The organism is Solimonas sp. SE-A11 (assembly GCF_030345715.1).
Lineage (GTDB): Bacteria > Pseudomonadota > Gammaproteobacteria > Nevskiales > Nevskiaceae > Solimonas_A.
Genome location: NZ_JAUASX010000009.1, coordinates 1 through 54,017, shown reverse-complemented (window position 1 = coordinate 54,017; position 54,017 = coordinate 1). Strand labels below are relative to the sequence as shown.

Below are 54,017 nucleotides of genomic sequence, written 5' to 3'. Positions count from 1 at the left end.
CGTCGCCAGCTTGTCGTGGATCCACAGCTGCACCAGGTCCCCGAAGAGGTTCCTGGGCGGCAGGCGCCCGGTGTGCTTCTCCAGGCTCGGCATCCGGTCGAAATGAACCTGGACGCGACCTGCCGGACCCTCGACATGCAGGGTCCGCAGGCCGCCCTCGGACACATCGACCGAGAGTCTGGCCAGGAACTCCTGCACCGCGGTGTCGCGGCCCCACAGCGAAATGAACAGTAGCCCGCCTCTTTCGTCGGTCAGCAGCGCATCGGCGAACAGCCCAGGCGCTTCGACCAACTCCATCAGGGGTGCCGCCGCCGGCGACGCCGGCTTGGTTTCAATGGACATCGTGAACCTCCATGTCGAGTTTGGAATGCGGGCGAGGCCGTCAGCCCCGCCCGCGCGCCTCTCAGTCCTCATGCGGCTGCATGATCGTGAGCACGGGCTCGCCCTGATCGCCGCCGGAAAGCACGAGCTTGAGCTCGACTCTCTTCGGGCGACGGGTAAGCCCGTCCCTCGGAACACGGACGATCCCGTAGTTGATGAAGCCTTGGACCGTGGGATTGGTCCGGACCGCGATATACGCCATGAACAGCACATCCCAGAGCCGGCCGGACTGGTCCTGGTGGACCTGTCGCTGGCTATCCGCCTCCGACCACTCGATGCAGTCCTTCCAGACCGCCTCCGTGACCGCGACCGGGAACCTGAAACCGGCTTCGACCGCCGTGGAAGAGACATCCACCAGGACGCCATCCGCGAGGGCCTGTGCCCGGGTGTAACTGAAGACCACCGGCCCGAAAATGGAATCCGGCTGGGGGCCGGACTTCCGGCCGCTATCTGCTTCTTGAGACATACGACTCTCCTTCGTGAAGGCCGGAGAGCTCCCTACCGGGAGATCCCCGGCAGGGAATGGCCTGTGAGGGCCGACATGGAACAAGGATCGAGGCCTTGCGGCCCGCAGCTCTCCCCGATCCGGAGCTGCTTGCGACTGAACCGCAGTCGCCACGGTGGGAACCGTCTTTCCACAGCGTGAGGCGCTCTGGAAAGACGCCGCGCAGATGCGCGGCGCCAAGGACAGCTTCACCGAATCGTCAGCACGCGGCCGAAGGTCGGTGACGTAGGTGTGAAGTCGATCGCGCGGATCGTCGGAACGAAACGATCCGTGAGGATCCTCACCTCGCGCATCGAGCCGTTGTCTCCCTCCTCCACTTCGACCTTGGCCACCTTCTCCTTGTGGGTGTCGCCTTTGACCACGTACACGCGGCCATCGGCCGATCGCACCTCGCCGGAGACCTGGCCCGCGGCCAGGGCCAGCGCCAGGTGCCAGCGCGAAAGCCCGCGCAGCGGCCGGCGATGAGCCTGCTCGGCATGCGCAAAGCGCAGCTCGAACTGGTCCCACAGCGTCGGCATCCGCGAGATCTCGTTCGCCAACTGCCGCGGCTCGACCACACCCAGGGCGAACTTCGCTTCGCCCGGTGTGGCCGGCACCCGGTAGTAGCCCTCGCACCAGCGCTCGGGCAGCTCCTGCAGGTCCTCGCCGGCGCCGGCGGACTCCAGCCGCTTGCGCGCCTCGGCCGAGGCGATGGCATCTGAGGTACGTCGGCGCACGCCGAGTACCACGACCTGCTTGAACCGCTGCTCCGGTGCTCGGTACACCCTGAGGTTGTCGAAGTGCATGGATAGCCAGGTCGAGAACTCCCGATCCAGGACGTAGTGCGGGACGATCAGCACCAGGACACCGCCGAACACCAACAGCGGATAGGCCAGTTGGTAGAAGACCTTCTCCAGCCGCTTCCGGCCGGAACGGTCCTCGGTGACGCCCGAGCGATCGGCAACCAGATCGCCGTAAGGCGGATTGAGCCAAAGCAACCCGAACTGCCGCCGCCCCACGATCACTTCCTGGAAGTTCCCATGGATGCAGCGGTCCAGCAGCTGCTTGCTGTGCCAGGCACGCTCCTCGTCGTACTCGACGCCGAAGGCCTCGGTCTGCGTCGGCCCCAGGTGCTCGCGCACCTCGGCCAGCGCCACGCCCTCGCCACAGCAGGGGTCAAGGATCCGCATCTCCCCTGCAGCTGCAGGCTCGATGGCGGACAGGATGCGCGAAGTGGTCTCCGCGTCGGTCGGGAAATACCCGTTCTTGATGAAATTGCGCGCCAGGCGCTGGAACATCAGAGCCATAGTGGCCTCCGTGGTGGTAAGAGGTTTCCCTCGAGGTGGAACAGGTCAGGGACCCGGTGGCAAGCGAAGCAGCCGGCGGCCGTCCAGGTTCTCCGGGACGACCAGGCCAGTGATGCGCGAGTAGGTTTCTGCCGCGGCGGCGTAGTCATCGAAGTCGCCCACGATGCTGACGCCGCCCTCCGGGAGGTGGCCGTACAGCGACCAGATGACCCGGTCCGACAGCGCCTCCGCCGCTTCGAGCGACTGCTGGGGGACGAGACCCTCGCCGGGCACTTCCACGACGGGGGACAACTCGTAGCCGCGGAAGCGGCCCGGTTTGAAGGTTTGAGGCATGAGGATCTCCAGCAGAGGCCGGAGACCTCGACCCCGGCGGGATCGAGTCCCGGCCGGGGTTGAGGTAGGAACAGCTAGTGAGCGAGGCCCGCAGCCTGGAGGGCCGTGGGCGTCAGGCGACCAATGGCGCACTGCGCCTGGAAGCCGCCGATGTGAATGACCTTGAGCAAGGGCTGCACCAAGCCAGCCGCGACCAGCGCATCCGACATGCCCTCGTTCTCGGCGTAGTCCTTGATCAGGACCTCGTCGGCTTCGAGGGCAATACGGTCGACATTGACCGTGGCAGTAGCGATGGGCTCACCACACATGACCTCCACGTCCCCAGATGCATCGCCGGCGGCGACGAGCTGGATGGCGATACGGCCGTTGCGGTACTTCCCGAACACTGCCTGGCACTTCCACTGCAAGAACGTGACTTCCATGGGAATCTCCTTGTGACAATTGAAGGTTTCCGGAAGACACGCCCCTGCCGGGGATGTCCCCGGCGGGGTTGAGGTACACTCGCCAACGCTGCCTTCTCACAGGGAGTGGAACGTGGCGATCAAAGTCGAAAAGCTGACGCTTGCGGCGTCTGAAGTTGAAAGACTGCTTTTGGAGCTGGCAGGAAAGAAACCCGACCAGCCGCTTCCGGCAGAAGAGTTTCATGCCGCAATCGTCGCTGGCGTCCGAGTCCTCGGTTCGCCAGGACGCGAAGATGCCTTGCAGCGCTTACGCGACACGGTACAGAGCGAAGCCCCGCCCCTACAGCAGACGCATTGAGGACGCAGTCGATGTTGACTGACACTAGCACCGGGAAAATCCGGCTCACTGATCTAGATCGACGCCGCATCGGCTACTGGTGCGACGCGATACCCGCCGGTGTGCGAACACCGGAGGGTCTGCGTCGCTTCGCAGAACAACAGAAGCTGCTGTATCCCGGGAACACTCCCGAGGAGCAGCTGATCCGTGGCCTGATCGACCAGTCCGTCAGCGACATACTCGAAGCATCCGACCGTGCTAGCTCCCCGACCAGCAGGAGCGAACGACCGGATTCTCGTGAAGGACAACTAGGGGCAAGTGCAGACGCCCCGGGTGAAGACTCTGCAGAGGACAGCCTGCGCTCGCTGCTTCAGCCTGGTCGCATCGCTGCGCTGCTGAAGCTCCGAACTGCCATCCTCGGCGCGCCCGATTGGGCGGAGCTCAAAAACCCCATCAGTCAGGTCAGCAACGAAGGCTGACCTGACTGACAGAGTGGATGCAGGTTTTAGCCTGCGTTCTGCTGGCGTTCCATGGTGCGCAAGGCGCGCACATAGACATCGGCCAGTTCATCCCGGACATCAGGATTGGCATCAAGGTAGGCCTTGATCTGCGGCGCCAGCTGAGGGTCATCAGCTGCCGCACGCAGGTCCTTCTCTACTTTGACCAGGTACTTCAGGTCGAGGTAGTTCACCATCGTGCAACTCCTGGAGAAAGCCGGAGCAGCACGTTCCGGTCAGGAACGTGCATTCCCGACCGGTGGGTGAAGGCCACGAATGGCCTGACGTGTACAAGGGGTTTCACGATCTTTCGATCGCGCAGCGCTACCGAAACCGCAGCTGCTTAAAGGGCTCGACTGGACCGCAGTCGCACGGGTAACACCCTCTTTCGGCAGGCTCGCACGAGAGCCTCCCGGAAAAGGATGGAAGACGGCCGGAGTGTTTCACCGGCCGGCGCATTCCAATCACGTCTGTCGCAGCGACACACTGCTTTGACGTGATCCCCGACACCGCCGGCGGCGAGTTCCGCCGGCGCCGCCAACCGCGTTGCCTGACGCAGCTGGACGATTCCCTGTCTGATTGTGAAAAGCAGGCCCTGGGCCGTGATTGCATATGAGGATCGAGGTCCTGCGACCTTCCGCCCTTCCCGATCCGAGGCGGTTCGTTTGCAAGTGGGGCCTCCTCACGGAAGGCTTACCGATGGGCACCTGGCGGCGTCCATCGGTAAGCCCCGCGCCATACCGCGCGCGGAGCCTGGTTCGACTCACGCTGTCGCGGCGCAGCCGGACAACGGCGTTGCTACTTCCTGCCGCCGGCCGAGTGCGTGAATGTGCCGGTCATGCGTGTATGAGGCTTTGCCCCTCAGAAGGCGCCGCCGGTGACCTTCCCGTTGGGTCACCTCGCGCGCTTCAACCCATCAGTTCGGGGCGCATGGGTTCAGCAAGTCATCGGGCACGGTTATCAGCCGTACAAAGGGGCTTCGCCCGGTCACCGGCGGCGAGCAACCGGTGAGGTGAACGAAGACCATCGGCCTTCCCGCAGCGCTCACCTGAGCACTCCGGGAAGGCCGATGGGGATTCACCCCATCGGCAGAAGGCGCTAGGCCTTCTCCCAGACCTGACCCAAGGGCTGGAAGCGATACCCCATCTCCTTCAGCGCGTCCCGCTGTGCGCGGAACTGCATCCGGTCGACGGTGGGATCCAGCTTCACCCTGTCCTGTAGCGGCCAGAGCTCGCCGAAGAGGTCCTGGAAGGACTTCTCCGCTGGGATCGCCGAGGCGACCCCCCCTGCAGGGGCACGAGCTTCTACCGCGGATTCCGCGTCCGCAGCCACCGGGGTCTGAGGTTCCACCGGGGTCGCGGCAGGCGCAGGCGGCGTGAGCTTCTCGCTCGCCGGATCCTGCTCCTCCATCGGGGCCTGGTCCTCCGTGGGAAGATCGGCGATCGACGCCAGCGCAATCGACGCGACGTCCGCACGAACCTCCACAACCAGGCGCCCATGGGCGAAGTAGTGCGAGGGATAGATTCGGGATACTCCGAACTCACCCTCGTATTTGCCGGGCTCGTACTCCTCGATCGCCGGCGACTTCACTGCGAAGTCACCGATGGGAGTGATTAACCGGCCTACGTTGAACGTGCCGCGCGACCCGTTGATCGCGCGGATTGTGAGAACACCACTGAGTTTGAAGAGGGACATGACGCACCTTGCGGTTGGATGGAAAATCCCTGGCAAAGCGCGCCCCCGGGCGGGAGACCCGCCAGGGCATTGTAGATGCCGGTAACAGAGTTACCGGCGGAGTTGAAGACGTCCCAGTTCACGCACCGGAACGCGGTGAAGCCCCTGTCGGAGAGCCCTAGTTATAATCAGGGGACTAAAGGTTCGATGGTCTTTCGACCCCGCGGATCTTCCCGAACCGGATCCGCTTCATGCAGGACGAGCCTGCAGGGCGCGACTGAACCGCAGTCGCCACGGGTGAAACCGTCTTCCTCAAAGAGGCACCTACCCCCTTGAGGAAGACGCCAGGCTACGGCCTGGCGCAATACCGCAATTTTACGCTGCTTCGCCGCCGTTTCTCCATGTGTACCCGGCCCGGTCGAACCAGGCCCAGGCCATATCACGCTCGTCAGAGCCGTTAGAGCTCAGGCCATCCGCCCTGGGGTTGGAAGCCAGGTTGCGGATCCCGCAGAGGTCGGCAATGAAGCCGTGCAACAGTTCCTCGGGCTTGACCTGATACCTGGCACAAAAGTCGACCAGCTCGTCCGGGATACCCAGACGGATTTGGTCGTCAAAGTGCTTCTCGCCCTCGGGCTCGGGCTCGTAGAGGCCGACAGAGACCGCCTTCGCGGGAACAACCTCCTCAGTCCCCGGCGCCACGGAAAAGCCTGCCTGGAGGCTGGTGAGGCTCATTTCCGTGCCGTTGGCACTGAGCAAGATGCTCAGATCAGCATCGGCCGGGAAACCGGCCAGCAGTTGCAGCATGTCTTGAATCTTCATGGAAGCTCCTGGAAGGAACTGCCAGACGCGGAAGGGAGACCCTTCCGCGTCGGCAGTGTGGTTTAGGCCGTGGCCGGCTCTTCGAACGGAGCGACGGACGAAGCATCCGGTGTCGGCTCATCCTGGCGGGGCGCCTGGTAGACGGAGACACCGTCGACCTTGGCCCACTGGATGAACAGCAGACGGCCTTTCAGGGAAACCCCCGTCTGGCCCTTCTTTTCACCGGACTCGTAGGTGAACGGCTCGGCGTAGATGTCGCCGATCCGAAATCCCACGATGACCTTCTTCTTCGCGTCGATGTCCGCCTGCAGATTGCGGATCACAGCCTGAGCTTCTTCACCGCTGACGCGGCAATCGAAGCGGGTGTATTCCACGTCATCGGCCGAGCCGCGCAGGGCGGACACGTCGACGGCGAGGAAGCTACCCTTCTTCAGCTTCACCTCACGGGGACGGTTCAGATAACCGACGCCAGTGGTGTGGAGGTCGAAGTACTTCGCGCCGTTGCCGGCGGTGTTGGACGAAACAGCATTGGTGACATTGGTGGACATGGACATCTCTCCTGAGAGTTAAGTTGAAAACAACGTCGCAGGAGAAATGCCGACCCTGACGGGGCGGACATACCCCGGCGGGATGGTGCGAATGTGACTTCGCGTGAGGGAAAAAGGACCAACGATCTTGTGATCGCGCAGCTCTGCCTGATCCGAAGCTACTTCTTTCGACTGAACCGCAGTCGACACGGGAAAAACCGTCTTCCTGCAGGACCTCGGGCGAGGCCCTCCAGGAAGACGCCGCTTTCACGGCGTCTGTTCATACCTCATGCGCTTGCCTCAGGCGTGCATGGTGACGGCCACGGCCAGGACCTGGGAGACCAGGACGCAGAGGATGAGGTTCTTCACAGTCAGGATAGACATCGTCTTACTCCGGTTCCGGTTGGTGGATGAGGGCTACAGGGCCTTCACCAAGCAGCCAGGACGGCCGCTTGGTGAAGGCCCCGCAGCCGATACACCGGCGCGGGACCAAAGAATCAGCGTGCCACCACAAGGGCGAGCAGCTGGGAGGTGACGAGGTACAGACCGAACATCTTGACGGTGAAGAGATGAGACATGGCAGTGCTCCGGCGTTTAAGCCGGAGTACGCCCCTGACGGGGAACGTATCCCCGGCTGGGTGGGTCGCAGAACGCGACGGAAGTGTAAGGAACAGCAACAACAAGCCGCCGACCCGGTCGCAGTAGCGATCAGGAGGAAGCGACGGTGGAATCAGAAACAGGCCAGGAAGGCCGGTGAGAAACCTGCAGAACCGCGAGCAGGAGGTGCGCTCAGATAGAGCTTGCAACAGAGTGACGGATCGAAACCTTACGGTTCGCAGCTCTACCCGATCCGGAGCTGCTTTGCAGGGTGCGACGATGCCCACGTCGCCAGGGTGAAATCAATACAGTTAGGTTAGCACGTCCAACGCCCGGTGCAAGCACCGGGCGTTGGACAGCCCTCACTAGTCCAGGGAAACCCAGTATTCGACACCGACGAACGTGGGGCCAGGCTTCCTGGAGCCGTTCCTCGGCAACTCAACCTCCCTGATGATGCCCCCGCTCGCCTCGGTGGCGACGCTGAAACCAGGGATCAGGCCGCGATACAGGATGTTGGTGGGAGAAATCCCCTCTCCGTTGATCGCCTCGGCATCGAGATTCTGGGTTCCGTGCCGAGCCAGGAAAATCTTCACGGCTTCATCGACCAGAAAGTCCTCCACCTCGGCGTCAGATTTCCGCCCGAACTTCGCGGCAGCCTCCCGCTTGAGATGCTGCGAGGTCGCGCGCAGGTTTGAGGGCCGGAACTGGAATTTTACTGTTGGCATTGACGCTCCTTGATTGCATGCACGACCACCTTAGCAATGCTGCCAGCCCGATTGCCTGAATTGCCCGGAGGACCGGGCACGAAACTAGAACGCGGTGGCCCCATATTCCCACTGCGGGACGTCTAGTCAGTGCAAGAGTTGCAAGGAACAAGGCCCAAAGGCCTACCGCAACAGCCACCCAGGCTGCGACCTGCACCAGCGCCATAGCAAATGCCTCATAGACGGGAGGATTGTTCAGCACGTCTGCCGGCAATGGCCCGCTCAACCGCCTGGACAACCACGGATACAGAAGTCCGGCAAGAGCCAGCGGCAAATTGCCCTTGATTCTCTCGACGTGGTCGGCGGCACTCTCCAGAACCATTTCCCGTCGCTTCTCAAGCGGCAATCGCAAGAGTTCCTTCATTCCCTCATCAAACAAGTCCGTCAGCCCTGGCAAGCTTTTGAACATCCGGGGCTGGGAGCCGAGATTTTCATCGGACTTCATCGGCGGACTCCATCCTCATTTCCGTGAAGATCACGGGGTGGATACAACATTGCCGGCGGTGCATAGGATGCGTAGGCTCGGAACACGCACCGCCAGAACTCGACCGCCTCTTGGCAGCGCCAGATAAGAGCACTGATTTGGAAGTTCACTGCCCTACCTTCCTCTCGCTGATCGCTTGGCGCGAGGCTTGGCCGATGACCCCGAGGACTTCCCCTCAACCTCCGCCGTAGCCTTGCAGTCCGGGTACCCGGTACAGCCCCAGAACTCCCCACGGCTGCCGCTGCGCTTGCGCATCGGCTTGCCGCACGTCGGACACTCCCTCGTCTGTGCAATCGCCTTGGCGGCCTCCGGAGAGGCCAGCAGGCGCGTTGCACCGTCACTCCTGGCGCCTGACACCAACTGACCGACCCAGGCCGCCTGGCGCTCCAGGAAGGCCTCTAGCGAGCCCCTCCCCTGCGCGATCTCTTCCAGGGCCTGCTCCCAGAGCGCCGTCGTCGCCGGGTCCTTCACTGGATCCGGCAACGCATCGATCAGCAGCCGGGCCTTCGGCGTGCTGATGAGATGCTTCTTCTTCCCCGTTCTCTCGATGTAACCGCGGCCGACGAGTGTCTTGATGATGGAAGCCCGGGTGGCTTCGGTTCCGATACCGGCCGTCTCCTTCAGGATCCTGCGCAGTCGCTCGTCGGCCACATGGCGGCCGACCGACTCCATCGCCTGGATCAGCGTCCCATCCGTGTACCGCGCCGGCGGCTGGGTCTTCTTGGCTTCAACGTCGACCTGCAGGCATTGCAGGCCGTCGCCCTGTGCGAGTTGCGGCAGGACCACCCGCACCTGCTCATCCTCCTCATCCGGTAGGTTGAAGACTCCCCGCCAGCCCACCGCCGCGGGCGTCCGGCCGGTGGCCCCCAGCAACACCGATCCGAACTGCGCCTCGATACGCGCTTGATCGAACTGGTAGTCCGGATAGAACTGCGCGATGTACCGCCGGCGGATCAGGTCGTAGACCTTGCGCTCCATCTCGTTCATCTCCGAGAGGTTCACGCGCGCCGCGGTCGGGATGATCCCGTGGTGAGCTGTGATCTTTGCGTCATTCCAAGCACGACTCTTGAGCGTCAGCTTCGCTGCCTGGACGATCGTCGCGATCGAGCCGTCAAAGCTCATCATCGCCTGCAGGATCGCCGGCGCTTCCTCAAACTGGGATTCCGGGAGGTACTGGCAATCCGTCCTCGGATAGGTCGTGGCCTTGTACGTCTCGTACAGCGCCTGCGCGATCTCCAGGGTCTTGTCCGCGTCCAGGCCGAACAGCCTGGATGCATCCTGCTGCAGGACCGAGAGCTTGTAGGGCAGCGGCGGCAACTCCGACTTCCGCTCGACCTGCGCCAGGGTCACACGACCAGGCGCTCCGCGCAGCTGCTGCGCCAGGTTGCGGGCCGCTTGCTCATTGATGCAGCGGCCCTCGGCGTCGACAACGGCACCGGTCGGCTTCCACTTCATCTTGAAGGGCTCGGGCACCGCCGGCCGCTGCACGACCGCGACCACATCCCAGAACGGCTGCGCCACGAAGCCCTCGATCTGCCGGTCGCGGTCCACGACCAGGCGGAGGGTGGGCGTCTGTACACGTCCAACGGACAACACACCCTCGACGCCACGATCCCGGCCAAGGAGGGTGTACGCCCTGGTGAGGTTCATGCCCACCAGCCAGTCTGCGCGCGCTCGGCCCAGACCCGCCGAGTAGAGAGCGGCTGTGCGCTCACCTGGCAATATCTGCGCGAGGGCCTTCTTGATCGACGCCGGATCCAGCGCCGACAGCCACAAGCGCTGAACAGGGCCGCGCCATCCGCAGGCCTGCAGGACCTCCCGCCCGATCGTCTCGCCCTCGCGGTCGGCATCCGTGGCAATCACAACCTCTGTACCCTGCCTCAGCAGCTGCTTGATCGCTTTGAACTGCTTGGCGCCTTCCCGCTTCACCTCCAGCTTCCATTCGCCGGGCAGGATGGGAAGCGAGTGCAAGGTCCACTGCTTGTAGCCCTCGCTATACGCCTCTGGCGGACACATCTCCAGAAGGTGGCCATAGCACCAAGTCACCGCAGCATCGCCGCAAGCAAGATATCCGTCGCCTTTGGTCCGCACACCCAGCACACCCGCAATATCGCGGGCCTGGCTCGGCTTTTCACAAATGAAGATTCTCATGTAGGTGCCCCGTTGTAAGAGAGGGCATAGGCAATAGCGCATCCCCAGTTGAGGTAAATCACTTGCCACACTCTCGACGCGGCCTCACCTGTAAGTTCCCAGTCAGCGTTCACGTTGGAGGCCGCGCTGACAGCCGTCAGCAGAAGCGTGGCCGACCAACCCAGCCAGGCAACTTGATTCACTGCGCTGGCCACGACTACTCCGCCTTGGCGTCTCGCCGATCGCGCAAGACCCGGAGGCCCAAGATGACTGGGAACATCACGATTGCGACAAGCATCTCGATCCGGTTCTCATGCCAAGCCTCCGCTGCGTCCTTACACGTATGGCCGACGATGTTCGGTCCACCGCCCATGGTGCTGCAGGTCACGTAGATGAAGCCCCAACTGACGATCGTGAAGATGATCACGACGCCGATAGCGATGACCATCTTGTCTTGGAAGGCGTGGACGACCCGAAATGCCGCGGCGGTCTTGGGATACTTATCAGCCATGTCGATTCTCCTTGCTCGAAGCATTGGAGGGGCGGCCATTGGTGGCCTTCGAAATCTGTCGGATCGCAATGGCCACTCTTGCGTAGATGGCGGGGTCGCTCTTGAGGTGTTCGTAGTCGAGCAGATCGGCCGCGACAAGCGGCTGATCGAGAACCGCCCGGCGATGAGCCTGGGCCGCGCGGCGCAGGGCATTGGGAACAATCTTCTCCAGGTCCTGGACTTCATCGGCCGCGCGCAACCACAACGCCTCCCGTGTCCGCTCCCAGGTCCGACGCGAGATCGTCTCTCTGCGATGCCACCACACTAAGGCGCCGGCACCGAGAAGCAGGCAGAGAGCCGCGGCCGCCGGCGCCGGAACGCCCAGCAGGTACAAGCCGAAGCCCACCAGGTACGGGGCGCCATTTATCATCAGGGTCGTCCCCAGCGACGGCGCGTCGACTTCGGCTTCAGGCAGCGTCGCCAGGGCCACCGCGCACGGAATCTTATTTAGAACCTCAGTGTCGATGTCGATCGTGCTGAACATGGCTGCGGAAAAAATCTCAGGATGGAATCGTGGCCGGACGGACCATCCGCCCGGCCACGAAGCACTTCAAGGCTTCAACGAACGGACAACACCGTTCCCGACTTCTTCTCCACCTTGACCGGAACGCCCTTGGCGAGCTGATCAGCCTCGATGCCCAGACGCAGGCCGGCCGTGTAGAGGTGGTTGAGAACCGGCTGACGAACACCACGGAGGGCTTCCCTGCCCTCGGTGTCCTGGCCGTCGTAGAAGCAGTGCAACGCCTGCGCAATCAGCTCGCATTCCGTTGGGAGGAGCTCAGGCGCCGCTTCTTTGGGATCTCCCATTGCTGTGCAGCCTCCTACTTGGCGGAACTCTTCGGGACGCAGGTCAGGTAGTGCCAGCCCACGCGCATGCCCTTGCCGAACTCCTGGGCCTGCGCCGACGCCGTGGCCGCCGCGGCTTCGCAGGCGGCCTTGTCATCGAACTCAGCGAAGGCAAAGCCCGGGCTCACGATCTGCGTGCCTTGCATGGGGCTGGCCACGAAAACCGCGATGAGGATGTAGTGCAGCATGTAGAACTCCTTTTTCGATTGAGGGTGGAAGGCGTCAATGGCCTAAGGCAGGCCGATGACGCCGACGCAATTCTCTACCGCCTGAAACAAAGCTTTCATCGAAGTTCCCCTTTCGGTACATACCACCTGACTCAGGTGTCAGGGTGTCAAAGCCACTGCGTTCCGTAGGTCGTCACTGCCCACCAGGCCAGACCCGTGACTGCCATGACGACTCCCGTCACAGCACGGCCTGGTCGCCGTCCGCCGCCGCGCTCACCTCCAAAAATGAGGAACATCCCGGTAGCAATCAGCAGAACGGACATCGTCTCGTTATAGGTCATCACAGAACTCACACTCTCAGTTCGGCCAAGTGAACCTAGCGAAAAGCTTCATCACCACAGCGACGCCGAGCAGCCCGAGGCCCGATCCGACCCAGGCGCGTTGTCGCCCCTCGGGTACGCCCACTGCGACAAGCAGGTGCCCGGTGCCGGTCGCGGCAAGAAGCACGGCAATGATGTTCACCGTCAACATGAACACCGACATTCCCTCAGCAGTGGCCATCGCTGACCTCTGCCGGGGTTGTCTGCTCGAACTCGATCCAGGGGTCACAGCCGAGCATTTGCTGCATCGCGCCTCGCATGCCACGGTTCGGCTGGTATCGGCCACGAAGGCAGGCATGCAAATGGCTGCGGTGGCAGTCAGCTTCCGCCAGGACCCTCTTGAGAGGGACACCTCTGGCGCGTAGCAACATCGGCACGCTGAGTACCAGGGGCACGCCAGCGCGCGACAGTACCCCCAGGCATTGCCGCGCCTCAGCCGCGCCGATGTGCTTCCACTTGAACATTGTCAAGTTCCACACGGAACATCAGTCCTGAGCGGGAGCCTCGTCACGGGCCGAGCGCTCGCGCATCTGGATGCGCTCGATGCGGGAAGGGTCGATGGCCACGTAGTCGGCGTGCAGCGTGAAGGCGGAGCGATCCTCTCCGCTGTCCTTGTCGGTCCAGGGACGCAGTTCCAGCGAGCCCTCGGCGCGAATACGCATGCCCTTCTGCAGGAGCTTGGACAGAGGTTCAGCACGCGGACCCCAGACGCTCACGTCGAACCAGAAGCCGCCCTTGTCGACATAGCCGCCCTCGCCATCGGGGATGGAGCGGTCGAAGTACGCGCGGAACTCCAGCACCGGCCGGGGGCCGTTCGCCAGGTTGAGGGTCTTGAAGCTGGGGGCGGTGCCGATATTGCCCGTGCCGCGGAACTCGTTGGACATCAGTGACTCCCTGGGTTGATAAACGCCAGGGCACACTGACAGCTAGACAATGTTCAATGAAGTGAATATCACGCCGCTTCGCGGTGGGCTTTTCGCAGCTTCCCGAGGTTGCTTCGGTGTCGGATCAGGTCCTCGACCCGCGACAGCTCGTAGGCACAGCAGGCGAAGTCCAGATTGAACTGGATCCGCCGGCGCTCGAACTCCAGGACCTGCTCGCGCACCGCCCTTGGCAGCGCCAGAATCCGCTCCTCGACGTCGGCCAACTCACAGCGAGAAGCCCGCTTACTTGCGCCAGCAGACCGGCGCCAACGCAGGTAGGTGTGCGACTCGTGACTGGTCCTGGCCGGGTATACCGGCATCGAGCGCTGCGGGAACGCCTCGAACCAGGCGACCCTCATGCGCTCTCCCTGCGCCAGGAGCTCCGCCTTCCGGGTCTGGAGGCCTTGCAGCCGCTGCTGCAGCTCCGGCATCGGCGTCTCCTCGAAAGCCTGGCCCGCCAGGCTTTCGCCAGGTAACCGCGGCCGATCACCGTAGAGGCCCAGGCGCTTGCGCATACTCAGAATCATCTGCCCGTCGATCACCCGCTGATCCGCAGCACCCTGCGCCAGATCTCCATGACCACTGCTGCGCAACCAGTCGCGCACCTGAGCCTCAGACACGCCCAGCTCGTGGGCGGTCTCCGCGATGGTCCTCATGGTGTCTTGTCGAGCCCCCGGAAATAGAACTGCTGCAGGGTCATCCAGGTAATCCTGCGCCGCCCGATCTTGCACCAGCCCCACGCCGATGTCTTGCCGGCGGCGCGCAACGCAACCGCTGCGGCAGTGCGTATGCTGGCCGTGTGGATGGCCAGGTTCCCGATCAGCGTCCAGCCTTCGGCCTGCCGCCGCCGGGCGGGCTTGCCGGTGGCCCGATCCACCAACCGGCCCGCCCGGTCACCCCACAGGACCAGGTCCAGCTGCTGCTCCCGCCTGCGCCTGGCTGGCGCAGGATTGGCGGCATGATCGTTGTTGCAGCCGCCAGCAAGCGAAGACTTTGGGGCAGTCACGGCACGCCCTGCTGGACTGCTGAGCCAGGACCCAGAACCTGGCCCCGGTCTCTGAGCCAGCACCGGCGTCGTGGCAACAGGAACACCTCATCGTCGTTGTTCGGGAAGAAGTGCAGGATGCGGCCAGCGACAGCCACATAATCGGTGAGCCAGCGCAAATCCTTCTGTCGCTGGCTGGGGTAGTTCTCAAAGTCGTTGCAGGTAATTGACCAGGTTCGGAACTGACCCAGCATCCGCTTCGTCTGCCCGACCCAACCCGTGAACGGCTCATGCTCGGTTACCCGCAGCACCCGGTACGGGCCGCTGTAATTGGTCCTGACCCAGGCGCCGGGTCGCAGCAGATCCGCGACGGTCGGCATGCCCCAAGGGGTTTGGCGCGGCTGGAAGGGCTGCGGCAATTCCATGCCCAGCTCCGCCTGGTAGGCGGAGTGTGCCGGCCAGGTGGCCGGCCGCGGTTCCCGGACGCGGCCGGCCCGCTCCCGCGGGCGGCCTCTTGGCCCTGTGGCAGATTCGTCGGCAATCATCTGGCTCATTCCCGGATCGCTGGCGGGGCCTTCGGCCCCTTACCCTTAAAGGGCCCTTTAGGGGCCTAGCTCGCCGTCACGTTCTGGCGCAATGGTTCCGTCACGGCTCGCGGCCCGGAGCTCGGCTCGCCAGTTCGTGTAGCTGAACCAATGGATCGCAGTCAGCACGAGCCACAGGGTCGTAAAGCCAACCATCAGGGCCTTCTCAGGCTCCGGCAGCTTGCCCGACCCAAGCCAAGGTCCACCGATGACGAGGGGACCGCTCAACAGCCACGGAACTAGCGTCGCAGTTCGCATCGCAATATTTGCCTTGGCGCCGTCACAGGCCATCCCCGCATAAAGGAGCAGGCCGATCCCAATTGCCGCAATACCCGCAGCGATCGGGAATGTGCTCAATGGCATTAGCAGAAGCCAAGAGCCCGCCAAGCAAGCCGAGCCGACGCCCCAGAGCATCGCGCCTGAGAGCATCCTCTGCTGAAACCCCCACCCTACATCGACTTCGGCTTTTCGCGACTTCGAGTTCACACAGCCTCCTTCGGCTGTGTGCCCCCTTCGGATGCATCAACGGGGCGACGGATGCCCGGCCTTGCACGAGTCACTGCGGTTCGGTTGCCGGTCACCGTCGCAATCGCTGGCGCATTCGGCGCGCGCTGAGCCTTGCTGAGCACCTCGGCCGGCAACTTGCCCATCTTGTCCTCAGCCTGCTTCGACTTCGCCGTCATCAGGCGGATGTCCTCGCGGTTGATGCCGAGGAAGCTGTAGCCGATCACGCCGGTGAAGACGCGTCGCACCAGGCGGCCGCCGTCATGCAGCAGCTTCTCTGCGGCATCGCGGTCCAGCAGCGCCACATGCCGGGCAGTCAGGATGGTCCGCACCAGTTCGTCGTACTTCGCCAGCAAGTACGCGCCGCGGAACGCGAACGGATTGCTGAACGTCAGCGGCACCTTGATGGGATCGACCGACTGCGCCACTTGGACGTCCACCCCAGCCTGCGCCAGGAGCACCTTGTTGACGTGCTCTTGCAGCACACCCATCTCCGACCAGGCTTCCTCCAGGAACTCGTGCAGCTTCACCAGCCACCAGTCGGCGTAGGGATCGTCGGTGCGGGCACCGTTCCAGATCGGTCGCAGCATCGCCGCATAGCGGGTGAGGCCAATGATGCCAGGCGTGCCGTCCTCGGCGCGGCGACCCTGCACCAGGCGCTGCGCCTGGCGAGTCTGGATCGTGAGCCAGGTCTCCGACCGCAACGCACCAGGCGCAGGCAAATCGTCATCGTCACCGCCGGTGGGCTGCTCCAGAACCATCGGCCCGCCAGCGGCGGCACCGGCCTCATTGGCAGGTACGGTTTTCGGGGATCTTTTGCTTGCCATGAACTTCTCCAGAAGGCCCCTAGACGGGGTATGAATTGAGCCAGGCCATACGGCCCAGCTGGGGTTGAATGGGATTGCTCCAGGTCATCGGCGAACTTCGGTAGTCGGAGGCGGGACAGGCGGTCTGTCACCATGGGAGACCGGTGGGCGAAGATCGGGGCGCTGAGCCAGGAGCTCCTGAATCTGTTGGCCGAGCCGGGCAACTTGCCCTGCGGCGTCATCGATTCGGATCTGATGCGCGCGAAGCTGCTCGTCGGTCGGGCTTCTGCCCGGACCAATACGCTCCAGCTTTTGCTTCCACTGGAGGGCGTTGAAGTGCTCGTCTCGGAGATTCTTCAGCCGCACAGCCTCTTCATCGACAGGCATCGGAGCCGCAGCAGGCGCCGGTGCCGCGCTCGGTCGGGCAGCCATCTGAACAACACGATTACGACGGATCAGAGTCCCGGCGATGGCACGCTGACAGAGGGTCCGCAGGTACCCCAGCGGCCCATAGATGAGGGGCTCCATGGTTCCGGCCGCCGCAGCTCGAATCCGGTCCCCGAGAAGGTCTAGAACTTCCTGTTGGAGGTCGGCAGGAACCTTGGCCAGTTGCATCCCCGCCAGAACAATTTCGTTCTTGCTGAGCTCCGGCGGGAATTGGAGGGAAGCGCCTTCGGAGGCCTCTGCATTGGACTCGGCTTGATTGCTCGAAAGCCCTGGCGGGCCGAGCTGTAAACAGGGTTTACAGTCCTCAGCAGGCCCTTCTTCGGGCTGTGTACACTGTGCACGGTCCGCAACCAGCCCCGCCGCAGGCTGATTAGGCCCTAGCCGCTGCTCGCCTGCGCCGCTCCGCAAGGCAGTTGGTTGCTGTAAAGAGCCTTCACAGACCGCGACCAACCCCTCCGCGCCGAGCGAGACGTCCGAACAAGGCTGTGTGCACTGTACACAGTCCGCAACCTCTCCCTCCCCTCTGGGCTGTATAGGGCCTATACAGCCCCCGTCCTCACGCGCACGCGCGGATTTGTTATCTAAACCATCAAGATAAGTTGTTGTAGTAGTTATATTTTTACTACCACTACTACCTAAAGACGCGCGAGACCCCAAAATTTGAGGGTTCAAATTTTGGGGCGGGGGCGCCAGCTTCATTTTTTGAAGGCGGTTACCCATCTTCATTTTTTGAAGATGGGTGTTTTCATCCATCTTCAAATTTTGAAGATGGACCTCAGAGGCAAAGAGATCGAGGTTTCGGCCATCGTCTTCTTGGTCGCTGTCCTGCACCTCAGTCTGGACGCCATCCTTGACCCGGGACTGCAATGTCATCGCAAACCCGCGTCGCACCCCGAATACCCGCTGGGCGGGCTCGCCGCCTTGGCCGGGAGCGGCCGTGATGAAGCGCATCGCCTCCATCCGCTCGGTCATAGCGTCCCGTGGCGCGGTGATGTCGATGCCATCCTCGATGTCCAGCTCGATTGATCCGAGGACGGCCTTGGCCACCTCGCCAACCCGGCCCTCTCCAGGTTTGGCGGCCAGGCGGCAGAGGAACTGCATGTACTCGGGATCGAGGTGCAGGGTGTCGCTGAGGGCCAGGGGCTCGTCGTGAAGCGCGTAGACGTTGCCCCGGAAGCGGCCCTTCCTGGTGCGCGCCTTCTGGACGCAGAGGGTGAGCCAACGCGTGGACCTCAAGATCGAGATCGCGCGGGCTACCGTCGCGTCTGAGGCGACGTTGGCCCACCGGGCGATCTGATCGTAGGTCGGGAAGCCCGTCGCGCCCTGGGCGGTGGCCTGGAGCTTGATGACCTGCCAGACCACCTTATCGACCGGCTGCAAGATCGGATCCTGGATAAGCAGCCGAGGCAGCGCGTCATGCCAGTTGCCGAGGAACAGCAGCCCCTCGTTGGCCTTGGCAGGCGTCTCGTCCAGCAGCTGATCCAGGCTGGCCAGGATCAGCACCTCCAAGGCCCTGGTGCGGGGCGAGGCCTCCGTCAATCCGCCGCGTGGCGTCGAAGCGGCGCTCATCGGGCACCTCCTCGGCCTCGGCGGTCCGGTGCCTGACGTGACGCCCAGGACCAAGGATCCACGCCGATCCGCTGCCGGAAGGCAGCCCGCAGTTCCGGCGTGGCGTCGTAGTGGCCATCCAAGGCCTTGTGGACGCCGGCGCGGGATCGGCCGAGCTCTGCGCACACTTCTTCCAGGGTGTGCCCACTGACACGCAGCAGGAACAGCACGGATTCGCGGAATGCGACGTGGTGCTGCGCGTGGCATCGCAACAAGGCTCTTGCCGTGGTTGCGTTCATAACCTTACGAACGTAACCACGAGATGCGGAACTCCGATGGGGCATCATGTCGACGGCCCCTTAGGACCACGCTTCACGACTTGCGCGCGATTCCGCACATCTGTGACCGATGCGACCAGCTGACGAATCCGCATGGCTGCCAGTTCTTCCGCCAACTTCGCGGAACCCACCGGCTGACTCCACCAGATGTCTCTCGGTGAGCGGTTGGAATTCGGCTTGAATCGAATGGTGCCGACATATCCTGCTCGGCTTGGCTGGAACGAGCTGGTGCAGCTCAATGCTGCATTGATCGCTTCCAGGCTCTGGAAGCAGCCCATGTAGCAGGCGTCGATGTAGAGGTACGCATCCGGCGTTCCGATCTTGATCGATGGATCCTTGGGCGCAGAAGGATTTACCCTCACCTCCAGAACCGGGCCGCGCCAGATGGCCCCGTGGTGCCAGACGAAATACACGTCCTGGCCGACCTGGAGGTCGGATCCGATATACGGGGCGGCTGCTGAGGCGGCGCTGTTCGGCGACGTCATGGTGATCGCGTCGATTGCGATCGACGCCCCCCATGCGCTCTGCGGGGCGTGATCGAATCGCCTTGCAGTTGCCAGGCCCACGGATCAACGCCGAGTCGCTTCTTCATTACAGCCCGCAACTCTTCTCGCGGCTCAAATTTGCCAATGAGCGTGTGGTAAAGCGATGCCTTGGAGTAGCCCGCCTCAGCCATCACTTCCGTAATGGAGAGCTCCTGCACGCGGAATGCAAAGGAGACTGTGGACACGAGCGGGATACCAAGCTCCCTGTGAAGATCGAACAGCCGAGTCAGCTGCTTGGCATTCATTGGTGACTCTGGCTATATTTGGGGTGTGAGGACGGTGCATAGGCGGGATAGCAGCCCGCCGAAAGCCCAGCCAATAGCTGCACCGCTGTTCTTCGTGGCGGGACGCCGCCACTCATTCCAGACTCGCCAACCCTTGCGGGATGGCACCTTCTACGGAGAGGCCCGAAAGCGCCTCCCCTCTTGACCCGGGCTTGGGTCTGCACCGCCCTCACACAACTGTTGCCCCTCTCCGCGCGCGCCGTGAGGGTGAAGCTCTTGTATCTGCCATGGCCAAGACACACGACGAAACCGGACGTAAGAGTCCCCCGATCAGCCTGGAACTCTCCCCGGGAACCAAGGAGCTTGGGCCTCTGATCCGGGCTCGCATTCCAGGAGACGAGTCGCTGGCCGGCCAGGTCATCGACTTCCATGAACTCGTGGTCGAGTGGATTTCTGACCACCCTGATCGCGGCACCACAGCCTTCGCGACGGAGGGCGAGCAGCTGGCCAGTGCATTCGAGGCTGCGGCGACCGCGCTGCGCGAGGCCGTGCGCAGGCACCGCGGCTGGTAGCGTCCCGGCCTTCATGCGAGGCGCTCCGGGCGCTGCTCGAAGCTACTGCGTAGCCCTGCCTCGAAGGCCTCCAGGTGCAGGTCCTTCAACTGCCGCCGCTCCTGCTCGAAACGGGACAGCATCGCCGGCGTGTGGGCCCAGCTCTGGATGAGGTTCCAGATGGTGCGCAGTGGAATGCCGGTGACGGCCGGGAGGATTCTCCAGAGGTCGTCTTTGCGAAGGTGTTGCGGATCGCTGGCCTTGGCGAGACGCACCCAGATCGGCCAGATGCGCTCCTCCTCCTCCGCGGTAGGCGCCCTCGGGCGCCCTCGGCCATCCGACATGTCGCAGGCCTCGCGCCTGGCCATGTACTCGCGCTGGGAGAACCCGAAGACGCTCTTCATCATCGAGAGCGGCGCGTCCAGCCGAATGATGTCGCTGATGAGCTGGCTGCGCGCCCGGGTGCGCTGCACATGCTCTACCAGCCACTCCCAGACCTCCCGGTCGACCGTGACGCTCAGCGGGTGGCCTCGCGTCATGCTAAGCGCGTATAGGTCGGGCAACGACAGCTTTTCGAAGCGATGCACGTCGGCGGGGGTGAAACCCACTTCCCTGAGCGAGAGAAGGTCTCCCTCTACGACGCACCGGGAGGCGTACTGGAAAACGGCGAACACCAGGTCCGCTTCCTTGGTGCGATCGGTACTGCTGATCCGTTCGTCCTTCTGCGGGATGGCGCTCATGACGGATCCTCCAGGGTCAGGAGGTCGATCTCGGCACGCTTGGCAAAGCTCGTGAGTTCTCTGTAGGCCAGGAGCACTTGCAGCCCCTTACTCCAGGTCGTCTCCGAGCTATAGGAGACGAACCCATAGCCGAAGCCTGCGGCGTCGGCGATGGGGAGGTGCTGGCCAATCGCTGCGGCCATGTCCTCCTGGATCATGCATTCCAGCAAGCGCGGCCGGATCAGTTGGGTGAACTCCGGAATTTCCTCATGACGCGCGCATGCTGGAAGGAGGTCGGCGCAGGTGGCCAGCAGCCACCAGCTCCAGCCGCAGAGCAGCTGCTCGAACTCGTTCTCCGCGACGGCGGACACGAGCTCCGGGCGGGGGAGCTCGGTCACGATGTAGCCGTTGGCACGCTGCCAGGGTTTGAAACAATCCTGCATCCCGACGTGGGCCGCAAATTCCTCTGCAGCGGCCCTTAGCGCCAGGCGCAGTTGCAGGGTCGTAGCCCGAGGATCCTGAGGCGCAAGATCGTCATCGAGGCGCGGGCCGGTGTCCGCCGGCGACTGCGAGGGATTCGCAGTCTGGGGAGGCTGGGCTGGCAGGCGGTGGCCACCCGCCGCAGCGGCCGAACTCGCCGTAGGCGTCTTCTGGAGCGGCGCAGGGGGCTTTGCGCCCTGGGCCGCCTCCAGGCGCTGCGCCGCTGGCGCTGCGCCTGGCTTCCCGCCATCTCCCTGCTGTTGGGCGGTGCCGGCGTCCGGAGCCGCTCCTGCGGCGCGCGACTGCTGCGCTCCCGATTCTGAGGAGCCTTCGGCAGAATTACCGATCAGTTCCGCGCCCAGCTCGACGGTGACTTGGCGCACCGAGATGCCGGCGCGCGCGGCGATCGCGGCTTCGATCGCGCGGCGAGCTCGATCGTGGTCCCAATCAGAGCTATCGCAAGTCGCCAAAGCTTCCTGGAGGACCGGAGACCACGAATCCTCATCTCCGAGGCCGTGGCGGATCCAGACTTTTGTGGCTGCTGCATCCAGTTGCCGTATACGCTGGATTCCGGGCCTTCCCATGCCATTACCGAGAGCCAACGGGATCACCTGCTCCAGCACGTTCATTGTGTAGAACAGCTGACCCAACAAGCTGAAGCTAACGCGATACCCACGCTCCATGAGCTTCGATGACAACTGCCGCAAGGACAGCTTCTCGCCTGCTTCGCCTTCCAGGAGATCCGCCGCTTGGCGCACTGCCCTCGCCTTGTCGATGAACGTCAGGTCGCCGCGAGTCTCGTTTTCGACCAAATGACCGACCAGGACATCCGCCTCGCCGCTCCACGGTTCGAACAAGCAGTTCACCTTGGTGAAGCGATCCTCTCCCGTCTCGGTGAAGAGTTCCTTGAGGATGGTGAGGCGTGTATTGCCGCCATGCTTGAGCATGTAGTTCGGCGCGGCAGGCCTGCGGGTGATGATGAGAGGTTGCTTGAGCCCCTGGCTGCGGATGGACTCCTTGATGTCTTCGTAGGCCGCGTTCTTGGTGCGGCGGGGATTGTTCTCGTAGCCGTCGATGCGCGAGATCTCGACCACCATGGGGGTGACCGTGATGGGATCGGACGGCTGCAGATCGCGCGAGCTGCCGAAGTGGGGCATCTGCAGCATGGAGCTGAGCTCGCTGTCGGAGGGCTTTCGCTTGGAGCTCATCGAGCACCTCCCGCTGCGACGCCTGGCCGCGGGGTAATGTCGGCATCAATCCCCGGAAGCCTGCACAGGCCGCGCAGGGCCTCGGCGATCTCGGGGTAGTCGGTGCTCATGGCGCCTACGACGTACAGGACGCGCCCGGTGACGACCGCCGTGCGGTCTCCCGACTCCTCCGGCCTGAAATGATGTGCCGCCTCGGCGGCGGCCATCTGAATGCGGTTGACGGCGCCCGTGTACGTGCGCCGGGCCGCAGGAATCGAATTCCCCTTCATTCCGCACCCCCATCCCGGGCTGCGGGCTCATTCGAGATGTGGGGGAGCAGTTCCCGGGCCAGTGCCAGCATCGTGTCCCGGGCGCTCTGGCTGGGGCCGCGCCGGCGGGACTCCCAGCGATGGACCGGCGTCCGGTTGGTCGCCGCCTCGCGGTAGGCCACGGTGTTCTGCACCACGGTGTCCAGGATGCGGATCAGGCCCCGGGACTGCGCGAAGGATTCCTTCCGGAGCTCTGCGGCGATACGGATGGCCTCGGCGGCCCTGTCCATGCGGTAGATCACCCCGTACAGGGCGCCGACCGGGGCCCCGAGGAACTGCATGGGACGCAGGCGTTCCAGCATGCCCAGGGTGCCGCGGGCAAACTCCCGGGCCGACAGGATCTCCGGGGGGATAGGCGACAGCAGCACGTCGGCCGCCAGCACCGCGGCATCCTGCAGGGGCCCTACGGCGCCCTGGGTGTCGATGATGATCACGTCGTAGCGGTTCAGCCGCGCCAGGGTGTGCTTGAGGCGCACCCGGCCGTCCGGGGTGTGCAGCACCCAGTTCTGCAGCCGGCCCTCCGGGTCGTCCGAGACGACCAGGTCGCAGCCGACCATCGTGCGGCTGATGGACGACTCCAGATCGCCCTCGGTCATGAGGGCGGTCAGGCCCCGGCTGGCCTGGCGCTCCAAGGCGTAGTAGCTCGATAGGGTCGGCTGAATGTCGGCGTCGATCAGCAGGACGCGCTGGCCCAGGTCGGCCAGAAGGCCTCCCAGATTTGCCGCTAGCGTCGTCTTACCGACGCCCCCCTTCGTGCTCGTAACGGTCAGTATCAATGTCCCAGTCCTCTCTTCCATCGCTTGCTCCTGTGTGTGGTGGACACGGAGCTCCCCTGCTTGGAAAGGAGTTCTGGACGGCCTTGCGGCCTCGAGAGTCTGTCGTTACGCTTTGATTCGCCTACTTCTTTCGGTTGGTACCTGGTTTCGCCCCGACCTCACTGATTCGTAATCAGTAGGTCGCAGGTTCGATTCCTGTTTTCGGCACCATTAACCTTTCCACCGACATCCAAGGTTGTCCACGGAAAACCAGAAAGCCCGCGTAAATGCGGGCTTTTTTGTCTTTGGCTGTCCATCGCCGCCTGCTGGCAGCCACGGCGCATTGTGAGTAGGATTGTGAGTACACCCCGCCTGTACTCACTCCCTGGCAGGGCGTACTCACAGGGGCATACTCACAGCATGCTGACGGACGTGAAGCTGCGCGGCCTCAAGCCGCGGCCGAAGCTGTACCGGGTGGCGGACAGCGAAGGCCTCTGTATCGAGATTCGGCCGGGCGGCTCGATGCTCTGGCGCTACCGCTACCGCTTCGCCGGCAAGGCCAACATGCTGGGCCTTGGCGAGTATCCGCAGGTCAGCCTCAGGGAGGCCCGCCTAGCCCGGGATGCGCAACGCAAGGTGCTCAAGGGCGGCGCCGACCCCTCCGTGAAGCGCCAACAGGACAGCGCCACCCTCGCGCTGGCGCAGGCCAACACCTTCAAGGCTGTAGCCGGCGAGTGGCTCGACAAGCAGCAGCACCTAACCCAGTCCACTTTGGACAAGGCAAAGTGGATGCTGGAGGAACTGGCCTTTCCGTGGCTCGGCACCCGCCCGATAGCGGATATCCAGCCTCCCGAGCTGCTGTCGGTCCTGCGTCGCGTGGAGTCGCGTGGCCGGCTCGAAACCGCACAGCGGCTCAAGCAGCGCTGTGCCCAGGTCTTCCGCTACGCCGTCGCAACGGGGCGAGCCGAGCGAAATCCCTGCGCTGACCTGGCCGGCGCACTGGCCACTCCCAAGACCGTACATCGAGCCGCAGTGCTGGACCCCACAGGCATCGGCGAGCTACTGCGGGCCATAGACAGCTTTACGGGCACCTTCCCCACCGCCTGCGCGCTCAAGCTCGCTCCGCTGGTGTTCGTGCGGCCGGGGGAGTTACGACAGGCGGAGTGGGCAGAAATCGACCTGGACGCCGCGCAGTGGCGCATTCCGGCCAGCAAGATGAAGATGCGCCGCGATCACCTGGTGCCGCTGTCCTCTCAGGCCGTGGCAATCCTGCGGGGCCTGGAGCCACTCACCGGAAGGCGGCGCTACCTGTTCCCGTCTGTCCGCTCCGGCGCCCGGCCCATGAGCGAGAACACCATCAACGCCGCCCTGCGCCGGCTCGGCTATGACAAGCACGAGATGACCGGGCACGGCTTCCGCTCACTGGCGTCGACGCGACTACATGAAATGGGCTGGACATCCGAGGTCATTGAGCGCCAGCTTGCACACGCGGAGCGCAACAAGGTGAAAGCCGCCTACAACCATGCCGAATACCTGCCGGAGCGCCGGCGGATGATGCAGGCGTGGGCTGACTACCTGGACACGCTGCGCGATCGGCGCAACGTCGTCGCCGGCAACTTTGGGCATGCCGCATGAACGCTGCGCCGCCTTCCACACTCAGCCCCTCTCCCTCTGCTTTTTCGACTGGGACACTGGGACAGCGGGACAAAGGCACACAAGCCATTGAAAGCACAGGGGGCGGACTGTCCCAGCCAGTCCCACCTGTCCCAGTCCCGGAGCCGAAAACGGGCTGACCGAACCCGCCCGCCTAGCCCGACGGGGCAAAAAGCCGGAACCCTTCCCGGCCTGGCGGCGCGGCTTTTCGAGGGGCGCGCAGATAGGGGCGCGAGATGGGAATCAAGACGCGATACACGGTGCAAGAGCTTTGCCAGCTGTGGGCCCTCACTCCCGAAGAGGTCGCACAACTGGCTGCAGACCTGGACATGCCGGTCTTCTTGCCGGCGGCATTCGATAAGCGTGGGGACTACCTCCATTTCCATGATGGCGTGGACAGGGCCACTGGGCGGCTCGGCACGCGGCTGCTTGATGCAGTGGGGGAAGGTGAAGACCAACACGGGGTCGCACGCGCTCTCAGTGGCGGCCAACTGGCATGGAAGTGGGCACCGATTCGAGATGAGTTCTATGCATGCCACATCCGCGCCCCCGCCGTCCGGGCAGTGGAGAAGCAGCGCAGCGACCTGGCAAAACGAGCCAATGCCCTTGAGAGCACCCGCGAAAACAACACCCTGCTGAAAATGGTTTTGGGGATGGCACGTGCGAAGTACGACTACAAATCGAGTGTAGATCGGCAGGCATGCACAGGAGACAAGGCCGGATCCATTCCATCCGACACCGAAGTCACGCCAGCCACCGTCCGTAAGCTCTTAGCGAAGGCGGAAGAGAGTTGAACGATGCGGGCCAGCTGTGGTGTGAGAGGAAATTTGGCTAGTTAGGGAAATTTCCCCAGGCGTCCAATACGGGTTGGCATCGTGGCTCTGTCTGCCGGAGCCCAAGAATGTCCATCGCCTTATTGAAAGCCCCTGCGCTGTGTGGCCGCCTCGGCTGCAGCCGAGCCCATGCTTACGCCCTCGTCAAGGATCGCCTGCTGATGCGGCCGATTCACCTCACTCAGCGGGCCGTCGCCTGGCCCAGCAACGAGGTGGACGAGTACATTGCCGCCAAGGTGCGCGGCGCCAGCGCCGACGAGTTACGCGACCTGGTGCAGCGCCTGGAACAAGCCCGCACAGCACCGCGCGAGGTGGCGGCGTGAGCACGGGGCGCTGCAGCCCCCGCGTGCACGGCGAATTTCCCACCCTGGATGATGTACCGCAGGATCTGATGAGAAGCGCCAGCTATGGTCGCGCAGGTACAGCGGATGGGCTGCACCCGCTGCTGCAACCGCCTGGCCTTGGCTCGCAGCTCTTCAAACTGGGGCTGCCGGAAGCGGCCTACCTGCGCTGGCGCGAAATCGACGACGCGCTGCAGGCGAACCCGCCGGGTTCGATCACTGCCACGGCGCTCGCCGATCGGCTTCGCCAGCTCGGAATGATAGGCCTCGCCATTCGTCGGCCACCCAACGGGGATGACGGCAAGGTAAGCGCCGACCTAGCAGCGCTGTGCGGCACGGAGTCCAGTGTGGCACTCGAGGCCGAGCTACCGGGCCGCATCTATGCCGTCCCCCTGATTCCGTGGACGCGCGGGCGGGCCGATATGCTGGCGGCGGAGATCCAGGCCGAACCAGACCAATGGGAAGCTGACAGCATCCGCGGGCAACTCTTCGAGGCTGAAGAGCTGGCGCGACGCATGAGAACGGCTGCATGAACTCCCACCCTATCTGCGCGAGCTGCTTCTACTTCGCCTTGCGCGAAGGCGCCGAGCGCGGCCAGTGTCGGATCAATCCCCCGACACTACGCGATCGCTACGGCGAATCAATCTCGATTTTCCCGCCCGTCGATCCGACGAACTGGTGCGGCAAGCATCGGGCAGCACCGCGACCGGATCGGCAGGAGGCATTGCCCCTACGATGAACTGCCGCCAAGCCATGCGCTTCGCGCACCACCGCGCAGGAGTTTCGCCGGCGAAACTCTTCGGCACGGCGGCTCTCTACCCCCGTCTACCTAGCAGGCCTGCCAGCAAGCCGAAGGCCATGAATGCCAGCAGGGGCAGAACGGCCAGCATAGGAACGGCCAGCACGATAGTGAAGGCACGTTCCAGCACCTTCCCGCCCACGATGTCGTGTAGCGCTGCCACGGTAAGCAGCACAACCGCAGCGCCCAGCAGCCATGGCGGCCAAGCTCCAATGCGCGCAGGCGTACTACTTGCTCCCATTGTCGTCCACCAAGAGCGCACCCGCGATTCCAGTAGCGCCGGAATGGATGGCGATCCCTTCGCCGGCGAAAAGACCAATGCGAGCCAGGGCAAACAGGGCTGTGTCGGACTGCTTCATCACGCCATGATACGACTCGGCGCCCCCACCTGCAGCAACTCAGCACCACTTAACCGCTTGACGTTGCCTCCGGGCGCGCGCAGCATCCCGGAACGGAGCGTAGAAACTCCTAGCGAAAGCGGTGCAGCCGGCCCCGACAGTCAGCCGGCTTTGTTGTGCCTGTGCGTCTTCCAACGCTCGGGAGGGCGGCTAATACAAGACCCCGCAAGGGGAAATACGCCCGCCGTCTTTCGCCGGTTTCTAACCTCCCGAGCACCAGCATTGCCGCATGTCATAGCGCGGCAATGCTGACTTTCAACCCAAGCACAGGAGGCCCAACCATGGCCCAGCAGCAACACGCCGCCGCGCTGGCGATCAAGAAGCGCGAAGTACCCTCCATCCCCGCACGCCCGGCCCACCGAGATCAGATCGGCGCAAAAGCAGCCCGGCACTCGCATGATGCACTCATGGCGCTGGTGCTTGAGCTAGGCCCCACAGATGTACAGCTACGCGCCATCTGCGAACGCATCGAGGCATTGGCCGGCGACTACCAGGAACTTGGATACCGGCGCGCGAACCTGCCGCATGCCTGGCCGCACCATGGCATGGTGGCCGCAGGTGCTGATCCCTATTGCCTCGGCAAGGAGTTGCTGTGCACCGCGACCTATGCGCGCGAGCTGGCGCGCGCCCTAGATAGCGAGCCGGCGATGGCCGCCAGCCAGATGCTGTATATCGCCGCCACGCGGATTAGCGGTGCACTCACTCGCATTGAGGCGGCGGCGCGAACCGATCTCACCCTACTGGGACTGGAAGGGGGCACGGCATGAACGCTTCCTTCGGCATGAGTGCTTCTTACGTCCTAGTCCGCCGCCCCAATGACCCCCATTTCGCAGCCGTCCTGCCTGAGACCGGCTGCGCCTGGTGGTCCGACGACGAGCCGCCCACCATCATTGTGGGGCACCTCACCAGCGACGAGAAGTGCGCCCGCTTCGCGGCTCTCTGCCGTATCAGCCCCGCCGACTTGATGGCGTTCCGCGATGATCCGGCCATGCCCACTCTGGAGCTGCCGGTAAAGGGGGAGGCATGAACGCCACCCTGAATGCCGCCGCGCTCCAGCTCGACGTGATCGCCAGCATCGCCCGGCGGATCGACGTGCAAGCCCTACTGTTGCGCGAAGCGCTGGATCACGGACGACAGACGGACGTTGCCCGCGTTGCAGGTGAGGCGCTGGAGATGCTGCGCGGAGATGCCATGCGTGCCCAGCATCGAGCGCAAGAGGCCGCGCTGGCGATCCGTAACGCCGCCGCAGTCGTGGAGGTACAGCCTTGAGCACCCGAGCGGCGCAGTTGGGCGGCAAGCTGCGCGCGGCGCGGGCATCTTGATGCACTCACTCTCCCTGGCGGACATTTTGGACCAGTTCCGCGCGGCACTCGCCGCGCGGGGCTTGGTCCCTCATAACATCGTCGCCGACAGCTTCCAACGCTGCCCGGTCGAGGGCGCCAAAAAAGGAAAGAAGGATGGCGCCTACATCCTCTTCACGGATGGCATCCCGGCCGGCGGTTTCGAGAATCACCGCGACAGCGGCGGCTGGGAGAAGTGGCAGGCGAACATCGGCCGCAGCCTGACGAAGGAGGAGCAGGAGGCGCTGCGGGTGCGCTGGGAGGCCGCCAAGCAGGCACGTGAGGTTGAGCAGGCCAAGCTGCGGCAGCGAGCGCGAGAAAAGGCCGCAGCGCTATGGAAGCAGGCTAGCGAGACCGTGCGAGCGGACCACCACTACCTGCAGGCCAAGCAGGTGCGGGCCTATGGGCTACGCCAATTGCGTGAAAGCCTAGTGTTGCCAGTGCACCTCGGCCGCGACCTGGTGGGCCTGCAGTTCATCCGGCCGGACGGCGGCAAGATGTTCCTTACTGGCACGGAGAAGAAGGGCGCGCACTTCGAGATCCAGGGCGACGGATCGGCACCGGAGGTGGTGGCCATCGTGGAGGGCTACGCCACGGGCGCCACGGTGCGCGAGGCGACGGGCTGGCCGGTAGTGGTGGCCTTCGACAAGGGCAACCTTGTGCACGTCGCCAAGGGCTTGCGCAAGGCGTGGCCGGCGGTGCAGATCGTGCTGGCGGCGGACAACGATCACCGCACAGAGGGCAATCCGGGAGTCACCGCAGCGCAGGAAGCTGCGCGGCTTGTGCAGGGCCTGGTGGCAATCCCGGACTTTACCGAGCACGCCCACGGCACGGACTGGAACGACTACGCTGCCCAGCACGGCCTGCAGGCGGTTCGGCAGGCCCTGGAGGCCGTGCAGGCGGGTGCTACTGCCTCCCCGGGCGACTCCGACGTGCTGGCGGGCTCCGCAGAGGCCACAGCCGCGGCCGGCGCGCCATCTCCTCCGGCGCCACCGGACGGGCAAAGGGATGAGGAAGAGGATGACGGACGGGCGCCTCTGGAGCGCTTTGAGGTGACAGCACGCGGGGTTTACTGGATCGGCGCCTATCAGGATCGCAAAGGACGCTGGCGCGAGGCCGATCCGTTGTTCGTATGCTCGCCTTTGCACGTCGAGGCCGTGACACGCGACACGGCCGGCAGCGGGTTCGGTCGCCTGGTGGCTTTCGATGACTTGGACGGCCACCGGAAGGAGCTGGTACTACCCTCGCCTCTGTTTGGCGGCGGCAAGGGTGACGAGCTGCGCGGCAAGCTGATGAACGAGGGCCTGCCGCGCGTGAGCTTGGAAGCCAAGGCGCAGCGCAAGCTGATGGAATACCTAATGCACACGGCGCCTGCTGAGCGCGCACGCTGTGTCACCAGCGTGGGCTGGCACGGCACCGTGTATGTGCTGCCGCAGCGCTGCTTCGGCGAGGCGAACGGAGAGCGCTTCTTCTTCGGCCCCGGCTCCTCCGATGAGAACCCCTACTCCCAGGCTGGCGCGCTGGACCGTTGGCGGGACCATGTGGCCAGGCCTGCGGGCCATCACAAGCGGCTGATGTTCGCACTCTCCTGCGCATTCGCCGGCCCCCTGGTGGCGCTGGCTGGCGCGGAGTCCGGCGGCTTTCACCTTGTAGGCGGCAGCAGCTCAGGCAAGACCACAGCCATGCGCATCGCGTCATCCGTATGGGGCCATCCCTCCAACTACCTGCGCCAGTGGCGCAACTCGGACAACTCGCTGGAGTACGTGGCCGCGGACTTCTGCGATTCGCTGCTGTGCCTGGACGAGATCGCCCAGGCAGATCCCAAGATCATCGGTGATGTGGCCTACATGCTGGCCAATCAGCGCGGCAAGGAGAGAGCCAAGCGCGAAGGCGGCCTGCGTGCAAACAAGAAATTCCGCGTACTACTGCTGTCCACGGGAGAGGTGGGTACGGCGGCACAGATCAACGCCAGCGGCCAGAAGAGCCGCGCCGGACATGAGGTGCGCATGGTCGAGGTGCCGGCCGATGCCGGCAAAAGCTTCGGCCTGTTCGACTCGGGCGGCGATGCGGGTAGCGCTCGGGCCTTAGCGGGCAACTTGGTGGACATGACCACGCGCCACCATGGGCATGCAGGTCCGGCATACCTGGAGCGTGTAGTGAAGGAGCGCGCGCAAATCTCCAACGACGCGCGACAGCGCATCAAGGACTTCGTGGAGAACGCCTGCCCCAACGGCGCTGACGGTCAGGTGTTGCGTGTGGCAGCTCGCTTCGGCCTGGTGACATATGCCGGCGAGCTGGCCACGGGCTACGGTCTGACAGGCTGGCGATATCAGGAGATCGAGGATGCATGCCTACATGCCTTTAACTCTTGGCTCGAGCTGCGCGGTACCGCCGGCGCCAAGGAGCCTAAGGACATGATCGCCCAGGTGCGACGGTTCATCGAGGAGAACGGTGCAGCGCAGTTCCCTCTGATCGATGACGAGAAGGACGGATACCCGTCGAACAACAAGCTGCCCTATCAGTCTGGCTGGCGGAAGTCCGGAGCTAATGGCGCATTGATCTACATGTGCTTCCGCGAACGGTTCCGGTCAGTCATCTGCAATGGCTACGACTATCGCGATGTATGTGCAGCACTTCAAAAGGCAGGCATGCTGATAACCGATGGCGGAACGGGAGAAGCGCGTTACACGAAGAAGATGCCGGCGCCGAACGTGACCACGCGCATGCACTTCTATGTCATCGACGGGAACATGCTGTTCTCCTCTGTCGCCTGATCGCCTGCTTTTCCGAAGCGGGACGCCGCCCCGTTTGTCGGAAAGTTCTTGACTTCCATGGACGTCAGTAGATTCCCATGGACGATAATATGAATTTATTCTAATTTAATAAGTCAATAACTTTCCGACAAACGGGAGGGCGCCCCTCTTGGAAGCGACAGCATCAAATGAGCGATGCAGCGCCTCGCTGGCGACGCGCGGTAAACCTCAACTGCTCAGCCATACCAGTTTGTAAATCGAGAGCACCGACCGCCAAACTCAGCAGCCCGGAATGGCCGGGCCGTGCATTGAGGCGCAGATGGCAAAGGAAGTGCAGTACCCGTCAAAACAGGCCACAGCCGCAACGATCGAATTGGTCAAGGCCTTCGTTGCCGCAAACCCGTTCAAGCCGATCAGTTTCATGCCGCGAAACTCGGAGGAGCTTGCAAGAGAGCAAGCCAAATACGTGCTGGCCCTTTACCAGAGCGTTTACCAAGGCCTGATCGAAGCCCCAGACATGTCCGAGTGAAAGCCTCCAGGCTTTCATCAGCACATACCGATGGGCATCAAGGATGCTGAACTCAATGGCAGGCGCGTAGCGCCGTCAGCCGCCCGCGCGTTGGGGCGCGGGGGCGGGGTCTTAGTTCCGCGAGTTGCAGAGGCAACGGCGAGCAACGCCAATGCAACGCTTACGGGTCCTCCCGAGGGGCGCCTCTCACGGGTACGTGAGCCCGCTGGACAGGGCTAGGCAGTCGCCCCACTACAATGACAACACCACCCACGACTGGGCGACTGTCTGGCCTCAGGCTGCCTGCCTGGCGTAACGCTTCACCGAGGCATCGCTGATGCCGAAGTGCTGGGCGGTGGCGGCGATGCTGGCCGCGTTCTGCGCCTTCCATGCAATGACCGCAGCAGGATCTGCAGCCACCGGACGGCCCATGCTGACCTTGCCCTTGTGGGTCTTGCCCGTGGCAGCCAGCGCCGCCCTCGCCGCCTGACGGCCGGACTCACAGCGCTCCACGATCCTATGGCGCTCCATGTCCGCCACCTGCGCCAGCACGGCAAGGATCAGTTCGCCGACGCCGCGGCCGATGATGCCCAGGCCGTACACATCGACCGTCACACCGCGGTCCAGCAAGGCCCGGACATTGGCCTGCACATCCAAGGCGTCACGGCCGAGGCGATCCACGGCATATACCGCCAGCGTGTCGCCCTCACGCACGTAGCCAAGCATGGCCCTGAAGCCAGGACGCTCCGCGGCCTTGGTGGCACCGCTCACCCCCTCGTCCATGAACTCTTTGCTGATCGAACTGCCGGCGCCGAGCGCGGAGCGCTGGGCTTCGATGCTCTGGCTGGCGGTCGAGACGCGGTAGTAGGCGATGCGGCTCATGTTCGGTCCCCGATGGCGCGGAAATGGGTCAGAAGATATGCCGTCATTATGATCCAGTTCATAAGTCAATTGCAATATCTTTTGATCCACTTTCGTCCACGGAAATCCATGGGGGTCAAAAGGGATAACTTGTTGCCTAGCCGGGTCTGTCGCTCTTCGGCAACTCGGGATGGCCCGACTGCATCGGCGCGTTGAGGGGCAGCAGGCAGAAGCCGGACTCCAATGGATCGACACCAATGGGACTGGGACAGAAAACTGGGACAGCACCTAGTTATGAATTATCAAGCTCACTCAGTGCTTTACGACAAGCGCCCCCCGTCATGCCCCACTGCCCCACTGCCCCAGTTCCTGGCAAGCCTCAGCGCCGGGGCGCCAGCTCAAGCCTGGGCGGATCGCCATGGGTCCTCCCGGAGAGATCGTTATGCGGGTACGCGGAGGCGCGTTTCTTTCGCCGGCGCAAAGTCCCTGAGATGAGTTCACACCCCTAGGGTGGCTAGGTGCCTCACGGGGCCGTGAACCGGGGCGTGCTCCCTGTGAACGATGCTGCGGGCCTCGCAGCTCTTCCAGCCCGCCGATCCGCCCTTTACTTGGCGAAAGCGGACGCCGGTGGAAATGAGCGCGAAAACAAGACCGCGCTCGCCCCACCTTTCAACCGCACGATTGGCTGCCGACACGAGCGAGCGGACGCGCCTTAAGATGCTGTCGGGAATGGAAGCAGACGCATGAAGCGACGATTACGTAAGAAGAAGCGGCTCGGCGAGTTCCAGGAGTTGGGCTTCGGGATCTCGTTCACGCCTGCAGCTCCGCTATCAGAGAACGAAAGAGCCGCATTGCTGTGGGCGTTCATAGAACACGCCATTGAGGCTAATGGCCTCAACGCTGGCGGAGGGGGCTTAAGCTCGATGGAATTCTTCGTGACTTCAGCCATGCGCCGCGGTTCAGCCACGGACGCGCAGCGCGATGCTGTCCAGGCTTGGCTTAGGTCTCGAACGGATGTTTCCGCCTTCACAGTCGGCCAACTGGTGGATGCTTGGCACAGCCCGGCCAAAGTGTGAGTACGCTGGTGAGTACAACCGCAATCCGCGCCCGCTGACGTTCATCGGCTACAATGCTTTACGGCGTCTTCGCGGCGCCTGTTTTCGCACCATCACGGGTCCCACAGCGGCGGCGCATGTATTTGCGCCGCCGCTGTCGTTTTTAGCGAACCGAATGAGGCCTCACAGGAATGTCGGGGAATGCCCTAGTCGGGCAATTCACACCGTCTGTCGTGGCCGCTTGTCGGCGTAGAGCTACTCACCCCAGACTGTAGTATGTTTTCTCTAACCGTCTGGAGCGGTTCAAGGGGACGCTAGAGAGGCAGTATGGAAAACACTGCCCTTGGCTCGGGGAGGGAACGAATGAAGCGCGGTTCTGTAGCGACCAGATCAACCATAAGAATGCCCGGGGTGGCGGGTGGGCGAAGCCGTGCCCGGCTTTCCGCGGTACTCCGGAGCCGCGACAGGGGCTTCAACCTGCTGGAAGCCATGATCGTGGTGTCGATCGTCTCCATCCTGGCCGTCATCGGCGTTCCATCTTTCCGTGATATGTCCGCCTCCCGCGCGGTACGCAGCCACGTCGACGATCTGGCCGGTGCTATTCGCCTGGCGCGCACCGAGGCCCTCAAGCGAGGTGTCCCCGTGACACTTTGCCGCACTGGTGACGCCAACGCGGCGAGCCCCAGTTGTGCGGCCGGCACCGACTGGTCCTCGGGGTGGCTGATGTTTGTGGACCGCAATCCGCGCGGCACCGTGGATGCCAACGATACGCTGATCCAGGTCCAGCAGGCTTCCAGCAATACCGACGGCATCATCCGGACCGGCACGGCGACCATCACGTTCATCCCGGCAGGTATCGCGCCCGGCGCCGACGGAAATTTCCTGATCAGGCCCAAGGTGAACGCCAGCTCGTCCCGCTACACCACGCTCAGCCGGCGCATCTGTGTGACCAACAGCGGCGCGACCCGGCTCGTCAATGGGACCGGCGCATGCTGAGGCCGCTCATATCCCGATCGCTCCGGGGCCAGCGCGGCGCGAGCCTGATCGAGGTGCTGGTCACGGTCCTGTTGCTTTCGTTTGCGATGCTGGCCATGGCCAACATGCACGCCATGTCCCTCAAGTACGTCAAGATGGCGGAGTTCCGCGGTATCGCCACCGAGCTGGCCCTGGACCTGGGGGACCGCATGCGGGCCAACGCCAGCGGTGCCGCCAGCTATGTCTACACCGCCACTTACACTCCCACATCTTCCGCCGTTACCGTTCCGACATGCTCCAATGTCTTGGTCTGCACGCCAGCGGAAATCGCGGCGATCGACCTGGCGGAGATTCGGAACACCGTGCGTCTCGCCGTTCCCGGCGGAGGCCTGCGAGTGGAGCGCGACGCCGCCAATCCCACCGTCATGAACGTCTGGGTGATCTGGCAGGATCCCGAGGGGAATATGGCCTCCACCCTGCTGACCTGCCCAGGCTCCATCACCGCAACACCGCAACCCAACTGCCTGGCCATGAGGGTGGCGCTATGAGCCGCATCCGGATGCTCCCCCACCGGCCCCGTCAGCGCGGCTATTCGCTGATCGAGATCATGATCTCGCTGTTGATCGGTGCCGTGATGATCGGGGCGGTGCTGACCGCCGTCTCCGGCACCGGGCTCAGCGGCACCCGCCAGAGCGGATATGCGCAGCTCTCGGAGGACGGGCAGATCGCTCTCAACCTGATCGCTTCCCAACTGCGCATGGGCGGGTTCTGGGAGCCGACGTCTCCGGTTTCCTCGCTGCACAACACGCAGCCCATGCTGTTCGGCTGCCGCAACGGATTCTCCAGCGTGACCGCCGCCTTCGGCTCACTGGCCTGTGCAACGGGCACCGGCAACGATTCGGTCGCGATACGTTATGACAGCACCGAGGGAGGCACCACCGGCTTCGATTGCCTGGGCGCTGCAGTACCCGCGGGGGCTACGCCTGCGGGCTGGGTCGATAATCGCTTCTACATCGCCACTGGCCCGAGCGGAAACCCGTCGCTGTTCTGCCGCGGCAATGGCGGCGGTGACCCCCAGATGCTGGTCGACAACGTGGAGTCGCTGCAGTTGCGCTACGGCATCCCCCAGCCCGCCGCGGCCGGGAACTCCGACATGCTTTTCGATCGTGCCACCTTCGCGGGGCAGACGGTGCGATACGTCAGGGCCGACGCCCTGCTGACGACCTGCCCCCGCTTGTCGCCAGCTTCCAATTCCTGGTGCGGCGTCACCGCCGTGCGTGCCTGCATCACCATGCGCACGGCGCTCGGGGCCGGCCCCGCCACGGGCACCGCTTTCGTCAACTGCGACGGGACCAGCACCACGATCGCCGACAGCCGTCTTCGGCGCAGCATGGTGACCACCGTCAGCCTTCGCAACCGCATGCCCTGACCGTATGCCCACCATGACCAGCTCACGCCTTACTCGTTACCGCCCTGGGACCTACGGCAGGCGCAGCCGATCCGGTGGCGTAGTCCTGGTGCTCGCCTTGGTCCTGCTGGTGGTGATGACCGTGTCATCGGTAGTGGCTATGCGTGGCGCCACCGCCAGCGACATGGTCAGCCAGAACATCCGCTCGCAGAATCTCGCCCTGCAGGCCGCAGAAATCGCGTTGCGCTATTGCGAGCGCCAGTTGATGAACAGCGGGACGCTCAATGTGTTCTCACTGAACAATGGCGCTGTGCGGGACGAGTGGCGTACCGCCAGCAACTGGACGGATACAACTCGCGTCAACACGACACCTTCTTCGTTCCTGGGCAGCACCGTCACCTACGCCACAGCGCCGCAATGCATCGTCAGGCGGCTCTCCTACGACGAAATGTATGGCTCCATCGACATGGACCAGATCACGATCCGCCCCGAGGACCGTGGCGTACAGCCAGGCAGTGTCTTCATTTTCAGGATCACGGCTCGCGGATTCAGTCCCGACTTCCAGCGCAATTCGTCCGGCAAATCGATCTCGGGCTCCGAAGCCTGGGTCCAATCGACCATCCGGACCATTCTCTAGGCAGGGCCCTACAGGGGCTCACCGATTGCAGCAAACGAGGCTTCATATGAACACGCAGAAGACCGGCTCCAGCTTAGCTTCGTTCCTTCTCAACCGCGCGCCCCTACGAACTGCAACGGCGCTGGCTGCACTGCTCGGTGCCGCCGCACTGAATCCAGCATGGGCAGATCCGGCGCAGTCACCGCTCCTGACCCGTTCGGAGAACCCCGCAAAGCCGAACGTCATGTTCACGTTCGACGATTCGGGCTCAATGGCCTGGCGCTTTATGCCCGACGCTGCCTCCTGGAGCACGAACAACGCGGTTCGCTGGTCAACGACTTTCCATCCGCTGGACAATGCCACCTTCGGCAATGGTGGGTCCGGTGACGGCGTACAGCTGGTCGCTACCCGACCCAATTTTCGAACCAGTTCCACAACCACGGTTTGCAGCCCTGACACCCAGTTCGCCGACTGTCGTGCCTTGGATCTGATCTCCGCGCGCATGCGCTCGTCGGCATGGAACACGGTCTACTACAACCCGGAAATCCGATACCAGCCATGGTACAAGTCGGATGGCACGCAGTACCCGGACTCTTCGGCTACCGAGGCTTGGCTGGACCCGAATATCCGTACTGCGGCAGGCTCGGTCGACCTGACAGGTCTCCAGCCGATCCCGACCGGGACCTTCGTCTGCCGCTCGTCCACGACCACCACGCCGAATACCACGCTGACCGCGGACCGCAACAAGACGGCCACTTGCGGCACCATTTCGACTGCACCGGTCGGGACGGCCATCGCCTATGGTTCAGGAAACTGCAATTCCACCGTTCTCGGCACCGCGGCAACTTACAGCGGCACCGGCACCGGCAGTACGACCTATTGCCGACTGACCGCCCCCACGACCCAGTCGGCCTGCACCACGCTGACCGGCAACAGCGCCAACTGGACCAGCAGCCAGTGCCGTGTCAACTCTTCGCGCTGGGCCAGCAGCTCCTTCTGCACCACCCGCCTGGGCGGCATCTGGCTCAATAGCGCGTGCTATCCGGGGAGCGAGGACGAAGTCCTGGCGCCAGCAACCTACTACGAGTATGTGAACGGCTCCACCAGCACATCGGAAGCCCAGAACTACCGACGCATCCGCATCATGGACTACACCACGTTCACCCGTGGTGCCGGCCGTACCGATTGCACCATCTCGGGCTCTACCAGCTCCTGCACGCAGGCGCAGGAGTACAAGAATTTCGCCAACTGGTTCACCTATTACCGTACGCGCAACTACCTGTCGATTGCGTCAGCCAGCCGAGCGTTCTCCGAGCAGGGCACTGAACTGCGCGTAGGCTACGGCCGGATCAACAAGGCCAGCAGCAGCATTGACAGCGTGGCCACCGCCACCATACAGCGCGGGGTCAGGACCTTCACAGGCAACGACCGCATCGCCTTCTTCGACTGGCTGCATGATGTGCCCGCCTCCGGCGGCACCCCCCTGCGGCGCGCGATGGACGACGTCGGCAAGTATTATCAGCGCTCAGATAATCGAGGCCCCTGGGGCAACACCCCCGGCACGGACGACGGCGTTGCCGTCAATACGCACCTGCAGTGCCGCAAGTCCTACCACATTCTCATGACGGACGGATTCTGGAACGGCGATGCAGCCTCCAGCACCATCAACGGCTCCAATGTGGACAATGTCGCCGGCCCAACGATCACCGGCCCGAATAGCCAGTCCTACCGTTACGTCAAGGCACGGCCCTACCAGGACGCCAGCGACAGCACCACTGGAACCCTGGCTGACGTCGCGATGTACTACTGGAACCGCGACCTGAGGACGGACCTCGATAATCGCGTCAAGCCGGACGCCAAGAATCCCGCCTTCTGGCAACACATGGTCAACTTCACCGTCGGCCTGGGCGTCGGCGGCACACTGAACTATCCCGACGATATCGCTGGGCTGCAGGCAGGCACCAAGAACTGGCCCGTCCCGGTCGGCGATACCTCCACCGCGGTCGATGATCTCTGGCATGCCGCCGTCAACAGCCGTGGCGAATATCTCAGCGCCAAGGATCCGGATGAGTTCGCTGCCTCGCTATCCTCGATTCTCAATGAGATCACGGTTCGCAACGCCAGCGAAGGCGGCGTGGCTGCAACAGCCGCCACCCTGCAAGCCGGAAACCGCAAGTACGTCCCCGAATACAAGACTGCTATCTGGACCGGCAATCTCACGGCCTACGAGCTGGATCAGTTCGGCCAACAACTCTCCCCGATCTGGAATGCGGCCGCGGCACTCCCGGCGCACGGGTCCCGCAACATCTTCGTCGGCACGCGCAATGGAACACCCAAGGCGGAGACGTTCACCTGGACCGGCATGAGTGCCGGTGTCAAAGCCGATCTGCCGGGCGCAACGGAAAACCTGGTGAACTACCTGCGCGGCGATGCAACCTATGAAGGAGGTCTTTACCGGGAGCGCGCCTCGCGTCTCGGCGACTTCGTGAATTCGCAGCCTGTTTACGTCAAGAGCCTGGTCGACATGCAGTACAACTTCCTGCCGACCGGGACGGCGGGGCGCACGACCTACAAGCAGTTCCTGACAGACAAGGCAGCGCGCGATGGGGTGGTCTTCATCGGCGGCAACGACGGCATGTTGCATGCCTTCCGCGATAGCGACGGCCGGGAAATCTTCGGCTTCATTCCCCGCATCCTTATGCAGTACCTGCCGGCCCTGGCGTCCACCTCCTACGAGCATCGCTTCTACGTGGATGGGCAGCTAACGGAAAGCGACGCTTACCTGGGCGGCGGGTGGAAGAACGTACTGGTGGGAGCCACGGGCGCCGGAGCCCGCGCCGTGTTCGCTCTGGACGTGACCAGCACCGGCACCATGAATGCGAGCAACGTACTGTGGGAAATGGATTCCACGACACAGTCCGAACTGGGTTACGTCATGACGCCCATCGAAGTCGGCCTGATGAAGAATGGCCAATGGGCCGCCGTCTTCGGCAATGGTCCCAACAGCAATAGCGGCACGGCGCAGTTGTTCATCGTGAACCTGCAAACCGGCGCCCTGATCAGCAGAATCCAGGCCTCCACGGCCACCGGCAATGGCCTGGGTGGCGTACGCGTGATCCGCGATGCCAATCGGGTGATCGTCGGCGCCTATGCCGGGGATCTGCTGGGTAATGTCTGGAAATTCGACCTGGCCTCCACGAGCAGCGGCAGCTGGGGTGTCTCTTTCGCCGGCACCCCGCTCTTCCAGGCGAGCAACACCAAGCCGATCACGGCAGCGCCGCAGTATCTCGCACATCCGCTGGGCGGCTACATGGTGCTGGTGGGTACGGGCAAGCTGTACGAAGAGGGCGACCAGGCCACCACGGCCCAGCAGGCCCTCTATGGCCTCTGGGACAAGCAGCAACTCACCGTCGACGGCAATGGCGTCGCTTCCTGGGCCACCGTTACGCCAGCGGATGCCCAGGTCCTGAGCAGCGCCCTGGCCAACCATGCCTTCAATTCCACGGCTATCAACGGACCTGATGGCGCGATCTACTACCGGCTCAACACGGCGCCTCTCAATTGGGCCACCCAACGCGGCTGGACCCTGCCGCTGACGATCGTAGCGGGGCACCGCAACCTGCTGTCGCCGACCTTCATCTTCGGCTTCGCCTTGTTCGAGACCATGTCGCCGACGACGCAGGGGGCGCTGAACCCCTGCGACGATACCGGCACCGGCGGTGCCTACAACCTGCTGATCAACCCGATCGACGGCACCATGCCTCAGACAGCGTTGTTCGACACCAATGGCGACGGCTACGTCAACAGCAGTGACACGATCGTGGCCGGATACCGCGGTACCTGGGATGGACGCGACGTGGTCCTTACGCAGAAGCCTTGCCTCAATCCAGACGACTGCCCACCGGACCCCGAGAATCGCTGCGAGGACGGCACCAAGCTCGTCAGCGTCCAGAGCGCGCTGGGCGGCAACAGCAACATCTGCGTCAAGCTGCCTCCCCGCGAACGCTGGTGGTGGCGCCAGATACAGCAGGTACCGGAGTAAGGAATGCCCATGACTTATCGCAGCACCCAGGTAGCACGACCCATGCCGGCAGGCTCCCAGCACGGTTTTACCCTGCTGGAGCTGATGATCACGGTGGGCATCGTCTCCATCCTGGCGACGATTGCCATCCCGAGCTACACCGCTTATATCGACCGTGCCCGGAGAGCCGAGGCTCGTACTGCCCTATTGGACGCCGCGCAGTTCATGCAGCGGTTCTATGTTGCCAACAATACCTACGTTGGCGCGGGTACCGCGATGCCGGCGGCGCTCAAACGCACCCCGGCGAACGGAACTCAGGCCTATGCGATCCAAGTCGCCGCGGGCGCGACGGCGGCTTCCTATACGCTCCAGGCCGTGCCGCAGGGCCCCATGGCGGGCGATGAGTGCGGCACCCTGAGCATTACCAGCACGGGGGTGCGCGGTCGCACCGGATCGCAGACGCTCGAACGCTGCTGGAAGTAGGGCACTGAACTGGTCGCTGTAAAAAAGGCGCTGCAAGGCGCCTTTTTCTTGGTGTGGATTCCCGTAGGGCTTAACTTGCCGGTCCCGCAGGGAGGCGCCGCAGCGGCTGCGGCAACGAAAAGACAATGTGCTCTTGGCGCCCCGGCAGTTCCTGCGCGGTCTCGCCGCCCAGCTCGCGCAGGCGTGCGACGACCTGCTTGACCAGGATTTCCGGCGCGGAGGCACCCGCGGTGACGCCGACCGCCTTGCGGTCAGTCAACCAGGTGGGGTCGATGTCCTGGGGTCCGTCGATCAGGTAGGACGGCACGCCGCGCAGTTGCGACAGCTCACGCAGGCGATTGGAGTTGGAGCTGTTCTTGGAGCCCACCACCAGCACCACGTCGCACTTCGACGCCAACTCCTTGATCGAGTCCTGGCGATTCTGCGTGGCGTAGCAGATGTCGTCCTTGCGCGGACCATGGATCTGCGGGAAGCGCTGGCGCAAGGCATCAATGACCCGTGAAGTGTCGTCCACCGACAGCGTGGTCTGGGTGACGTAGGCCATGTGTGCCGGATCGCGGATGGTCATCTTGGCGACGTCGTCCGGCGTCTCCACCAGGTAGATGTGACCGCCCTGGGTGGCGTCGAACTGGCCCATGGTGCCTTCCACCTCAGGGTGCCCGGCATGGCCGATCAACACCACTTCCCTGCCCTCGCGCGAGTAGCGCTTGACCTCGATGTGGACCTTGGTGACCAGCGGACAGGTGGCATCGAACACGGTCAGGCCGCGCTTCGCGGCATCCCTTCGCACCTGCTGCGAGACACCGTGCGCGGAGAAGATGCAGGTGGCGCCTTCGGGAATCTCGTCCACCTCCTCGACGAACACGGCACCCTTGGCACGCAGATCGTCCACCACGAAGCGGTTGTGCACCACCTCATGCCGCACGTAGATCGGCGCGCCCAGCACCTCGAGGGCGCGCTCGACGATCTCGATCGCGCGATCCACCCCGGCACAGAAGCCGCGCGGGTTGGCCAGAAGAATCTGCATCAGGACCTCGTCACTTCCATCGTCACTTCTGCGACGTTGCCGCCATTTTGCCGCGTCGCAGGTCCAGAAGCATGTCCAGGATCAGAAAGGCCGCGCCGAAGCTGATGGCGATATCGGCCACATTGAACGCCGGAAAGTGCCAGGTTCCCACGTAGAAATCTATGAAATCAACGACATGGCCTCGAGTGGCACGGTCGATCACGTTGCCCAGGGCGCCGCCCAGGATCAGTGCCAGGGCGACCGCCACCAGGCGCTGGCTGGAGGGGTTGGCGCGCATCCAGACCAGGATGCCAACGCTGACCACGGTGCCCAGCAGCACGAAGGCCATCGGCGGCAGCTCGCTCATCATCGAGAAGGCAGCGCCGGTGTTGTGGACGCGGCAGAGGTTGAGGAACGGCGTCAGCACCATCCGCTCGAACTCCGCGAAGTTCTTCACCACCAGCTGCTTGGTGATCTGGTCCAGCACGATGATCGCGGCCGAGAGCCAGAGCCAGTAGACGTTCTTGTACTGGAAAGACATGGGAATTCGATTTCCTAGATGTAGCGGCGCGTCTCGCCCGCTCCGTCGACGTTGACGATGCAGCGCTCGCAGAGCGTCGGGTGCTCGGCATGCTGGCCGACTTCCGGACGCTGGTGCCAGCAACGCTCGCACTTGGCATGGGCACTGGCCTTGGCGGCGATCCACAGCGTCTCGCCACCCGGCAGGGTAGCTTCCACGGCATCCTGCGGGCGCGCGGCCATGCCCTGCAGCGTCACGGCGGAGGTGATGAACCAGAAGCGCAGTTCCTCGCCCACCGTCGCCAGGGCCGTGGCCAGTTCGCCGTCGGCATGCAGCGCCACCTCGGCATTGAGGCCGGAGCCGATCTGGCCACCGACACGCAGGTCTTCCAACACCTTCTTGACCGCTTCGCGCACCGCGGCCAGGCGCAGCCAGTCCACCTCGGTGGCGCCGGATTGCGGCAGCGCATGCCAGGTCTGCGCAAACACCGAGCCGCTGCGGTCACCCGGCAGGGCAGCCCAGATCTCGTCGGCGGTGAAGGACAGGATGGGCGCGATCCAGCGCACCATGGCCTCGGCGATGTGGAACATCGCGGTCTGCGCCGAGCGACGCGCCAGGCTCTTGGGCTGCGAGGTGTAGAGGCGGTCCTTCAGCACGTCCAGGTACAGGCCGCCCAGGTCCACCACGCAGTAGTTGTGGAGCTTGTGGTAGACCTGATGGAACTCGCGCCGGCCGTAGGCCGCGCGGATCTCCTGCTGCAGGGCCTCGGCCTGCTGCAGCGCCCAGCGATCCATCGCCAGCAACTGTTCCGCCGGCACCATGTCGGTGGCGGGGTCGAAGCCGTTGAGGTTGCCCAGCAGGTAGCGCGCGGTGTTGCGGATGCGGCGGTAGGCATCGGCCATGCGCTGCAGCAGCTTGTCGGAGATCGCGATCTCGCCGGAGTAATCGGAGCTGGAGGCCCAAAGGCGCAGGATGTCGGCGCCCAGGGTCTTGGTCACCTGCTGCGGCGCCACGACGTTGCCGAGCGACTTGGACATCTTGCGCCCCTGCTCGTCCACGGTGAAACCATGGGTGAGCACATGCGTGTACGGCGGGTGGCCGTCCATGGCGACGCGCGCCAGCAGCGACGAGTGGAACCAGCCGCGATGCTGGTCCGAGCCTTCCAGGTAGAACACCGTGGACTGGGCGCCGTTCTTGCCGGTGGCCGGGTCACGGTTCGCCGCGCTGTCCAGCGCGGCGTAGTCGGGCCTGGTGAAGCCATTGCTCTTGAAGAAGCACTGATGCACCACGCCGGAGTCGAACCACACGTCCAGGGTGTCCGTGCACTTCTCGTAGCGAGCCTCGTCCACGCCCCAGGCGGCGGGCGTGCTGCCCCACCAGGCCTCGAGTCCGTCGGCATCGACACGGTCGGCGATCTGCAGCAGCAGCGCGGCGCTGTCCGGGTGCAGGCTCTGCGTCTGGCGCTCAACGAAGACGGCCAGCGGAACGCCCCAGGTGCGCTGGCGCGAGATGCACCAGTCCGGGCGGTCCTTGATCATCTCGTGGATGCGCGCCTCACCCCAGCCGGGGATCCAGTTGGTGCGACGGATGGCTTCCAGCGCCTTCGGGCGCAGGCCGGCGGCTTCCATCGAGATGAACCACTGCGGCGTCGCGCGGAAGATCAGCGGCGTCTTGTGGCGCCAGCAGTGCGGGTAGCTGTGCGTGATCTGCGTGACGTGCGCCAGCGCGCCGCTCTCGCGCAGCGCGGCGATGATCGGCTCCTCGGCCTTGCGCACGTGCTGCCCGCCGACCAGCGGCGTGGCGTCCGTGAACTTGCCGGAGGACTGCACGGGGTTGTCCACGGGCAGGTTGTAGAGCTTGCCGACGACATAGTCCTCCACGCCGTGCGCGGGCGCGGTATGGACCAGGCCGGTACCGGCATCGAGCGTGACGTGTTCGCCGAGGATCACCGGCACCTGACGCCCGGCAAAGGGATGCTGCGCACGCGCGCCTTCCAGCGCCGCGCCCGTGGCTCGGCCCAGCACCGCGGCCTCGGCGCCGTAACGCTTGGCGATGCCCTCCAGCAGCTGCGCCGCGACGATCAGGCGGCCCTGCTCGGGGAAGTCCACCAGGACGTACTCGATGTCCTTGCCCGCCGCGACGGCCTGGTTGGCCGGCAGGGTCCAGGGCGTGGTGGTCCAGATCACGAAGGCGGCGCCCACCGCATCGGCCACACCGAATCGCCGGGCGATATCGGCGACATCGGCGGCGGCGAACTTCACATCGATGGCGAAGGACTTCTTGTCCTCGTACTCCACCTCGGCCTCGGCCAGGGAGGAGCCGCAATCCAGGCACCAGTGCACCGGCTTGAAGCCGCGCACGACGTGCCCGTTGTCGATGATGCGCGACAGCGCACGCAACTGCTCGGCCTCGAAGCTCGGCGCCATCGTCAGATACGGATGATCCCAGTCAGCCAGCACACCCAGGCGCTTGAAGTCCTCGCGCTGGCGCGCGACCTGCTCGGTGGCGTACTCGCGGCACTTCTGGCGGAACTCGCGGGCGTCGAGCTTCTCGCCGACCTTGCCGAACTTCTTCTCCACCTGCAGCTCGATCGGCAGGCCGTGGCAATCCCAGCCCGGCACGAAGGGCACGTGGAAGCCCTCCAGGCGCGCCGACTTGCAGACGATGTCCTTGAGGACCTTGTTGACGGCATGGCCGATATGGATATCGCCATTGGCGTACGGCGGACCATCCACCAGCCAGAACGGCGGCCGGCCGGAGGTATCCTGCTGGATGCGGGCATAGAGACCGCCACCCTCCCAGCTCCCGAGCCAGTCCGGCTCGCGCTTGGCAAGGTTGGCCTGCATCGGGAACGGCGTTTCCGGCAGGTTGATGGTCGGCTTGTAGTCTTTCTTGTCGCTCATGGTCTACGACTGGCACGGAGCCCGGCTGACCCGGGCCCTAAAGCTTTGGCGGAAATACGAATTATGAAGCAAAGAAGGCCATGGCGTCGGCCTTGTCGCGCTGCATCTGGGCCGCCAGGTCGTCGAGGGAGTCGAAACGCTCCTCGGGGCGCAGGAACTTGCGGAACTGGACGGTCATGGCGTGGCCGTAAAGCTCGCCCGGCTCACCGAAGACATGGGTCTCCAGCAGGCAGCGCGTGAAGCCCAGGGTGGGCCGCACGCCCAGGGCCGCGACGCCCTCGTAATCGTGGCCATTGGCCCGGGCGCGCACGGCGTAGATGCCCAGGCGCAGCGCCGGCGGGCGATGCAGGAAGATATTGGTGGTGGGCATGCCCAGCTTGCGCGCCAGCTGCAGGCCGCGGCGGACGTGGCCGGTCATCTCGTAGGGGCGCCCCAGCATGGCCTCGGCGCGCGCCAGGTCGGCCTCGGCCAGGGCCTGGCGCAGGGCCGTGGAGCTGCAGCGCTCCTGCCCCACCGCTACGGTACCCAGGCCCTCGGCCACGAAACCCAGCTCGCGCCCCATGGCCTGCAACAGGGCCAGGTCGCCGCCGCGCTTGTGGCCGAAGCGGAAGTCGTCGCCGATCACCACGGCACGGGCGCCGGCGGCGCGCACCACGGCCTCGCGCACGAAATCCTCGGCCGGCATGGCCGCCAGGCTGCGGCCGAAGCGCTGCACCACCATGCGGTCCACGCCCAACTCACGCAGCACCTTGACCTTGCCGCGGAAGGTGCTGATGCGCGGCGGCGGGTTGTCGGGCGCGAAGTACTCGCGCGGGGTGGGCTCGAAAGTCATCAGCGCCACCGGCAGCCCCTGCTCGCCGGCCAGGGCCCGGGCACGGCCGATCAGCGCCTGGTGGCCCCGGTGCACGCCGTCGAAATTGCCGATCGTCAGCACGCATCCATGGTGCCGGGACTGCAGGTTTCGGTAGCCTCGGATCAGTTCCATGGGTTCAGCTTCAGCTGCGGCGGAAATGGGCCATGCGCATGCCGCAGAGCCATAGCGTAGCGAAATACACGGCCATGGCTCCCGCCACCAGGCCCAGCACCCAGACGCCGCGCTGGCGCAGGCCGGCGTCGATCCAGACCTGCAGTGCCGGGCTGCCCAGCAGCAGCAGCGCCGCCATGGCGCCGTTGGCCGCGAACAGCCGCAGGCCGAAGCTGCGCCAGCCCGCGCGGGGCCGGTAGATGCCGTCCTTGCGCAGGCGGCGGAACAGCAGGGTCGCATTGATCCAGGCCGACAGCGAGGTGGCCAGGGCCAGGCCGGCGTGCGGGGCCTCGAAGTCCAGCAGCAGCGACAGGCCGACGAAGCTGCCGCTCATGGCCATGCCGGAGACGATGGCAATCAGGCCGAAGCGCACCGGCAGCCTGGTCTCCTGGCGGGCGTAGAAGCCCGGGATCAGCACCTTGACCAGCGAGAAGCCCATGAAGCCGAAGGCATAGGCCATCAGGGCCCAGGCGGTCATGCGCACATCATGGGCGTTGAAGGCGTTGTACTGGAACAGCGTGGTGGTCAGCGGCCCCGCCAGCAGGAACAGCCCCAGCGCGGCCGGCACACCGATCAGCAGGATCGTGCGCAGTCCCCAGTCCAGCGTGGCCGAGAAGTCCTCGGACGAGCGCTTGGCGTGCTGCGCCGCCAGGCTCGGCAGGATCACCGTGGCCACGGCGATGCTGAAGATGCCCAGGGGGAACTCCATCAGGCGGTCGGCGTAGTACAGCCAGCTGACGCTGCCGGTGACCAGCAGCGAGGCCAGGATGGTGTCCAGCAGCAGGCTGATCTGCTGCACCGAGGCGCCGAACAGGATCGGCAGCATCAGCGTCACCACGCGGCGCACGCGCAGGTCCTTCCAGCCCCAGCGCGGCAGCGGCAGCAGGCCCAGCTTGCGCAGCGCCGGCCACTGGAAGACGAACTGCAGGATGCCCGCCGCGAACACGGCATAGGCCAGGATCTGCACCGAGTCGTTGTCGATGAAGGCGGCGCCGATCAGGCAGAGGTTGAGGATCACCGGCGTGATCGCCGGGACGGCGAACTGGCCGTAGCTGTTCAGCACGCCCGACGCCATCGCCGTCAGCGAAATGAACATCAGGTAGGGGAAGGTCCAGCGCAGCAGGTCCGCGCCCAGCGCCTGCTTGGCCGGATCGCTGCCGAAGCCGGGAGCGAACACCCACAGCAGCAGCGGCGCCGCCAGGCAACCCACCAGCGTGATCATCGCCAGCACGCCGCCCAGGGTGCCCATGGTGGCGGCCACCAGATCACGCACCTCTTCCTGCGGACGGGTGGTCTTGATCTCGGTGAACACCGGCACGAAGGCCTGCGAAAAGGCCCCCTCGGCGAACATGCGACGGCCGAAGTTGGGTATCTTGAGCGCCACCAGGAAGGCGTCCATCCCCGCCGAGGCGCCAAAGGACGCGGCGAACATCACGTCGCGCACAAAGCCCAGCACGCGCGACAGCAGGGTCATCAGGCTGACGATGCCGGAAGACTTCAGGAGGGATTTGGACATGGGCGCGCAGTGTACAGAAGGCTTTGTTTTCTGGCGCTAAAAGTTGACAAAAAATGCGTCAACCCGGAGAATTCGCCCCCTTCAAAAGTCCGTTTGAATCGAATTCTTCAGGAGTTTCACCTTGGCCAATATCGCCAGCGCCAAAAAGCGCGCCCGCCAGTCCGTCAAGCGTCGCGAGCACAACGTGGCGCAGCGCTCGATGATCCGTACCAGCATCAAGAAGGTCGTCAAGGCCGTCGATGCCAAGGACAAGGCTGCGGCGGAAGCCGCCTACAAGGAAATGGTGCCGGTCCTGGACCGTTACGCCGACAAGGGCCAGATCCACAAGAACAAGGCCGCCCGCCACAAGTCGCGCCTCGCCGCGCACATCAAGGCTCTCGGCTAAGTTCCTAAGCTTCAAATGAAAAAGCCGGGCATTGCCCGGCTTTTTCATTTGTCACGCCCGCTTCTCCCGGCGCGGATGGCGGCATGCCGGCCGCATGCTCCCGGGAGGACCGCTCAGCCCCTCAGCACCAGATTGTCGCGGTGGAGGATTTCCACCTCACCCACGTATCCCAGGCGGGCCGCCAGCTCCTCGCTGCGGGCGCCGGCGATCTTCTGGGCGTCGGCCGCCGAATAATTGGACAGGCCGCGGGCAATCTCGTTGCCCTCCAGATCCAGGCATTGGACCAGGTCACCACGCTCGAACTCGCCCTCCACCCGCTTCACGCCCACCGGCAGCAGGCTGCGGCCCTGCTCGCGCAGCACGCGCACGGCGCCCTCGTCCAGCACCAGGCGGCCGCGCAGCTGCAGCTGGCCGGCGATCCAGCGCTTGCGGGCCGCCATGACGCCCTGGGCGGGCTTTAACAGCGAGCCGATCTCCTCACCCTGGGCAATGCGCAGCAGCGCATCGGACTTGCGGCCGAAGGCGATCACCGTGGCCGCGCCGGAACGGGCGGCGGTGTGGGCGGCGGAAAGCTTGGTGCGCATGCCGCCGCGGCCCAGCTCGCCCTTGCTGTCGCCGGCCATGCCGGCCAGACGGGTGTCCGAAAGTTCCGCCTCCGAGATCAGCTTCGCCTCCGGATTGTGGCGCGGATCGGAATCGAACAGGCCCTCCTGATCGGTGAGGATCACCAGCAGGTTGGCGTCAATCAGGTTGGCGGTCAGCGCCCCCAGGGTGTCGTTGTCGCCCAGGCGGATCTCGTCGGTGGAGACGGTGTCGTTCTCGTTGACCACCGGCACCACGCCGAACTCCAGCAGCGTGTTGAAGGTGCTGCGCGCATTCAGGTAGCGGCCGCGGTCGGCCACGTCTTCGTGCGTCAGCAGCACCTGCGCGGCACGCAGGCCGTGCTTGGCGAACTCATCCTCGTAGGCACGCACCAGGCCCATCTGGCCGACGGCGGCGGTGGCCTGCAGCTCGTGCAGCGTCCCCGGGCGCTTCTTGAAGCCCAGGCGAGCCATGCCCTCGGCGACAGCGCCGGAGGACACCAGCACCACCTGCTTGCCCTGGCGGCGCAGTGCCGCGATCTGGGCACACCAGTCGGCGATGGCCTCGTGGTCCAGCCCCTGCCCCTTGGCAGTGACCAGGGAACTGCCGACCTTGATGACCCAGCGCTTGCTGACGGCGAGCTTGTGGCGATCCATGTTGCGGCCTTATGCCTGGGGCGGCGTGCTGTCGGTGGGGACTTCGGATTCGATGATCTTGGGGGCCGCATGCTGCTCGACCCACTGCATGGCGGCTTCACTGAGTTCGCCCAGGCCGCGCTGCGTGGCGGCGGAGATGGCGAACCAGCGGCCCTTCCAGCGCAGGCGCCGCAGTGCCTTCTTGATCAGCGCCTGCCACTCGTCGTCGGGCATGACGTCGGTCTTGTTGAACAGCAGCCACTGCTCACGCCCGGCCAGTTCATCGCCGAACTCCTTGAGCTCGGCGTTGATCGTGCGGATGTTGTCGACGATATCGCTTTCATCGGGCGGCAGGATGTCCACCAGGTGCAGCAGCAGGCGCGTGCGCTGCAGGTGCTTGAGGAAGCGGATGCCCAGGCCAGCGCCGGAGGAGGCACCCTCGATCAGGCCAGGGATGTCCATCATCACAAAGGAGCGGTTCATGCCCACCGACACCACGCCCGGCTGCGGGTAGAGCGTGGTGAAGGGATAGTCCGCGATCTTGGGGCGGGCGGCTGAAACCGAGGACAGTAGGGTCGATTTGCCGGCATTGGGCATGCCCAGCAGGCCCACGTCCGCCATCAGCGACAGCTCCAGGCGCAGCTCGCGCTGCTCGCCGGGATAGCCCTTGGTGGACTTGTACGGCGTGCGGTTGACCGACGACTTGAAGCGGACGTTGCCCAGGCCGTGGAAGCCGCCCTGGGCCACCTTGATGCGCTGGTCGACCTTCGTCAGCTCGCCGATCAGTTCGGCAGTCTCGACATCGTAGATGCGCGTGCCCAGCGGCATGCGGACTTCGAGATCGTCGGCACCCGCGCCCGTGCAGTTGGAGCCGGTGCCATCCTGGCCACGCGCTGCGCGGAAGCGGCGGCTGAAGCGGAAGTCCGCCAGGGTATTGAGATTGACGTCGCCCACGGCGAAAACACTGCCGCCGTCGCCGCCGTCGCCGCCGTCCGGCCCTCCGAAGGGGATCGCCTTCTCGCGGCGGAAGCTGATGCAGCCCGCGCCGCCGTCGCCGGCCTCGACACGGATATTGGCTTCATCGACGAATTTCATGGCGGGACCAGGTCGGGGCGTTGAGGCTCAACGAACAAAAAAGCCCCGTTTCCGGGGCCTTTTCGGTGAGACGTTCAGACAGTTCAGGCCGCGACGATATCGACGTGGATACGGCCCTTCGGACCGCGGGTGTTGAACTGGATCGTGCCCTCGGTCAGCGCGAAGATCGTGTGATCCTTGCCGACGCCGGCGCCGATGCCCGCGCGGAAACGCGTGCCACGCTGGCGGACGATGATGTTGCCGGCGATGACCGCTTCGCCGCCGAACTTCTTGACGCCCAGTCGCTTGGACTCGGAATCGCGGCCGTTACGAGTAGAGCCGCCTGCCTTCTTATGTGCCATTTCTGTACTCCTTGAACTTAGGCGCCAACGATTTCAGTGATCTTCACTTCCGTGAAGTTCTGACGGTGGCCCTGCTCCTTGTGATAGTGCTTGCGGCGGCGGTGCTTGATGATGCGGATCTTGTCGCCACGGCCGTGCGCGAGCACTTCCGCCTTGACCGCACCACCGGCAACCAGCGGAGCACCCACGGTGAGCTTGTCGCCGTTGGAGACCATCAGCACTTCCTCGAAGGAAACGGTGCTGCCGACTTCCACGTCGAGGCTCTCGATGGACAGCTTTTCGCCCGGGGCGACCTTGTACTGCTTACCCCCGGTCTTGATAACGGCGTACATCGTGGAATACTCCAGAATAGGTCTTGAGCCGGATAACGGCCCTGAAAGAGCGCGGGATTTTAGTGATCCCCCCGCCCTTCGTCAACATTTATCCCATAAATTGTAACCGCCAGGCGTCCCCGGGGCAGGGGCTTGGAGGCCAAAGCCGCCTCCGCGGGGGCTATCTCCATATATTGATTGACGAATGCGGCCGGGCACCCTAGCCTTTCGCGGCCTTTTTCCTGCTTCCCCATGACCCTGAAAGACATCCTGGCCCCCATTGCCGGCGACATGCAGCGCGTCGATGACGTCATCCGCGCCCGCCTGAGCTCCGAAGTGGTGCTCATCAACGAGATCGCGGGCTATATCGTCAATGCCGGCGGCAAGCGCCTGCGCCCGGCCCTGGTCCTGCTGGCCGGCCGCGCCCTGGGTAGCCGCACGGCCGAGCCCGAGTTGCTGGCCGCGACCATCGAATTCATCCATACCGCCACCCTGCTGCATGACGACGTGGTGGATGAATCCGGCCTGCGCCGCGGCCTGAAGACCGCCAATGCGGTCTGGGGCAATGCCGGCGCCGTGCTGTCGGGTGACTTCTTATATAGCCGTGCCTTCCAGATGATGGTGGACACCGGCCGCATGGGCATCATGAAGGTCATGGCCGATACCACCAACGCCATCGCCGAGGGCGAGGTGCTGCAGCTGATGAACGCCGGTGACCCCGAGGTCACCGAGGAACGCTACCTGCGCGTCATCGAACTCAAGACCGCCCGCCTGTTCGAAGCCGCCTGCCGCCTGGGCGGCATCGCTGCCGACCAACCGCAGGCCGTGCAGGACGCCATCGGTCTTTATGGTCACAAGCTGGGCATGGCCTTCCAGATGGTGGACGACCTGCTCGACTACATCGCCGACCCCAGCGTCAGCGGCAAGAACCTGGGCACCGACCTCGCCGAAGGCAAGCCGACCCTGCCGCTGATCCACGCCATGCGCCAGGGCACGCCGGCCCAGGCTACCCTGATTCGCGAGGCGATCGAGCGCGGCCAGGTAGAAAAGCTGCAGGAAGTGCTCGAAACCGTTGAATCCACCGGAGCGGTTCCTTATACTCGCGCGCTCGCCGAACGGTACTCCCGTGAAGCGGTCAGCGCACTGAGCGAGGTTCCCGACTCGCCCTACAAGAAAGCGCTGGTTGAACTGGCCGGATACAACACGTCCCGCGTCAGCTAAGCAGCAGAACAACGGGGCGTAGCTCAGTTTGGTAGAGCGCTTGCTTCGGGAGCAAGAGGTCGCAGGTTCGAATCCTGTCGCCCCGACCAATTTATCCTTGGTCTTCAGTAGTTTACGCTGAGGCTGGAAAACCAGCCGACGCGCATGACCTACCTCTGTGACGTCACAGTGACGTCACAGAAATTGGTGACGTCACAGCCGATTGCGGCTCCTCAACGACGACACCGCGTGGACTCTCGAGCCACTTCGCACATCATCATCCAGCCGATCGCTGACCTTGCCATATCGCGAGTTATCGCTTCTTGCCCGTCCGTCGTAACTCCGCATCGGGCACGTACTCGACGAGCTGCGCAAGCTCGCATTTGAAGTACGCGCATAAGCGATCCAGGTTGGCTGTCTGGGTGTTGTAGCCGCGCTGATTGATCAACGCCGACACCACCCCTCGCGCAATACCAGTCTCCTGCGCCACCTCGGTGACCGTGATTCGCCGGTTCTCACGAAAAGCCTTCTCTGCAATCTGCTCGCGAAGCTTGAACCGAATCATTCTGCGACCTCCTCGGATGGCGTTGCATTATCTCATTTGTCCAATAGGTTGAACATACAGGCACTAAAGTGAACGTACGTGCCTCCTGATGTTCAATGGAGATTATTGAGATGCCGAGTTACCTCACCACCAAGGATTTGGCCGCGCGCCTGCACTACACCCCGTCGCGTGTTGGCGCGCAGCGAAAGTTGACCCAGGGTGCGCAGCGAAAAGTGACCCACCTGTAAGGGTTGAGAGTCTAGTTCAAATCTGTGGGTAAGTTGGTCTTTCGTGCTTTGGATCTGTTC

The 54,017-nt window shown here is 64.2% G+C and carries 61 protein-coding genes, 1 tRNA gene and 1 pseudogene (1 of these 63 running past the window's edge); 23 read left to right on the top strand and 40 right to left on the bottom strand.

The genetic code is table 11. From position 1 onward, the window contains the following. The 5 genes and pseudogenes from QT386_RS11795 to QT386_RS11775 all read right to left on the bottom strand — a co-directional run. A protein-coding gene (locus QT386_RS11795; protein WP_289273966.1) for a hypothetical protein crosses the window boundary here: on the bottom strand, positions 1 to 342 show its 5' portion. It extends 318 nt beyond the left edge of the window; 342 of the gene's 660 nt are visible here — the first part of the coding sequence; its start codon is at positions 340 to 342; its stop codon lies off the left edge, out of view. Between the two features lie 61 nt (positions 343 to 403). After that, positions 404 to 847 carry a DUF6573 family protein gene (locus QT386_RS11790; protein ID WP_289273965.1) on the bottom strand — a complete coding sequence of 148 codons (444 nt, stop codon included), beginning with the start codon at positions 845 to 847 and terminating at the stop codon, positions 404 to 406. 227 nt (positions 848 to 1,074) lie between these two features. Beyond that, a pseudogene (locus QT386_RS11785) lies at positions 1,075 to 2,175 on the bottom strand (DUF6094 domain-containing protein); the annotation flags it as partial. A gap of 42 nt (positions 2,176 to 2,217) precedes the next feature. After that, positions 2,218 to 2,505 (bottom strand): hypothetical protein, encoded by a 288-nt coding sequence (locus QT386_RS11780; protein ID WP_289273964.1) that lies wholly within the window; start codon positions 2,503 to 2,505, stop codon positions 2,218 to 2,220. A 74-nt stretch (positions 2,506 to 2,579) separates the two neighbouring features. Continuing rightward, positions 2,580 to 2,927, bottom strand: coding sequence for a hypothetical protein (locus tag QT386_RS11775; RefSeq protein ID WP_289273963.1), 348 nt, complete (start codon positions 2,925 to 2,927; stop codon positions 2,580 to 2,582). A gap of 112 nt (positions 2,928 to 3,039) precedes the next feature. Here QT386_RS11775 and QT386_RS11770 point away from each other — a divergent pair, with 112 nt between their 5' ends. Beyond that, the gene (locus tag QT386_RS11770) at positions 3,040 to 3,264 is read left to right on the top strand and encodes a hypothetical protein (protein ID WP_289273962.1); all 225 of its coding nucleotides are present in this window, start codon (positions 3,040 to 3,042) and stop codon (positions 3,262 to 3,264) included. An 11-nt stretch (positions 3,265 to 3,275) separates the two neighbouring features. After that, positions 3,276 to 3,722: a hypothetical protein gene (locus tag QT386_RS11765; protein ID WP_289273961.1), complete on the top strand. Its 447-nt coding sequence runs from the start codon at positions 3,276 to 3,278 to the stop codon at positions 3,720 to 3,722. A gap of 26 nt (positions 3,723 to 3,748) precedes the next feature. On the opposite strand, the gene QT386_RS11760 is transcribed toward QT386_RS11765, so the two are convergent. The 11 genes from QT386_RS11760 to QT386_RS11710 all read right to left on the bottom strand — a co-directional run bounded on the left by QT386_RS11760 (position 3,749) and on the right by QT386_RS11710 (position 12,319). Beyond that, positions 3,749 to 3,937, bottom strand: a complete 189-nt coding sequence (locus QT386_RS11760; RefSeq protein ID WP_289273960.1) for a hypothetical protein — start codon at positions 3,935 to 3,937, stop codon at positions 3,749 to 3,751. A 901-nt stretch (positions 3,938 to 4,838) separates the two neighbouring features. Continuing rightward, the gene (locus tag QT386_RS11755; RefSeq protein WP_289273959.1) at positions 4,839 to 5,435 is read right to left on the bottom strand and encodes a DUF3275 family protein; all 597 of its coding nucleotides are present in this window, start codon (positions 5,433 to 5,435) and stop codon (positions 4,839 to 4,841) included. Between the two features lie 354 nt (positions 5,436 to 5,789). Beyond that, positions 5,790 to 6,233, bottom strand: a complete 444-nt coding sequence (locus tag QT386_RS11750) for a hypothetical protein (RefSeq protein WP_289273958.1) — start codon at positions 6,231 to 6,233, stop codon at positions 5,790 to 5,792. Positions 6,234 to 6,295: 62 nt separating this feature from the next. Next, positions 6,296 to 6,781, bottom strand: a complete 486-nt coding sequence (locus QT386_RS11745) for an STY4534 family ICE replication protein (RefSeq protein WP_289273957.1) — start codon at positions 6,779 to 6,781, stop codon at positions 6,296 to 6,298. A gap of 941 nt (positions 6,782 to 7,722) precedes the next feature. Beyond that, positions 7,723 to 7,950, bottom strand: coding sequence for a hypothetical protein (locus QT386_RS11740; RefSeq protein ID WP_289273956.1), 228 nt, complete (start codon positions 7,948 to 7,950; stop codon positions 7,723 to 7,725). Positions 7,951 to 7,984: 34 nt separating this feature from the next. Continuing rightward, entirely contained in the window at positions 7,985 to 8,566 is a 582-nt protein-coding gene (locus tag QT386_RS11735; RefSeq protein ID WP_289273955.1) for a hypothetical protein, read from the bottom strand. Positions 8,567 to 8,719: 153 nt separating this feature from the next. After that, the gene (locus tag QT386_RS11730) at positions 8,720 to 10,756 is read right to left on the bottom strand and encodes a DNA topoisomerase III (protein WP_289273954.1); all 2,037 of its coding nucleotides are present in this window, start codon (positions 10,754 to 10,756) and stop codon (positions 8,720 to 8,722) included. Positions 10,757 to 10,952: 196 nt separating this feature from the next. Further along, a complete protein-coding gene (locus QT386_RS11725) occupies positions 10,953 to 11,246 on the bottom strand; it encodes a hypothetical protein (RefSeq protein ID WP_289273953.1) in 294 nt (97 codons plus the stop codon). Further along, positions 11,239 to 11,769, bottom strand: coding sequence for a hypothetical protein (locus QT386_RS11720; RefSeq protein WP_289273952.1), 531 nt, complete (start codon positions 11,767 to 11,769; stop codon positions 11,239 to 11,241). The genes QT386_RS11725 and QT386_RS11720 overlap by 8 nt, the downstream gene beginning before the upstream one ends. Positions 11,770 to 11,843: 74 nt before the next feature. Beyond that, positions 11,844 to 12,092, bottom strand: coding sequence for a hypothetical protein (locus tag QT386_RS11715; RefSeq protein WP_289273951.1), 249 nt, complete (start codon positions 12,090 to 12,092; stop codon positions 11,844 to 11,846). A gap of 14 nt (positions 12,093 to 12,106) precedes the next feature. Next, entirely contained in the window at positions 12,107 to 12,319 is a 213-nt protein-coding gene (locus QT386_RS11710) for a hypothetical protein (RefSeq protein WP_289273950.1), read from the bottom strand. Positions 12,320 to 12,809: 490 nt separating this feature from the next. On the opposite strand from QT386_RS11710, the gene QT386_RS11705 reads away from it, so the two are divergent. After that, positions 12,810 to 13,043 carry a hypothetical protein gene (locus tag QT386_RS11705; protein WP_289273949.1) on the top strand — a complete coding sequence of 78 codons (234 nt, stop codon included), beginning with the start codon at positions 12,810 to 12,812 and terminating at the stop codon, positions 13,041 to 13,043. Positions 13,044 to 13,163: 120 nt separating this feature from the next. Here QT386_RS11705 and QT386_RS11700 read toward each other — a convergent pair whose 3' ends face one another. From QT386_RS11700 to QT386_RS11665, 8 genes are all read right to left on the bottom strand, one after another. After that, the gene (locus QT386_RS11700) at positions 13,164 to 13,562 is read right to left on the bottom strand and encodes a single-stranded DNA-binding protein (RefSeq protein ID WP_289273948.1); all 399 of its coding nucleotides are present in this window, start codon (positions 13,560 to 13,562) and stop codon (positions 13,164 to 13,166) included. 68 nt (positions 13,563 to 13,630) lie between these two features. Continuing rightward, positions 13,631 to 14,257 carry a hypothetical protein gene (locus QT386_RS11695; RefSeq protein ID WP_289273947.1) on the bottom strand — a complete coding sequence of 209 codons (627 nt, stop codon included), beginning with the start codon at positions 14,255 to 14,257 and terminating at the stop codon, positions 13,631 to 13,633. Beyond that, positions 14,254 to 14,607: a hypothetical protein gene (locus QT386_RS11690; protein ID WP_289273946.1), complete on the bottom strand. Its 354-nt coding sequence runs from the start codon at positions 14,605 to 14,607 to the stop codon at positions 14,254 to 14,256. Before QT386_RS11690 ends, QT386_RS11695 begins: the two co-directional genes overlap by 4 nt. Continuing rightward, positions 14,604 to 15,011 (bottom strand): hypothetical protein, encoded by a 408-nt coding sequence (locus QT386_RS11685; protein ID WP_289273945.1) that lies wholly within the window; start codon positions 15,009 to 15,011, stop codon positions 14,604 to 14,606. Before QT386_RS11685 ends, QT386_RS11690 begins: the two co-directional genes overlap by 4 nt. Before the next feature lie 641 nt (positions 15,012 to 15,652). Continuing rightward, a complete protein-coding gene (locus tag QT386_RS11680; protein ID WP_289273944.1) occupies positions 15,653 to 16,501 on the bottom strand; it encodes a PFL_4669 family integrating conjugative element protein in 849 nt (282 codons plus the stop codon). An 84-nt stretch (positions 16,502 to 16,585) separates the two neighbouring features. Further along, on the bottom strand, positions 16,586 to 18,496 hold the full coding sequence (locus QT386_RS11675; protein ID WP_289273943.1) for an STY4528 family pathogenicity island replication protein: 1,911 nt from the start codon (positions 18,494 to 18,496) through the stop codon (positions 16,586 to 16,588). 322 nt (positions 18,497 to 18,818) lie between these two features. After that, positions 18,819 to 19,298, bottom strand: a complete 480-nt coding sequence (locus QT386_RS11670) for a hypothetical protein (protein WP_289273942.1) — start codon at positions 19,296 to 19,298, stop codon at positions 18,819 to 18,821. Next, the gene (locus tag QT386_RS11665) at positions 19,295 to 19,603 is read right to left on the bottom strand and encodes a hypothetical protein (RefSeq protein WP_289273941.1); all 309 of its coding nucleotides are present in this window, start codon (positions 19,601 to 19,603) and stop codon (positions 19,295 to 19,297) included. The genes QT386_RS11670 and QT386_RS11665 overlap by 4 nt, the downstream gene beginning before the upstream one ends. Positions 19,604 to 19,869: 266 nt before the next feature. On the opposite strand from QT386_RS11665, the gene QT386_RS11660 reads away from it, so the two are divergent. Continuing rightward, on the top strand, positions 19,870 to 20,154 hold the full coding sequence (locus QT386_RS11660; RefSeq protein ID WP_289273940.1) for a hypothetical protein: 285 nt from the start codon (positions 19,870 to 19,872) through the stop codon (positions 20,152 to 20,154). 11 nt (positions 20,155 to 20,165) lie between these two features. Here the strand turns inward: QT386_RS11660 and QT386_RS11655 are convergent, their stop codons facing one another. Genes QT386_RS11655 through QT386_RS11640 form a run of 4 tightly spaced genes read right to left on the bottom strand, consistent with a single transcriptional unit; the run spans position 20,166 to position 23,645 of the window. Continuing rightward, positions 20,166 to 20,873, bottom strand: coding sequence for an STY4526/YPO1902 family pathogenicity island replication protein (locus QT386_RS11655; RefSeq protein ID WP_289273939.1), 708 nt, complete (start codon positions 20,871 to 20,873; stop codon positions 20,166 to 20,168). Beyond that, positions 20,870 to 22,540, bottom strand: coding sequence for a ParB family protein (locus tag QT386_RS11650; protein ID WP_289273938.1), 1,671 nt, complete (start codon positions 22,538 to 22,540; stop codon positions 20,870 to 20,872). Before QT386_RS11650 ends, QT386_RS11655 begins: the two co-directional genes overlap by 4 nt. Further along, positions 22,537 to 22,809, bottom strand: a complete 273-nt coding sequence (locus tag QT386_RS11645) for a hypothetical protein (protein ID WP_289273937.1) — start codon at positions 22,807 to 22,809, stop codon at positions 22,537 to 22,539. Before QT386_RS11645 ends, QT386_RS11650 begins: the two co-directional genes overlap by 4 nt. After that, positions 22,806 to 23,645: a ParA family protein gene (locus QT386_RS11640; RefSeq protein WP_289273936.1), complete on the bottom strand. Its 840-nt coding sequence runs from the start codon at positions 23,643 to 23,645 to the stop codon at positions 22,806 to 22,808. The genes QT386_RS11645 and QT386_RS11640 overlap by 4 nt, the downstream gene beginning before the upstream one ends. A gap of 378 nt (positions 23,646 to 24,023) precedes the next feature. Between QT386_RS11640 and QT386_RS11635 the strand changes: the two genes are divergently transcribed. The 9 genes from QT386_RS11635 to QT386_RS11595 all read left to right on the top strand — a co-directional run bounded on the left by QT386_RS11635 (position 24,024) and on the right by QT386_RS11595 (position 32,249). Further along, entirely contained in the window at positions 24,024 to 25,238 is a 1,215-nt protein-coding gene (locus QT386_RS11635) for a tyrosine-type recombinase/integrase (protein ID WP_289273935.1), read from the top strand. A gap of 254 nt (positions 25,239 to 25,492) precedes the next feature. Further along, complete coding sequence (locus QT386_RS11630) at positions 25,493 to 26,050, top strand: hypothetical protein (protein ID WP_289273934.1); 558 nt, start codon at positions 25,493 to 25,495, stop codon at positions 26,048 to 26,050. 107 nt (positions 26,051 to 26,157) lie between these two features. Beyond that, a complete protein-coding gene (locus QT386_RS11625; RefSeq protein WP_289273933.1) occupies positions 26,158 to 26,412 on the top strand; it encodes an AlpA family transcriptional regulator in 255 nt (84 codons plus the stop codon). Between the two features lie 23 nt (positions 26,413 to 26,435). Continuing rightward, on the top strand, positions 26,436 to 26,963 hold the full coding sequence (locus tag QT386_RS11620; RefSeq protein WP_289273932.1) for a hypothetical protein: 528 nt from the start codon (positions 26,436 to 26,438) through the stop codon (positions 26,961 to 26,963). Between the two features lie 945 nt (positions 26,964 to 27,908). Continuing rightward, entirely contained in the window at positions 27,909 to 28,394 is a 486-nt protein-coding gene (locus tag QT386_RS11615; RefSeq protein ID WP_289273931.1) for a hypothetical protein, read from the top strand. Further along, a complete protein-coding gene (locus QT386_RS11610) occupies positions 28,391 to 28,654 on the top strand; it encodes a hypothetical protein (RefSeq protein ID WP_289273930.1) in 264 nt (87 codons plus the stop codon). The genes QT386_RS11615 and QT386_RS11610 overlap by 4 nt, the downstream gene beginning before the upstream one ends. Then, positions 28,651 to 28,896 (top strand): hypothetical protein, encoded by a 246-nt coding sequence (locus tag QT386_RS11605; RefSeq protein WP_289273929.1) that lies wholly within the window; start codon positions 28,651 to 28,653, stop codon positions 28,894 to 28,896. Before QT386_RS11610 ends, QT386_RS11605 begins: the two co-directional genes overlap by 4 nt. A 52-nt stretch (positions 28,897 to 28,948) precedes the next feature. Next, a complete protein-coding gene (locus QT386_RS11600; RefSeq protein WP_289273928.1) occupies positions 28,949 to 31,741 on the top strand; it encodes a DUF927 domain-containing protein in 2,793 nt (930 codons plus the stop codon). Positions 31,742 to 32,039: 298 nt separating this feature from the next. Beyond that, positions 32,040 to 32,249: a hypothetical protein gene (locus QT386_RS11595; protein WP_289273927.1), complete on the top strand. Its 210-nt coding sequence runs from the start codon at positions 32,040 to 32,042 to the stop codon at positions 32,247 to 32,249. Positions 32,250 to 32,522: 273 nt separating this feature from the next. Here QT386_RS11595 and QT386_RS11590 read toward each other — a convergent pair whose 3' ends face one another. Then, on the bottom strand, positions 32,523 to 33,110 hold the full coding sequence (locus tag QT386_RS11590) for a recombinase family protein (protein ID WP_289273926.1): 588 nt from the start codon (positions 33,108 to 33,110) through the stop codon (positions 32,523 to 32,525). 722 nt (positions 33,111 to 33,832) lie between these two features. On the opposite strand from QT386_RS11590, the gene QT386_RS11585 reads away from it, so the two are divergent. The 7 genes from QT386_RS11585 (at position 33,833) to QT386_RS11555 (ending at position 41,647) form a co-directional block, all read left to right on the top strand. Further along, the gene (locus tag QT386_RS11585) at positions 33,833 to 34,165 is read left to right on the top strand and encodes a 50S ribosome-binding protein YggL (RefSeq protein WP_289273925.1); all 333 of its coding nucleotides are present in this window, start codon (positions 33,833 to 33,835) and stop codon (positions 34,163 to 34,165) included. A 342-nt stretch (positions 34,166 to 34,507) separates the two neighbouring features. Further along, positions 34,508 to 35,140 (top strand): GspH/FimT family pseudopilin, encoded by a 633-nt coding sequence (locus tag QT386_RS11580; protein WP_289273924.1) that lies wholly within the window; start codon positions 34,508 to 34,510, stop codon positions 35,138 to 35,140. Further along, complete coding sequence (gene pilV / locus QT386_RS11575) at positions 35,134 to 35,667, top strand: type IV pilus modification protein PilV (protein WP_289273923.1); 534 nt, start codon at positions 35,134 to 35,136, stop codon at positions 35,665 to 35,667. The genes QT386_RS11580 and pilV overlap by 7 nt, the downstream gene beginning before the upstream one ends. Beyond that, the gene (locus QT386_RS11570) at positions 35,664 to 36,548 is read left to right on the top strand and encodes a PilW family protein (RefSeq protein ID WP_289273922.1); all 885 of its coding nucleotides are present in this window, start codon (positions 35,664 to 35,666) and stop codon (positions 36,546 to 36,548) included. The genes pilV and QT386_RS11570 overlap by 4 nt, the downstream gene beginning before the upstream one ends. An 88-nt stretch (positions 36,549 to 36,636) precedes the next feature. Beyond that, the gene (locus QT386_RS11565) at positions 36,637 to 37,164 is read left to right on the top strand and encodes a hypothetical protein (protein WP_289273921.1); all 528 of its coding nucleotides are present in this window, start codon (positions 36,637 to 36,639) and stop codon (positions 37,162 to 37,164) included. A 46-nt stretch (positions 37,165 to 37,210) separates the two neighbouring features. Continuing rightward, a complete protein-coding gene (locus QT386_RS11560) occupies positions 37,211 to 41,185 on the top strand; it encodes a pilus assembly protein (protein WP_289273920.1) in 3,975 nt (1,324 codons plus the stop codon). Between the two features lie 9 nt (positions 41,186 to 41,194). Further along, entirely contained in the window at positions 41,195 to 41,647 is a 453-nt protein-coding gene (locus QT386_RS11555) for a type IV pilin protein (protein WP_289273919.1), read from the top strand. Between the two features lie 70 nt (positions 41,648 to 41,717). On the opposite strand, the gene ispH is transcribed toward QT386_RS11555, so the two are convergent. The 5 genes from ispH to murJ all read right to left on the bottom strand — a co-directional run bounded on the left by ispH (position 41,718) and on the right by murJ (position 48,616). Continuing rightward, positions 41,718 to 42,674 carry a 4-hydroxy-3-methylbut-2-enyl diphosphate reductase gene (gene ispH / locus QT386_RS11550; RefSeq protein WP_289273918.1) on the bottom strand — a complete coding sequence of 319 codons (957 nt, stop codon included), beginning with the start codon at positions 42,672 to 42,674 and terminating at the stop codon, positions 41,718 to 41,720. Between the two features lie 22 nt (positions 42,675 to 42,696). Further along, positions 42,697 to 43,194 carry a signal peptidase II gene (gene lspA / locus QT386_RS11545; protein WP_289273917.1) on the bottom strand — a complete coding sequence of 166 codons (498 nt, stop codon included), beginning with the start codon at positions 43,192 to 43,194 and terminating at the stop codon, positions 42,697 to 42,699. A gap of 14 nt (positions 43,195 to 43,208) precedes the next feature. Beyond that, positions 43,209 to 46,076: an isoleucine--tRNA ligase gene (gene ileS / locus QT386_RS11540; RefSeq protein ID WP_289273916.1), complete on the bottom strand. Its 2,868-nt coding sequence runs from the start codon at positions 46,074 to 46,076 to the stop codon at positions 43,209 to 43,211. Between the two features lie 61 nt (positions 46,077 to 46,137). Continuing rightward, entirely contained in the window at positions 46,138 to 47,061 is a 924-nt protein-coding gene (locus tag QT386_RS11535) for a bifunctional riboflavin kinase/FAD synthetase (protein ID WP_289273915.1), read from the bottom strand. 10 nt (positions 47,062 to 47,071) lie between these two features. Further along, the gene (gene murJ / locus QT386_RS11530) at positions 47,072 to 48,616 is read right to left on the bottom strand and encodes a murein biosynthesis integral membrane protein MurJ (RefSeq protein WP_289273914.1); all 1,545 of its coding nucleotides are present in this window, start codon (positions 48,614 to 48,616) and stop codon (positions 47,072 to 47,074) included. Between the two features lie 121 nt (positions 48,617 to 48,737). Here murJ and rpsT point away from each other — a divergent pair, with 121 nt between their 5' ends. Beyond that, positions 48,738 to 49,001, top strand: a complete 264-nt coding sequence (gene rpsT, locus QT386_RS11525) for a 30S ribosomal protein S20 (protein WP_104232054.1) — start codon at positions 48,738 to 48,740, stop codon at positions 48,999 to 49,001. A 113-nt stretch (positions 49,002 to 49,114) separates the two neighbouring features. Here the strand turns inward: rpsT and proB are convergent, their stop codons facing one another. The 4 genes from proB to rplU form a co-directional block, all read right to left on the bottom strand. Further along, positions 49,115 to 50,239 carry a glutamate 5-kinase gene (proB, locus tag QT386_RS11520; protein ID WP_289273913.1) on the bottom strand — a complete coding sequence of 375 codons (1,125 nt, stop codon included), beginning with the start codon at positions 50,237 to 50,239 and terminating at the stop codon, positions 49,115 to 49,117. A gap of 9 nt (positions 50,240 to 50,248) precedes the next feature. Continuing rightward, on the bottom strand, positions 50,249 to 51,313 hold the full coding sequence (gene cgtA, locus QT386_RS11515; protein ID WP_289273912.1) for an Obg family GTPase CgtA: 1,065 nt from the start codon (positions 51,311 to 51,313) through the stop codon (positions 50,249 to 50,251). Positions 51,314 to 51,396: 83 nt separating this feature from the next. Further along, positions 51,397 to 51,654: a 50S ribosomal protein L27 gene (gene rpmA, locus QT386_RS11510; protein WP_289273911.1), complete on the bottom strand. Its 258-nt coding sequence runs from the start codon at positions 51,652 to 51,654 to the stop codon at positions 51,397 to 51,399. A 17-nt stretch (positions 51,655 to 51,671) separates the two neighbouring features. Then, positions 51,672 to 51,986: a 50S ribosomal protein L21 gene (rplU, locus tag QT386_RS11505; RefSeq protein ID WP_289273910.1), complete on the bottom strand. Its 315-nt coding sequence runs from the start codon at positions 51,984 to 51,986 to the stop codon at positions 51,672 to 51,674. 231 nt (positions 51,987 to 52,217) lie between these two features. On the opposite strand from rplU, the gene QT386_RS11500 reads away from it, so the two are divergent. Further along, entirely contained in the window at positions 52,218 to 53,186 is a 969-nt protein-coding gene (locus tag QT386_RS11500) for a polyprenyl synthetase family protein (protein WP_289273909.1), read from the top strand. A 12-nt stretch (positions 53,187 to 53,198) separates the two neighbouring features. Further along, positions 53,199 to 53,275: transfer RNA gene (locus tag QT386_RS11495), tRNA-Pro, on the top strand. A 203-nt stretch (positions 53,276 to 53,478) separates the two neighbouring features. Here the strand turns inward: QT386_RS11495 and QT386_RS11490 are convergent. Beyond that, positions 53,479 to 53,730 carry a helix-turn-helix transcriptional regulator gene (locus QT386_RS11490; RefSeq protein ID WP_289273908.1) on the bottom strand — a complete coding sequence of 84 codons (252 nt, stop codon included), beginning with the start codon at positions 53,728 to 53,730 and terminating at the stop codon, positions 53,479 to 53,481. A 92-nt stretch (positions 53,731 to 53,822) separates the two neighbouring features. Then, positions 53,823 to 54,017 (bottom strand): hypothetical protein (locus QT386_RS11485; protein ID WP_289273907.1); only part of this gene is annotated, 195 nt, incomplete at its 5' end.

What these genes read in the sequence shown, in the direction of transcription:
- QT386_RS11720 (WP_289273952.1), bottom strand. Translation starts at nt 11,769, where the DNA reads ATGTTCAGCACGATCGACATCGACACTGAGGTTCTAAATAAGATTCCG.
- QT386_RS11580 (WP_289273924.1), top strand. Translation starts at nt 34,508, where the DNA reads ATGAAGCGCGGTTCTGTAGCGACCAGATCAACCATAAGAATGCCCGGG.
- QT386_RS11675 (WP_289273943.1), bottom strand. Translation starts at nt 18,496, where the DNA reads ATGAGCGCCGCTTCGACGCCACGCGGCGGATTGACGGAGGCCTCGCCC.
- QT386_RS11660 (WP_289273940.1), top strand. Translation starts at nt 19,870, where the DNA reads ATGGCCAAGACACACGACGAAACCGGACGTAAGAGTCCCCCGATCAGC.
- QT386_RS11745 (WP_289273957.1), bottom strand. Translation starts at nt 6,781, where the DNA reads ATGTCCACCAATGTCACCAATGCTGTTTCGTCCAACACCGCCGGCAAC.
- QT386_RS11610 (WP_289273930.1), top strand. Translation starts at nt 28,391, where the DNA reads ATGAACGCTTCCTTCGGCATGAGTGCTTCTTACGTCCTAGTCCGCCGC.
- QT386_RS11780 (WP_289273964.1), bottom strand. Translation starts at nt 2,505, where the DNA reads ATGCCTCAAACCTTCAAACCGGGCCGCTTCCGCGGCTACGAGTTGTCC.
- QT386_RS11625 (WP_289273933.1), top strand. Translation starts at nt 26,158, where the DNA reads ATGTCCATCGCCTTATTGAAAGCCCCTGCGCTGTGTGGCCGCCTCGGC.
- QT386_RS11680 (WP_289273944.1), bottom strand. Translation starts at nt 16,501, where the DNA reads ATGGCAAGCAAAAGATCCCCGAAAACCGTACCTGCCAATGAGGCCGGT.
- rpmA (WP_289273911.1), bottom strand. Translation starts at nt 51,654, where the DNA reads ATGGCACATAAGAAGGCAGGCGGCTCTACTCGTAACGGCCGCGATTCC.
- QT386_RS11595 (WP_289273927.1), top strand. Translation starts at nt 32,040, where the DNA reads ATGGCAAAGGAAGTGCAGTACCCGTCAAAACAGGCCACAGCCGCAACG.
- QT386_RS11665 (WP_289273941.1), bottom strand. Translation starts at nt 19,603, where the DNA reads ATGAATGCCAAGCAGCTGACTCGGCTGTTCGATCTTCACAGGGAGCTT.
- QT386_RS11570 (WP_289273922.1), top strand. Translation starts at nt 35,664, where the DNA reads ATGAGCCGCATCCGGATGCTCCCCCACCGGCCCCGTCAGCGCGGCTAT.
- QT386_RS11725 (WP_289273953.1), bottom strand. Translation starts at nt 11,246, where the DNA reads ATGGCTGATAAGTATCCCAAGACCGCCGCGGCATTTCGGGTCGTCCAC.
- QT386_RS11715 (WP_289273951.1), bottom strand. Translation starts at nt 12,092, where the DNA reads ATGGGAGATCCCAAAGAAGCGGCGCCTGAGCTCCTCCCAACGGAATGC.
- proB (WP_289273913.1), bottom strand. Translation starts at nt 50,239, where the DNA reads ATGGATCGCCACAAGCTCGCCGTCAGCAAGCGCTGGGTCATCAAGGTC.
- QT386_RS11750 (WP_289273958.1), bottom strand. Translation starts at nt 6,233, where the DNA reads ATGAAGATTCAAGACATGCTGCAACTGCTGGCCGGTTTCCCGGCCGAT.
- QT386_RS11790 (WP_289273965.1), bottom strand. Translation starts at nt 847, where the DNA reads ATGTCTCAAGAAGCAGATAGCGGCCGGAAGTCCGGCCCCCAGCCGGAT.
- QT386_RS11710 (WP_289273950.1), bottom strand. Translation starts at nt 12,319, where the DNA reads ATGCTGCACTACATCCTCATCGCGGTTTTCGTGGCCAGCCCCATGCAA.
- QT386_RS11490 (WP_289273908.1), bottom strand. Translation starts at nt 53,730, where the DNA reads ATGATTCGGTTCAAGCTTCGCGAGCAGATTGCAGAGAAGGCTTTTCGT.
- rplU (WP_289273910.1), bottom strand. Translation starts at nt 51,986, where the DNA reads ATGTACGCCGTTATCAAGACCGGGGGTAAGCAGTACAAGGTCGCCCCG.
- QT386_RS11650 (WP_289273938.1), bottom strand. Translation starts at nt 22,540, where the DNA reads ATGAGCTCCAAGCGAAAGCCCTCCGACAGCGAGCTCAGCTCCATGCTG.
- QT386_RS11705 (WP_289273949.1), top strand. Translation starts at nt 12,810, where the DNA reads ATGATGTTCACCGTCAACATGAACACCGACATTCCCTCAGCAGTGGCC.
- QT386_RS11775 (WP_289273963.1), bottom strand. Translation starts at nt 2,927, where the DNA reads ATGGAAGTCACGTTCTTGCAGTGGAAGTGCCAGGCAGTGTTCGGGAAG.
- QT386_RS11555 (WP_289273919.1), top strand. Translation starts at nt 41,195, where the DNA reads ATGACTTATCGCAGCACCCAGGTAGCACGACCCATGCCGGCAGGCTCC.
- QT386_RS11640 (WP_289273936.1), bottom strand. Translation starts at nt 23,645, where the DNA reads ATGGAAGAGAGGACTGGGACATTGATACTGACCGTTACGAGCACGAAG.
- QT386_RS11695 (WP_289273947.1), bottom strand. Translation starts at nt 14,257, where the DNA reads ATGAGGACCATCGCGGAGACCGCCCACGAGCTGGGCGTGTCTGAGGCT.
- lspA (WP_289273917.1), bottom strand. Translation starts at nt 43,194, where the DNA reads ATGTCTTTCCAGTACAAGAACGTCTACTGGCTCTGGCTCTCGGCCGCG.
- QT386_RS11605 (WP_289273929.1), top strand. Translation starts at nt 28,651, where the DNA reads ATGAACGCCACCCTGAATGCCGCCGCGCTCCAGCTCGACGTGATCGCC.
- QT386_RS11760 (WP_289273960.1), bottom strand. Translation starts at nt 3,937, where the DNA reads ATGGTGAACTACCTCGACCTGAAGTACCTGGTCAAAGTAGAGAAGGAC.
- QT386_RS11500 (WP_289273909.1), top strand. Translation starts at nt 52,218, where the DNA reads ATGACCCTGAAAGACATCCTGGCCCCCATTGCCGGCGACATGCAGCGC.
- ispH (WP_289273918.1), bottom strand. Translation starts at nt 42,674, where the DNA reads ATGCAGATTCTTCTGGCCAACCCGCGCGGCTTCTGTGCCGGGGTGGAT.
- pilV (WP_289273923.1), top strand. Translation starts at nt 35,134, where the DNA reads ATGCTGAGGCCGCTCATATCCCGATCGCTCCGGGGCCAGCGCGGCGCG.
- QT386_RS11630 (WP_289273934.1), top strand. Translation starts at nt 25,493, where the DNA reads ATGGGAATCAAGACGCGATACACGGTGCAAGAGCTTTGCCAGCTGTGG.
- QT386_RS11755 (WP_289273959.1), bottom strand. Translation starts at nt 5,435, where the DNA reads ATGTCCCTCTTCAAACTCAGTGGTGTTCTCACAATCCGCGCGATCAAC.
- QT386_RS11730 (WP_289273954.1), bottom strand. Translation starts at nt 10,756, where the DNA reads ATGAGAATCTTCATTTGTGAAAAGCCGAGCCAGGCCCGCGATATTGCG.
- QT386_RS11600 (WP_289273928.1), top strand. Translation starts at nt 28,949, where the DNA reads ATGCACTCACTCTCCCTGGCGGACATTTTGGACCAGTTCCGCGCGGCA.
- QT386_RS11765 (WP_289273961.1), top strand. Translation starts at nt 3,276, where the DNA reads ATGTTGACTGACACTAGCACCGGGAAAATCCGGCTCACTGATCTAGAT.
- QT386_RS11560 (WP_289273920.1), top strand. Translation starts at nt 37,211, where the DNA reads ATGAACACGCAGAAGACCGGCTCCAGCTTAGCTTCGTTCCTTCTCAAC.
- QT386_RS11590 (WP_289273926.1), bottom strand. Translation starts at nt 33,110, where the DNA reads ATGAGCCGCATCGCCTACTACCGCGTCTCGACCGCCAGCCAGAGCATC.
- QT386_RS11670 (WP_289273942.1), bottom strand. Translation starts at nt 19,298, where the DNA reads ATGACGTCGCCGAACAGCGCCGCCTCAGCAGCCGCCCCGTATATCGGA.
- QT386_RS11700 (WP_289273948.1), bottom strand. Translation starts at nt 13,562, where the DNA reads ATGTCCAACGAGTTCCGCGGCACGGGCAATATCGGCACCGCCCCCAGC.
- QT386_RS11685 (WP_289273945.1), bottom strand. Translation starts at nt 15,011, where the DNA reads ATGGAATTGCCGCAGCCCTTCCAGCCGCGCCAAACCCCTTGGGGCATG.
- ileS (WP_289273916.1), bottom strand. Translation starts at nt 46,076, where the DNA reads ATGAGCGACAAGAAAGACTACAAGCCGACCATCAACCTGCCGGAAACG.
- cgtA (WP_289273912.1), bottom strand. Translation starts at nt 51,313, where the DNA reads ATGAAATTCGTCGATGAAGCCAATATCCGTGTCGAGGCCGGCGACGGC.
- QT386_RS11735 (WP_289273955.1), bottom strand. Translation starts at nt 8,566, where the DNA reads ATGAAGTCCGATGAAAATCTCGGCTCCCAGCCCCGGATGTTCAAAAGC.
- QT386_RS11645 (WP_289273937.1), bottom strand. Translation starts at nt 22,809, where the DNA reads ATGAAGGGGAATTCGATTCCTGCGGCCCGGCGCACGTACACGGGCGCC.
- QT386_RS11655 (WP_289273939.1), bottom strand. Translation starts at nt 20,873, where the DNA reads ATGAGCGCCATCCCGCAGAAGGACGAACGGATCAGCAGTACCGATCGC.
- QT386_RS11635 (WP_289273935.1), top strand. Translation starts at nt 24,024, where the DNA reads ATGCTGACGGACGTGAAGCTGCGCGGCCTCAAGCCGCGGCCGAAGCTG.
- murJ (WP_289273914.1), bottom strand. Translation starts at nt 48,616, where the DNA reads ATGTCCAAATCCCTCCTGAAGTCTTCCGGCATCGTCAGCCTGATGACC.
- QT386_RS11585 (WP_289273925.1), top strand. Translation starts at nt 33,833, where the DNA reads ATGAAGCGACGATTACGTAAGAAGAAGCGGCTCGGCGAGTTCCAGGAG.
- QT386_RS11615 (WP_289273931.1), top strand. Translation starts at nt 27,909, where the DNA reads ATGGCCCAGCAGCAACACGCCGCCGCGCTGGCGATCAAGAAGCGCGAA.
- QT386_RS11535 (WP_289273915.1), bottom strand. Translation starts at nt 47,061, where the DNA reads ATGGAACTGATCCGAGGCTACCGAAACCTGCAGTCCCGGCACCATGGA.